We start from the raw sequence: 57,671 nt of genomic DNA, 5'->3' as shown, positions 1-57,671 counted from the left end.
ATTGCCTCAATTCTTGCGGGCTTATTTGGTTTTTGTTATTTAAAATACGTTCTAAAACAAAAGAAAAAACGATCTAAGACATGAATTCAAGAAACAACCTAAGTGCGCTGGTAATTTCCTTTCTTCTTATTACAGCCTGCAGTGACAAACCCAAAACAGCCATCATCCCTCAAAAGCAGCCTAAAAACACAGCAGCTCTTACGGCTGAAAAAAGTACTGAATCATTCGAAGGAATTTATACTTCAGAGGATTGTGATCTTTCTGTACAAATCACAAAAACAAAAGAGGGATATGCTTATTTTCTTCAGACCAGTACAAGAAAAGTAAACGGAAAAGCCACTATAGCCCAAAATGAATCTGGTGAAAAATATGTGACCCTAGAAGGAATCCAATGGGACGATTACGAGGGAGACATAAGTAATGAAGAGGAAAAAGATTCTGTTTCAAATCCAGAAAAGACCGCTAAGGACATGGAAATTCCTGTCGGGATCGACGCAAGTTATGTAAAAGACACCCTGACGATTCAGAATTATGGCAACTCGATGAATTCGTATACGAAGATTTCGGAGTGTGGTGCAAAGTATATTCGACTGGTTAAACAGGAAAATTCCAAAAAATAAAATTCCAAATTCCAATTCGATAATCAGAATTGGAATTTGGAATTTAAAATTTACCCCTTAATCTGCTTCAGGGACGTTTTGATACCTTTGATTAAAGAAGAACTAAAACCATTATGCTCCATTTCATTTAATCCGACAATGGTGCAGCCCTGAGGTGTTGTCACACGATCGATCAGTTGTTCCGGATGTACTTTTTCTTCCAATAACATCTTAGCAGCTCCTTTTACCGTTTGTGCGGCGATTGCCAGAGCAGTATTCGAATCGAATCCAATCTCGATTCCTGCCTGCATAGAGGCACGAATATAACGCAAAGCATATGCAGTACCGCAAGCACCCAAAACAGTGGCTGCATCCATCAATTTTTCATCGATTACCGGAGCCGTTCCCAAATTCTGAAACAAATCAACTATTGGCAATGCTTTTTCCCGGTCTTTTTCAGGGAAAGAGATACACGTTGCCGATTCTCCAAACTGGGCCGCAATATTGGGCATGATCCGGATGACAGGATATTCATTGTTTGTTTTCGACTGAAGTACCTCAAGCGACAAACCGCTTACTGCAGAAGCAATCGTTTTTCCTTTAATTACAGGTAAAATCTCTGCGAGCACGGTATCAACCTGATAGGGCTTTATGGTTAGAATCACCACGTCGGCTTCCTCAATAGTATGTTTGTTATCTGATGAAACCGTAATTCCGTGTTCTGATAAATATAGTATGCTGGCTGTGTTTCGCCTTGTAACGGTTACCTGATTGTTTTTAGAGAATTTTGCAATTCCCAGGGCTATAGAAACCCCAAGATTCCCTCCTCCTATGATGTGTACTTTCATTGCTTGTTTTTTGGCTGGTTAATACGCTATTTTTCAGCCACAAATTACACAGATTTTATAGATTTATAATCACTGTAATCTATTAATTTGTTGCAAAAACTTAAAAACCAAGAATCATTTTGGCTACTCCAAAATAAAGCATAATTCCAAAAACATCATTGGTAGTCGTGATAAAAGGTCCCGTTGCAATTGCAGGGTCAATTTTATTTTTATGAAGAAAAAGCGGCACTAAGGTTCCTAATGTTGCCGCAAACAAGATCACTACAATCATCGAAATTGAAATCGCAATTCCCACTAAATACTGCTGATACATCACTGAATGATAGCCTAATAAAAGCAATGAAATAATAGTTCCCGAAATCATCGATACCGAAATCTCCTTACTGAAATAGCCGCGGCTGAATTCTTTCAGCGTTCCGTTGGCCAGACCCTGAACTACGATCGCCGAAGCCTGAACACCAATATTTCCCGCTGTTGCCGAAAGCAATGGCACGAAAATAATCAATGTTGAATATTTTTGAAAAGTAGCTTCATTTCCTTTCAGCACAAAAGACGCCACAATCTCGATCACCATTCCGATTAAAAGCCATGGGAGACGTGCTTTGGTTAATTCCAAAACACTATCGTTGGATTCTACGTCCTGCGTAATACCCGCCGCCAACTGGTAATCTTTGTCTGCTTCGTCCTTGATTACGTCAACGATATCATCAATAGTAATTCTTCCTACCAGACGCCCCAGTTCATCTACAACCGGAATTGCCTCCAAATCGTATTTCTGCATAATACGGGCTACCTCAACATCTTCGGTATCTACGTTTACGAAATTTAACTTTCGAATATAAATGTCCCCGATTTGTGTTTTGGTTGAAGTGGTCAGTAAATCTTTCAGCGATAATCTTCCTTTCAGGCGGTTTTCGTCATCGACCACATAAATCGAATGTACTCTTGATACGTTTTCAGCCTGAATACGCATTTCTTTTACACAGGTCAGCACATTCCAGTTCTCGTTGACTTTTACGAGCTCTTTTCCCATCAGACCACCGGCGGAATTTTCGTCGTAACGCAATAAGTCTACAATGTCCTTTGCGTGTTCAACGTCAATTAACTCCGAGATTACCTCTGCTTTAATTTCCTGTGACAGCTCCGCGATAATATCTGCGGCATCATTCGTTTCCAGCTCATCAAGTTCTTCCGCAATCTCTTTAGGCGAAAGTCGGCTTAAGATGTTTTCACGTAAATCATCTTCTAATTCCAGAAGAATTTCGGCTGTTTTATCACTGTCTAAAACCTTAAAAATATAAGTTGCTTCGTCAAAATCCAGTTCGTCAAGGATTTCGGCGATATCTGCGTGGTGCAGGTCGTTCAATAAAACTTCAAGTTCTTTGTCGTTTTTATTAACAATATGCTCCTCTAACTGCTGGATTAAATCTTTACTAACTTTGAACTCCATCGGCTTCTATTTTTTGAGTCAAAACAATAAATTCGTCTACGCTAAGCTGCTCCGGACGTTTATCAAAGATACTATCCAATCGAAGATTATCTGATAAATTTAATGTTTTCAAACTGTTACGTAATGTTTTTCGTCTTTGCTGAAAAGCCGTTTTTACCACTGTAAAAAATAGCTTTTCGCTACAAGGAAGACTGTAATCTTCCTTTCGGGTCATTTTCATCACACCCGATTTCACCTTGGGCGGAGGAATAAAAACATTTTCGTCAACAGTAAACAAGTACTCTGTATCATAGAAAGCCTGGGCTAAAACGGATAAGATTCCGTAAGCCTTTGAGCCTTTTTTCTCGCAGATTCGTTCTGCCACTTCTTTTTGAAACATTCCTGAAAACTCAGGAATCTGATGTTTAAGCTCTAAAGTCCTGAAAACAATCTGAGTCGAAATATTATACGGAAAGTTTCCAATAATAGCGAACTGTTTGTCTTCATAAACTTCTTTTATATTGTATTTCAGGAAATCCTGAGAGATAATCTTATCTTTTAGTTTCGGATAATTTTCACCCAAATACACCACAGATTCGGTATCAATCTCGATGACGTGTGTATTAATTGGTTTGTCAAGCAAATATTTAGTCAACACACCCATCCCCGGTCCTATTTCTAAAACCTCATCGTATCCTTTTAAACTTAGCGTATCTGCAATTGCTTTGGCGATACTTTCGTCTTTCAGGAAATGTTGTCCTAAATGTTTTTTGGCTTTTACTTTTTCCATTGTCTTTTTTTAGATTCTTAGATTGTCAGATCCTAAGATTGTTAGATTTTCGAAATATCGGGTAATTCGGAAATCTCATTTATTTTTTATTAATCTCTCTCAACTGTTGAATGTCTAACAAATCCTTTGCTCTGTTTGCTTTAATCTTACTTGTAATCAAATCTTCTAAAGACAAAACATTCCATTTTAAAAAGGTCTTATCATTTACAATCACCTCTTCACTATCAATAAAAGCTTCATCAAAAGTTTTATTTACCGAAAATCTGGTAATTAATTCCAAGTTCAAATCAACCGGGGAGAACTTAATTGAGATGTTTTGCTGCTGTTTTTTTACATTTTCGGGGAAATCATCGATTTCATATCCCATTTCATTAAAAACAAGCACCAATTTTTTAAAATTGTCATCTGTTGTGTCAATCCAAAAATCCACATCTGCTGAATGTCTCTGATAGCCATGAAAATTTACAGCTCCACCGCCAACCATAAGCATCCTTACCTCATGTTTGCTTGCCAAAGTAATAAACTCATCAATGTTTTGATCCCATAATTTTGACATACTAACTCGATTTTATAACAATCAGAAAATTGTCTTTGTTTCTATCCTCTTTATTTTTTACGGGAAATCGGCTTACTCTTTCACTTAATCGTAAAAAACTATAAAATCTTTCCGTTTTAGACAACTTCAGAAAATCTTCCTGTTGTTGCTTATTACTTTCTTCTTTAGTTTGAAATCGAATTTCCATAATTTTCTTTTTTAATGATACTGAAAACCGGGACTGAAAACTTAATCTTAATGTTCCGAAATAACTTCCAGCTCCGTTTTGAAAGAAAGCATTTTATCTGCAAATAATCCCAAAGCTTCCCTGTGAAATTCCGGTTCATCTTCGATGTAAAACTGCTCTAAAGTGGCTTTACTGTCGGTAACATATTGAACCGAATACGTAATACCGCCCATTTCTTCTTCAATCAAAACTTTTACAATTCGAGCTGAAGAGAATTTTTGCGTGGCTAAAATTTCCGGTATGTGTTTTTCCTGCATCCACTTTAACCATTGGTCGTGAACGCTTTCGTGTATGTTTGTAGTAACGTTGTAAATAATCATTTTCTTTTTAGATTGTCAGACTTCTTAGATTGTTAGATTATTAGATTATTTAGAAAAGTCTAAAGATCTAAGTAGCCTAAAATCTAAGAATCTAATTTTATAAATTCTTGTCTCCTCTTAACTCGCGGTATTTTTTTCTCGCATCAACAAAGTAAATACTGTCCTGATGGTTAAAAATCACTTTTTCATATAAAGGTTTTGCCTTTTCTGTATCTTTCAGTTCGTCGTTGTAGATTTCTGCCGAAAAGAACAGCGCTTCATCTACATAAATCCCGTCACTGTGATTGTCAATTATTTGCTGATATTGGCTTAAGGCCGCATTATAATCTGCCTGACTTTCATATATTTGCCCTAAACGCAACATTGTAACAGCTTCTATTTCCTGCCCTTTAAAATCCTTCAGAATACGCTGAAACTGAGCAATAGCCTCAGGTTTCTTATTTTGATACATCAGGAAATCCCCTTTCGCAAACTGCTTCAGTGCCGTTTGTGTCGAATCGGCAGCGGTATTGTCATTGATCAGTAAAAAATATTCAAGAGCGTCATTGGCAATCAATTGTGTATTGGCTGATTTTAATTCCTTGAATTGTTTCAAAGCCCACTCAAAATCAGTTTTATAATAACTTGTTTTGGCAGCTCTCAAACTCGCCTCATGCGACATCACATCATTCTTTAAATCCAGCTGAATTTGCGAATAATAGATCAGTGCCTGATTGAACTTTTCTTCCAGCAGCAAAATATCCCCCAATTCCATTTTAGCATCAGCCTGCTGATATTCATTCAGGTTCAGTTCTAATGCTCTTTTTATAATTGCTTTGCCTTCCTCCGGTTTTTTCAAATTAAAAGCCAGAAAGTGCGCCTGAATTATTTGCAAAGATACGGTAAAAGGAGTTATTTCATAGGTGGTCAGCAATTGTTGTAACTCTGTCTCAATGGCCGGATAGTCTTTTTCCTGAGCTTTTTCAATTTTAATTTCCATCAGGCTGGCATTGCTCTGAATCAATAAATCTAAATCTTTGGTATTAAGCAGAATAAAATTCAAAATCTCTGTAGCGGTCTCGGTATCATTTTCATTCAGTGCAAACTGACTGAGATTCACAATACTCATAAGGGATTCGGGTTCTCTTTTATAAATGGCTTTTTCCTGGATAAAAGCCTTTCCAAATTCTTTCTGCTGCACGTAAAACCAGCTTAAATAATGGTTCCAGAATACATCCTGATCTTTTTGCGTTCTTAGGATTAATGCTTTTCGCATCGCGTCTTTGAAAGCTGTATTGTCGGTTTCCCCATTCATAAAACGGGAAAGCTGCGTCTGGATTAAATTGGCATTCTGTGGATTTTTAAAAGATTCCGTCAGTAAAAGGTCGATCATGAGATCGGTCTTTCCCAACTGGCCATACAGCATTCCGATCTGAAAATTGAAATTGTAATTCGGCTGCACTTCCATTGCCGTCTGATACGCTTTTAAGGCATATTCGAGCAAAACCTTTTTCTCAAACGAATTTCCGATACCGTAAACATCATTCGAATTGGTTCTGATCTTTTCAATAGCCTGATCGTAGTAGTTTTTGGCTTTGGATTCATTTTTCTGCAATTGGAAGTTATAACCCAATTCCACCAGAAAAACACCCTGTTTGTATCGGTTGTATCTTTCCTGAATTGCTTTTTGGGCAATATCAAACTGCTGCAATTGCTGGTAACAGTCGATTGTTCTTAAAAAATACTGGGTATTGGACGGGGCTAGGCTTAAAAGCTGTTCATAACTGACTTTTGCCTTTTCGAAATCGCCTTTGTCGTAGTAATACTGAGCCAGTTGCTCGTTTTGTGCAAACGCAAAACCAGACCACAACACAAGAATATAGATAAAAATGTTTTTCATATTTCTGGTTTTTGTTGAAAATCTTTTTGAGTCGCAGTTATTAGTTTTCAGTCGCAGCTGACAGTCGCAGTTTGCTAACTGAATACTGCGACTGTAAACTGTAAACTGAATTAATCAATTATATCAAATCCGCAGTACGGACGTAAAACTTCCGGAATTACGATTCCTTCCGGCGTTTGGTAATTTTCCAAAATTCCAGCCAGAACCCTTGGCAAAGCCAATGAACTTCCGTTAAGCGTATGCGCCAGTTGGTTTTTTCCGTCTTTGTCCTTGAAACGCAATTTCAGACGGTTGGCCTGAAAAGTTTCAAAATTAGAAACGGAACTGATTTCCAGCCAACGATCCTGCGCGGTAGAAAACACTTCAAAATCATATGTCAAAGCAGAAGTGAAACCCATATCGCCACCACACAAACGTAAGATTCGGTAAGGCAATTTCAATTCCTGTAAAATGTTTTTTACGTGCTCGACCATCCCGTCAAGTGCTTTATATGAATTGTCCGGGTGTTCAATGCGTACAATTTCTACTTTGTCAAACTGGTGCAGACGATTTAGTCCACGAACGTGCGCTCCGTAAGAACCTGCTTCACGACGGAAACATGGTGTATACGCCGTATGTAAAACCGGCAATTCGCTTTCGCTCAGCAGAACATCACGAAACAAGTTCGTCACCGGAACCTCAGCCGTTGGAATCAGATACAAATCATCAATGGTAGAATGGTACATTTGTCCTTCTTTGTCCGGCAATTGTCCTGTTCCGTATCCTGAAGCTTCGTTTACCAAATGCGGCACCTGAACTTCATTGTATCCTGCAGCTGTATTTTTATCTAAAAAGTAATTGATCAGCGCGCGTTGCAAACGGGCTCCTTTTCCTTTGTAAACCGGAAATCCCGCTCCTGCAATTTTCACACCCAATTCAAAATCGATGATGTCATATTTTTTTACCAGCTCCCAGTGCGGCTGTGCGCCTTCGTGCAAAACCGGAATTTCGCCTTCTTCAAAAACGTTTAAATTGTCGTCCGGAGTTTTTCCTTCAGGAACAATATCCGCCGGAAGGTTAGGTAGTGTATATAATTTATTGGTTAATTCGACAGCCAGAGCTTCCGCTTTTTCGCCTAATTCTTTACTTTTTTCTTTTAAGGAAACTGTTTTTTCTTTTAAGATTGCCGCTTTGGATTTCTCTCCGGCTTTCATCAGTTCACCAATATCTTTGGATAATTTATTAGATTCAGATAAAACATTGTCTAATTCTACCTGCGCAGCACGACGGTTTTCATCTAATTGAACCACTTCTTCAACAACACTTTTGGCATCGATATTTCGTTTTGCCAAAGCCTTGATTACTTTCTCCTGATTTTCTCTAATAAATGCGATTTGTAACATAGCTTGATTTTTGTAACTATTTTATTTTTATATAAAGGAAGCAAATTTAAGGAAATGTTTGTTAAGAATAAGGACAAAGTTGCCCGTAAAAGCGAATTTCACAGGGGAATCTGAAACTAATACAAAATTTCTTTGCGATTTAGATTCAATTCTGTGCTGCTTTGTGGTTTTTCCTTGAAAAGGGTGCGAAATAAAACTATTCCCTTTTAATCTCATGTCCGACAAATTCCTCTAAAACCGCGAACATTTCGTCTACCGAAAGCACTTCGGTATCGGGATGGGATTTCAGGAAGCCGGCATTCAGTGTCACCAGGTTTTCTTCCAGTTCGAAGAAAGTATCGTTGTTTAATAAATCTCTTGTTGGATTTACGCCTTCGAGTTTTCCTTTCAGGAATTTATCAATTTTTACACTACTTAACAATCTTACTCTTTTGGCTTGTGTCTGAAACAACTCGAGATGTTTTTCGGCGCCAATCAGAGCGAGGCCTTCCTCTATCAGTTCGTTCAGTTCTTTGTTCCAGCGTGAATTGTAGACAAATTGCGAGAAATTGCCTTCTGTATATTGTGAAGTATAATAATCTAAGTAATAACTCATCAAGGCATCTTCGTGAATCAGGTCGTCGTCTATTTTTTCTTCGCGCATCAGGTTGATCACCGAAATGTTAGAGTTGATCACGTCCTGAGGATTTTCGCTGTTGGCTGCGGTTTCTGAAATAATGATTCTGCCGAATTCCATTTGAGTTTGTTTTATGAGTTTGGTGCAAATTTCGGGTAAAATAATTGATGAAAGAAATCCTAAATCGCTTTTATGCGCAATTTTGTCATTTCTATAAAACGAAACTTAAAATTATTCTCCGTAATTGCATAAAACTATTCGCTAAGTTATTAAAAATCAAAACAAAAAAAGTAATTTTCAAAGAGATAAAAACCTAGACAAATGAATACACCAATAAAAAACCCAACCCTGTTTTTTGTGCTGGGAATACTTTCCATCCTTGCCGGTACTGTTTATGCTATCATGTTGATTGCCGGTAATTCTGCGCAGGACGGATTACTGGGGATTTATATCTTATTCAGTTTGGTATTGGTTTTATTCGCCGTCATAATAGACCGTTTACTGGTTCGGAAGTTCGGAAACCAAAAGGTCAATAAAGTTCAATTTTCTTTCCTGCTCCTGATCGTGCTTCTCTGGATCATCAGAGCAATATTAAATTGGCTTTAATTATTTCTGTTCTGTCAACAATTGTTTTAGTTCCTTCGTTTTCACAAAAGCGGCAAAACGGCCGGAGAGCAATAACATTTCTTTTTCTTCCGGGGTTGTTTTTAGTTTTGTCTGAACGTGTGCTGCATATTCGTACAATAGCAAGAGTTCACTGGCCCCAAAATCCTTAAACTTTTCCTGATCTAAACTGGACAGCATTACTTCGCCCGTTTTGTCTTTTTTGAAACTTTCGGCACCAAAGTTTTTAACTAGTTTTGTTCTAAAATCAACATATAGTTGCAACCAGCTGCTGTCTTCATCGTCCATGTTTTTCAATTGCAGAACCAGTTCTTCATAATCCTGGTCTTTTTTTAGCTTTAACAGATAATCGCGTAAGGTTGTAAAACCAATTACCTGAAAATTTGAAATTGGAATTTTATACTTTTCGAGCACATCTTCCACATCCTTTTCAAAAGTGATGTATCGGGTTTGTACCGTATACAAAGAAGCGGTCTCTAATAAAGAAATCAGTCTGATTTTGGTATCAGTGATATATGGCTCCTTCTTCCCCTGCCCTAAACAGTCTATAAAAAGGGCTTTTTTGTTTTTATTATCGACTTTAGTATCATTGTTAAGCAGTTCAATTAAAGTCTGATAGCCCATATTGTCGGAGGCACCGCCATCAATCACACATAATATTTTGTCCTGGCCTTTGATTCCGAATTTGGTTTTGGGCAGCACACCCGGAAAAGCAGAACTTGCCGTAATCGCATAGGTGAGTGGAAAATCATAACCATTACTGATCTCATTTTTATCCAGGGGAAGATCTGACTTATTGGGAGCCAGTGAGGCATTTATTTTTAAAGACCGGATAATATGCGGCATAAAAGGAAACCGCTCTCCATTGTTATAGGCCGTTCCGTTGGCAACCAGCATGGGCAATTCCGGATTCTTCCTGCTCTCTTTTGGAATAAAGAAATCCGATAACAGCATTTGGTTTTTGAACTTATCCGGATTTTCGGGATTGGAACTGTCGTATTGCAGCACCTCTAAATCCAAACGCTGCGTCATTGATATTTTTTCGCCTTTTTCATTTCTGCTGTTATTCAGAAGGGAGAAAAGTGATGCTGATTTATTGACATCGGCTTTGTAAGCGTCGGCTTTAGAGAAATAAAACTCATTGAAGGAACAGTTATCGTACTGCAATTTATTTTTCAGTATGGTTAAATAATAGCCCGCCGAATAACAGCCGCCCGAAACGGTGGAAAAATAATCTATTTCGTTTAAAAAATTGCGATGAGAATCTGTTTCTTGAATTTCTTCTAACCCCAAAAGTACGCCCATACTAAAAAACTGTGCCCGGGATCCGCCTCCCGAGATTCCCACACCTAAGGCAATATTGGGATTCTGAATTCTTTTATCCCGTTCCTGAACCGATTTATATTCGTTCAGATTCACCGCAGGAATAGAATTGTAGTTGATCTCCGAGAAAAGATTGATCTTGTTCTGAGCTACCGCTTCAGTTGCAAAACAAAGAAAAAGAAAAACGATCTGAAGTCTTTTCTGTACCATAACCGAACCATTAGATGTTTTATTCCACATTAAATAATCTCAAAATATACGAAAGTTCATAAACAATAAACAATACTACCAGAACCACATGAAAAACCTTGTTGTGAATCTTTATTCCCAGCAGACACAAAAGAATATGACTGATGATGCGAATGTAATATTCCCCCCGATTATATAAAAAATAGTTGCCGCCTTTTATTGCCGTATCAATCATATCTGCACCAAAACTGATGGCAAGAATGGCAAAGAACCAGTTTTTACGCGAATAAAAATAATCTTCATAACCTTCGTAATCGATTAGGTCATCAGGATACAGGATCGCACAGAGCAGGTAAAAGACAAGAATATAAGAGATTATGAAAAAATAATCCGCAAAATACCACTCTGTAATGAGTTTCAGATTAAATTCCCACCACCAGAAGTGAATAATCAGCAGGAAAACATAAAAGACCCAGAGCGAGTGTACAAAATAGATTTTTTTCCGCCCCGGATGCTGTATAAAAATGACAGATCCTTTAATGAGATGCGTCAGGCTTAAGCCAAGAATAATGCCGATAATCGATTTGATATGAATAAATTCTTCCATGAAAATCGTTTTACTGTTTAGAACCTTTAAAATTAAATAATTAATTCAACAACAATTGCTTCTGCTACTTTTTTTAGCTTTTAGGAACACAAAAAAAGCTGCACCCTTTAGTGCAGCTTCTTCAGTTTTTATTGTTTGATACCCATTTCTATTTTGGGTACTTGTGGTGGTGGCGGAATTCGTTTTTTCAAAAATAAAATCTGTCCCAAATGACTGGACTGATGTTCCATCACGTGAAACCAGCAATACTGATTACTAATATCGTATTTCATCTGAACTTCGGCAAACCAGGCATCGTCCCTTTTCTTCAGTTCCGAAATCGTTTTGGCTCTCACTTCATTATAAATATCCAGATAATACTGAATGTCATGCCCTTTAAATTCATCGCGTCCGCCCTGATCTAAGTTTAAAGCGGCCTCCCAGATTTTCTTTTCTTCTTCATTAAATTCCCTGTTTTCGAAAGTAAAAACCTGATAGTATTTTTCGGCCGCAGCCAAATGCATAACCAGAGCACCAATTCGGTTCGCCTTCTCATCATGCAGGTAATCTATTTCATACTGATTCATGTTTTTAACGGTACTTTCGACACGATCCTTAAGGTCTTCCAGCATCGAGATCATGTCGGCAATTTTAGGTGAAGCACCCTCAACATTTCCTATTTTTCCCGTTTCTTTTATTTTTATACCTGTTCCTTCCAACACTAATGCATTTTTTCCATCGGCGGCTGATTTATCAGAATAAATCTTATATTCCTTCACCTTAACCAATTTTGCTTTGGAGGTTCCTAAATTCCATTTCGGAATATCGCCATTGTTTACAGGCGTTTCAAAACCAGAATTTAAAATAGTTACCGGTTCAAAAACACCTTTTGCATTTTCAATAAACAACTGGAATTTATCAAAATAAAACTTTCCATTAAACGAGCTTAATCCTCCAAAAGTCAAAGATTTACTATTCTCATCAATGATTCCTTCAACAGTATACGATTGCCAGTCTTTTGATTTGATTGGTCTTTCGCCCATATTATCAAAAAAACCGACTTCATCATTTTTATTATTCACTCTTGCCCAGATTCCCGCCCATGCTTTAGGCTCTGCGGTTTCTACTTTTGCAGAAGCAATCAGTTTAAATTTTTTCTTAACCGGAGTCTGAATGTCTATGGTCTGACTGAAACCCATCCAGTCACTCGAAATAACCCTTGCTGTCTGACCCTGAACCAAAACAAAACAAAAAAACAATAACACGACAGTAAATCTTCTCATTCTTTATATTTTAAAAATTTCCGTAAATATAATATACTTTTTTAAGGAATTAACCTATCATTATTGAATAATTACGTAAAAAAACAGAATAAAAAAAAGCCGCATAAAAATGCAGCTTTCTATTATCTGAGAAACGATTCTTAGTTCGTTTTCATAGGCGGTAAATCGAATGCAACTGAATCGTGCTCGAAATTATTACGATGTCCACCGTCACAAAAAGGTTTGTTGGCCGATAATCCGCAACGGCAAAGTCCTAGTGCGCTTCTTCCTTGTAATCCGTAAACCGTTCCTTCTGAATCCATTATTTCGAAATCACCTTCAATTTTGATGGATCCGTTTTTATTGATGATTAATTTTGTCTTGCTCATAACTTTGTTTTTTTCACTGCAAAGGTTGCAAAATATATTTCGAAGTTTTTATCGCAAGGGCTAGTTTAAACTCGTTCTATCTTATGGGTTTTGTCACAGAGATTCACAGATAAAAAGCACAGAGATACACAAAGTTTGTCTAGCTGAGCAAAGTCGAAGCACCCGCAAAGATTTGACAAAGCTTTTGTTTCTCGCAGATTCTGCAGAAATACGCAAACAATGTCCGGCTGAGCGAAGTCGAAGCTCGCAAAGTGATTCAGCAAACGTGGGCTTCGACTTCGCTCAGCCGGACAATTACGAATGTTTCTGGTGTTTCTAATGACAAATGTGTATCACTAGCCCCGATAGAAGTGAAAATCCTTTTGTGCCGTCCCGATAGCTATCGGGAGGCACAAAAGATTGTAACGAATAGCGGGATTAGCTCCTGAAAAAAATTCTCATAAAGTACTGAGAAACAAACAATCCTGTCATTTCGAGGAACGAGAAATCTTTGCAAGAAACTCCATTCCAAAATTCTCCAATCTTTGTCGAGCTGCTTGCGAAGATTTCTCGTTCCTCGAAATGACAGACAAAATGATTAATCGTTGAGTGTAAAATAAAACTTTGTGCCTCTGCTCCCGATAGCTATCGGGATTGCGTGATTAATTCCCCCTACTTAAAAAAAACTTCACGAATCTCCGTGCTTTTTCTTTGTGAATCTCCGTGAAATAACAAATTCTCGATTCTATTCCTTATTTTTGCAGGCAATAAAATTGAGTTATGAAATGCGCGTACGACAAAATTGTCTTTAAACACAAGATTTCATAGGCGAATTACATATGACCAATAAAAAAAATTAATATCAACATATGATACAGAATCCAAAGAGATATACTATTACGGCAGCCTTGCCTTACACCAACGGACCTATACATATTGGCCATTTGGCGGGGGTTTACGTGCCTGCAGATATTTATTCGAGATATTTACGTTTACAGGGTAAAGACGTTGCGTTTATTTGCGGAAGCGATGAACATGGCGTTGCTATTTCGATGAAAGCCAAAAAAGAAGGAATTACACCACAAGAAGTTATTGATAAATATGACGGAATTATTAGAAAATCATTCGCTGATTTCGGGATTTCGTTTGATAATTATTCCAGAACTTCGGCTAAAATTCATCATGATACGGCTCAGGAATTTTTTAGAAAACTGTATGATAATGGTGATTTTATTGAAGAAATAACAGAACAATTATACGATGCTAAAGCCAATCAGTTTCTGGCAGATCGTTTTGTGGTGGGAACCTGCCCAAGATGTGGTAACGACGGAGCTTATGGAGATCAGTGCGAAAATTGCGGATCGACTCTGAATGCTACGGATTTAATAAACCCGAAATCGACAATAACAGGAGAAACTCCGATTTTGAAATCTACCAAACACTGGTTTTTACCTTTGGACCGATATACAGATTTCTTAACAGAATGGATTTTAGTCGGACATAAGAACGACTGGAAACCGAATGTGTACGGACAGGTAAAATCATGGGTTGACGGCGGACTGGAGCCTCGTGCCGTAACGCGTGACCTGGATTGGGGAATTGATGTTCCCGTTGAAGGAGCCGAAGGAAAAAAATTATACGTTTGGTTTGATGCGCCAATTGGATATATTTCGTCTACTAAAGAATGGGCAGCCCGCGAAGGAAAAGACTGGGAACCGTATTGGAAAAACGAAGACACCAAACTGGTTCACTTTATCGGGAAAGACAATATTGTTTTTCACTGTATTATTTTCCCGGCGATGCTTAAAGCCGAAGGAAGCTATATTTTGCCGGACAACGTTCCGGCCAATGAGTTTTTGAATCTGGAAGGAAACAAACTTTCGACTTCTAAAAACTGGGCGGTCTGGTTACACGAATATTTAGAAGAATTTCCGGAGAAACAAGATGTTTTGCGTTATGCCTTGACATCTAACGCGCCGGAAACTAAGGATAACGATTTTACCTGGAAAGATTTTCAGGCGAGAAACAACAACGAACTGGTAGCGATTTTTGGGAACTTCATCAATCGTGTGGTGGTGCTGACGAACAAATATTACGAAGGATACATTCCGACACCAAATGAATTTACAGAAGTTGACGAAGCTGCTTTGGCAGAATTGAAAGCGTATCCGGCCGTGATTTCAAGTTCGGTAGAGCGTTACAGATTCCGTGAGGCTTTGGGCGAATTAATGAATGTGGCGCGCTTAGGTAATAAATACCTGGCAGACGAAGAGCCGTGGAAGGTGATGAAAGACAATCCGGAGCGTGTAAAAACCCAAATGTACGTAGCACTTCAAATTGCTGCTGCGTTGAGTATTCTTGCTGAACCGTTCCTACCTTTTACTGCCGCGAAATTGTCCCGAATATTGAAAAACGAAGGTAAACTGAAATGGAATGACGTTGCTGAAAATTCAGAATTGATTCCGGAAGGCCACCAGATTGGTGAAGCCGAATTGCTTTTTGCCAAAATCGAAGACGAAGAAATACAAAAACAAATAGACAAACTGGAAGCTACCAAAACGGCCAATCTTGCCGAAAACAAACAAGTGGAACCTCAGAAAGAATTAATTCAGTTTGAAGATTTCGCTAAAATGGACATTCGTGTCGGAACTATTCTGGAAGCAGAAAAAATGCCAAAAGCAAACAAACTGCTGGTTCTGAAAGTAGATACCGGAATTGACGTTCGTACAATTGTTTCGGGAATTGCCGAAAGCTTTACACCGGAAGAAATCATCGGAAAACGTGTTTCTGTTCTCGCCAACTTAGCGCCAAGAGCCTTACGTGGTGTCGAGAGCCAGGGAATGATCCTGATGACTACAAATGCAGAAGGGAAACTGGTTTTCATCAATCCGGATGCTGATGCACCGAATGGTGAGACGGTGAATTAAAACTAAATCTTAAAAAAACATTATAGAAAAACATGGATAACTTAAAAAAATCAAGAGTTGAAACGTTAGATTGGTTACGAGGATTAATGGCTTTATCTATAATGTTTTATCATTTAATATATTGGATTTTTAACCCTTTAGACGCTAGTAATCCGCTAGGGAGATTAGGAATATATGGAGTTTCTATTTTCTTTATTCTTTCGGGCTTAAGTATGGCAATTGTATACAACACCTATATTGATTCTATTTTAAAATCAATTATCTTTTACATACGAAGAATCTTTAGAATTTGGCCCTTATTATGGGTAATATGTTTTGTTTTGGTTATTCCAATATTGCTGAAAACCGGTACTTTTGACTGGAAATTATTGTTTCTAAATTTAACAACTTTATTTGGGTTTCTTAAACCTACGGCATATATACCAACAGGAGCATGGTCAATAGGAAATGAAATGGTTTATTATGCTCTGACTCCGCTTATTTTGTTTTTATATAATACAAAAAAATGGTTTGGAAACGTGTTTTTTGTCTTTACCTTAATTATTGGACTTTTCTTTTCTTTTTATTTATTAAAGTCCAATCTTGATTTACCAGCGCAATGGCCAACTTATGTAAATCCATTCAATAATTTATTTCTATATGTAATGGGTATTGCTTTGTTTTATAATTTCAAAGAAACAAATATTAGTACTAAATTAAACTTATCATTATTAATTATTGCAGTCATTTTATTCTGTATACTTCCTTTCTCAGGTAATCAAATTTCAATAGTCACCGGAATAGGCCGGATCGTATTCTCAATATTATCTTTCATCATTGTATTTTGTTTTTATAAATTAAACATTAATGTCCCTAAAACATTTGGCAATATTCTCGAAACGTTTGGCATAGCAACTTATGGAATTTATTTAATCCATCCGGTTGTTTACCTATATACCGGTTCTTTGCTAGAGAAAATAAATTCGAAAAATAATTTTTTACTTCTCGGCACTACAGTAGTTCTAACAATCCTAATATCTATATTTTCTTATAATTTTTTCGAATTACCCATGATAAAAATTGGAAAAAAATTCACAAACTCTTTCGAATCTTTTTTCCAAAAACAAAAGGTAAAGCCTCAAAAAATTTAAGCTATGAAATATTATAAAAAAATTGAATTACATATTGCGTAAGTAGCTAACAACTTAATTTACTTTTGAGTAATTTTTAATTTCTGTTTAATATTTTATCTCAAACACATAAAATGAAACTCACCAAACCAAGATTAGCTTTAATCTGCGGCATACTTTGTATTTCGATTTTTCCGATATTGATCAAATTGCGTTTAGCTTCGGGATTGATTTCTGCTTTTTACAGAATGTTTTTTGCCGTGACTTTGCTTTTGCCTTATGTGCTTTTGAGTAAAAACTTTAAACTTCCAACCTTAAAATTGACACTTTTAGCGGCACTATGCGGAATCCTGTTTGCCTCCGATGTTGCGGTTTGGAATATCGCGATTCAGGATTCGAGTGCGACGCAGGCTTCCTTGTTAACTAATCTTTCTCCGCTGTGGGTTGGGCTGGGTTCTTTTTTCTTTTTGAAAGTAAGGCCGGCTGTCAATTTCTGGATCGGAACTATCGTTTCGTTATTCGGAATGGTGACTTTAGTTGGTTTTAGTTTTTTTCTGGAACTCAATTTTGATCAGGCGTTCCTATTTGCTGTTTTGTCCGGAATCCTGTATTCGATTTATCTTCTGGTGAGTAAAAATGTGCTTTCCCATGTTGATGTTTTATCGTTTATGACGATTAGTTTACTGGCTTCCAGCGCTTATTTAGGAATTCTTTGTTATGCATTGGATGAATCTTTTACGGGATTCTCCAATACGGGTTGGTTTGTATTTGTACTCCAGGCGATAATTTGCCAGTTGTGCGCCTGGCTTTCCATCAGTTATGCCACGCAACACATGCGTGCGACACGTGTTTCGTTAAGTTTATTGAGTCAGGCTGTAATTACTTCGATATTAGCTTGGTTGTTTTTAGAAGAACAAATAACTTTACAAATGGTTTTCGGCGGAATGATTTTGCTTTTCGGAATCCGGATTACGTTTTACGATAAGACAATTTCTCTGGGCAGGTTCTTTTCTAAGAACTAAGATTGGGAATTGGTTCGCGGATTTTACGGATTTAAATGGGTTTACACCGATTAGTTTTAAAAATTTTTCTCGCAGATTTGGCAGATGGAGCAGATTTTTTTAAATCCTGAAATCTCGATAATCTCTGGCAAAAAAATTCGTGATCAATCGTGAAATTGCTTCGCCTGTTCGCTGTCGCTTGGGTCGTGGCAAAAAAGTTCTCACGCAGATCGAGCAGATTTGGCAGATTATTTCAAATCTTTGGAATCTCTATAATCTGTGGCAAAAAAAATTCGTGAAAATTCGTGTAATACGTGTAATTCGTGGCAAAAAAATCTCAGCATTAAAACCTGAAACAAAGAAAACTTCAAACCTGAAACAAAAAAACATATGTTACATAAAAGCAAAATTCCAAATTTAAAAGTAATCGCATTCGATGCCGATGATACTTTATTTGTAAACGAACCCTATTTTCAGGAAACGGAACATAAATTTTGTGCCTTAATGGAAGATTATCTTTCGCATCAGGGCATTTCGCAGGAATTGTTTAAAATCGAAATTCAGAATTTACCTTTGTACGGTTACGGAATCAAAGGTTATATTTTATCAATGATTGAAGCGGCGATGAACATTTCGAACAACACCATTCCGGTTGAAGTGATTCAGAAAATCATTCAATACGGAAAAGAATTGCTCGAAAAACCCATCGAACTCCTTGATGGAATCGAAGAAACCTTGCAGGCTTTGCACGGCAAGTACAAATTGGTCGTGGCCACAAAAGGCGATTTAAAAGACCAGCACAGCAAACTGCACCGTTCCGGACTCGGGCATTATTTTCACCATATCGAAGTCATGTCAGACAAACAGGAAATTGATTACGAGAAATTGCTGGGCCGTTTAGACATTCAGCCCCACGAATTTCTGATGATCGGGAATTCGTTAAAATCGGACGTTTTACCGGTTTTGGAAATTGGCGGTTATGCCGTACATATTCCGTTTCACACGACCTGGGAACACGAGAAAATAAGTCATAAAGTAGAACACGAACATTTTAGTTCATTTGAAAAAATCACGGAAGTGGTTACTAATTTAGCCTAATGAAAACACTTTTAGATTTAGAAAACTGGAATAGAAAAGAGCATTTTGCCCATTTCAGACAGATGGAAGAACCTTTTTTTGGGGCCACTGTTGAGATTGACTGCACAAAAGCGTATCAAACCGCAAAAGGCCTTAATGCTTCCTTTTTTATCTATTATTTGCATAAAACACTGGTTGCCGTAAATGCGATCGAAAATTTCAGGTACCGAATTGCAGAAGACCAGATTTATATTAACGATCGTATTGATGCATCGGCCACCATTGGCCGCGAAGATGGCACTTTTGGTTTTTCGCTAATCGAATATGATGCTGATTTTAAGGTTTTCGAACAAACTGCCTTAAAAGAAATTGAGCGTATTCAAACCACCACCGGGCTTTTTACCCGTGAGTTTAAAGACGATAATGTGATCCATTTTTCGGCAATACCGTGGTTAAATTTTACTTCGCTTACGCATGCCCGCAGTTTCACGTATCCGGACAGCTGCCCAAAAGTTTCTTTCGGAAAAATGATGACGTCCGAAACCGGAAAAAGAACTATTTCGATGGCCGTATATGTGCATCATGGTTTAATGGACGGTCTGCATCTGGGTCAGTTTGTAGACTATTTTCAGGAGCTGATGAATTCCTAAACAGAATTCAGGCGAAGATTTTGAATTGATTTTATTCTTAAAAAATATGAGAAAAGTATTTCTGTTTTTAGCTGTATTGTACAATTCTATTCTGTTAAGCCAGACGGTTTTGACATCTTATCCTTTGGACTTAAAAAGAGTAAGGGAAAACGATCAGATTTTAAATTTCGAAAATAACTCCACCCACGAAGTATTTGTTTTTGTACTGTCGCAAGGGAATTTTACGATTTTAAAATACAATAGCGCCTTATTCCTGAACGATCAGTTTACGGGTCCGGCTACGTATTTTAATGACAGGTCGCTGATGGGTTATAGTTTTAGCGAAGACGGAAATCCAACTTTGTACTGGTTTTCAGAAGAAGCAAAAAACATTATAATCGTCAAATATTATTTCGAAAGTAAAACTTCGAAAGCGCTAAAATTTGAATATCCGAATGCCACACATCCTATTGTAACGCAATATCAAAAGGATAATACTTTTAATTTCCTGACACAGCATAAGACAGAACCAAAACTAATTCTGTATGTTTTCAAAAACGGAATAGTGGAAGAAAAAATACTTGATTTCTCTCCTTTTACGTTTATGAATAAAAAAACACAGCCTCAAACATTCAACCAGATTCTGGCAGAAAATCCCATTGAAAAAATGGAACCGGGCGAATACAATCCGTTATCGATGACGATTAGTAAAACTAAAATGTATTTATTAAGCGATCGTATCCTCTTAACGCTGGATCAAAATCTTCAAAGAACACAGTTATTCGATATTAATTTAAATAATCTGGAGATCAAAGAAAAAAACTTCGTGCAGCCTGTTGCTAAAAAAGCCCCCAGAACCGCCAATTCTTATTATCACGAAAACAAATTGTACCAGATCAATGCCAATGAAGAAGAACTTTCGTTTGATATAAAGGATCTGGATTCCCAACAAGTCCTAAAAAGCATTGCTGTTGCAAAAAATGACACGATCCTTTTTAAAAATTCGCCATTGCTAATCCAGAGAGACAATTACAGTCCGAAAGAATTAAAAAACACGGCCAAATTCCTGCAGCATTTATCCGGTTTAGATATGGGTATCTCCGTATTTAAGAACAAAAAGAATCTGTTTATTACCATTGGTGGAATCAGTAAAACAACCAATCAGAGTTTCGAGGGTTTTTACTATCCTGATATTGAAACCAAAACAGTATTTTTTGAAAGTATCTGGGATAAAAAACTCGGATTTACCACTGAAAGACAACAGCCTCTTGCCATAGATAAAATTTACTTATTTATGGATAAACACAAAGAAATGGCGTTGGAAAGCATCATGAAATTTAAAGATTATTCCATTTTAGGCTATTTTGATACTACAACCAAACAATACATGATGCTGAAGTTTACAGACGGATATAATTAAGACAAAGCCAGGATTTTTAGACTCTTGCTAATTATATAAAAGTCCGAATACATTCAAATAAGTTGATTTTATTTGTATTTCGCTGAATTTGATTGCTTTGAGTACCATTGAATCAGGTCCTAAATTGCTTAAAATTATTTAACTTTACACAAAACTCAGGATTATGTTATCAAAAAATATAGAAACAGCACTAAACAAGCAAATCAGAATTGAAGCAGAGTCTTCACAAACTTACCTTTCAATGGCTTGTTGGGCAGAGGTACACGGATTAGAAGGAATTGCTCAGTTTATGTATACTCAGTCAGATGAAGAGCGCGCGCACATGCTTAAATTAGTGAAGTACATCAACGAACGTGGCGGGCATGCTACTATTACGGATCTAAAAGCGCCAAAAACATCATACACTACGTTTAAAGAAATGTTTGAAACACTTTACAATCATGAAATTTTCGTATCAGAATCGATCAATGAATTAGTACATATCACTTTTTCTGAAAAAGATTATGCTACGCATAATTTCCTGCAATGGTACGTAGCAGAACAAATCGAAGAAGAGGCTACGGCCAAATCAATTCTTGATAAAATCAATTTAATTGGGGATGATAAGGGCGGACTTTATTTGTTTGATCGTGATATTCAGCAATTAACAGTGACTAGCTCGATTGCCATCAATCCAAAATAAAAAAGTTAAAGTTTATTTAGAACGCATAAAAATAACATTTATTCTTTTATATTTGTCTCGTTTTATAATTGAAATGAACCGTGAGCAAGAAAGATAAAGTTAAAGACAAGGACAAAAAGAAGGATAAGAAGAAAAAAAAAGCTGCTATCCTTGATAAGATTAAGAAGATCGAAAACTGCAAATCAAGCTGTTGTGAGAAATTCAAAAAGAGCGAAAAGAAACGTTGCTCCCGTTGTCCTATGTTTGACTTAATAAAAAAGACTGCTTAAAAAAATATAGAAAAACCCATCAGAAATCTGGTGGGTTTTTAGTTTAAATGATATTCGTGTTTTACTTTTAGAAACGCTAATAGTATACTTATGAAACAACCGGTTACGATACCCAAATCCAGTCTTGATTTTTTGCAGCAGCTCAAAACAAACAACAATAAACCCTGGTTTGAGGCCAACAAAACAAAGTACCTCAACGAATTAAATCATATTGAAGCCTTTGCCGGTGCGTTGCTGCAGGAACTCTCTAAAACCGATGTATTAGAAACCGCTTCAGGCAAAAAAAGTGTCTATAGAATTTATCGTGATATTCGTTTTTCCAAAGATAAAACTCCTTTTAAAACTTTTTGGGGCGGCAGCTTTACGCGCGCAACAAAGGAAAGACGCGGTGGTTATTATTTTCATCTGGAAGAAGGAAACAGTTTTTTCGCCGGTGGATTTTGGGGACCCAGCGCTGCAGATTTAAAGCGGATCAGAAGCGAATTTGCACATGATGCGACACCCATGCAAAAAATAGTGCAGTCAAAATCTTTTGTTGAAACTTTCGGAACTTTGCAGGGCGAACAGCTTAAAACTTCCCCGAAAGGATTTGATATCAATCATGAGGCCATCGACTTACTGCGCTACAAACAGTTTCTAATTATTAAACGTTTTACGGATGCTGAAGTATTAAGTCCGTTTTTTCTGGAACAGGCGCTCGAAACCTGCCTGAACATGAGACCTTTTTTCGATTATATGAGCGAAATACTGACCACTGATAGCAATGGTGCCTCTGTTTTGTAGGGACGTATTAAAACTAAACCCGACAGGTTTAAAAAACCTGTCGGGTTTGAATTATTTATTTAAGAGTAAGATTTCATTGACCACTACTTCTGTAATAAATTTTTTCTCTCCGTTTTTGTCGTCATAGCTTCTGTGGGTTAACTTCCCTTCCACAGCTACTTCTTTTCCTTTTACGACAAATTTTTCGATAATTTCAGCCGTTTTGCCCCAAGCCGTCACACGGTGCCATTCTGTTTGTTCTACTTTCTCGCCCTTGTCATTCTTGTAGTACTCATTGGTAGCGATATTCATATGCGCTAATTTTTTTCCGTTTTCCAATGTTTTAATTTCCGGATCGTTACCTACGTTCCCGATTAGCTGTACTCTGTTTTTCATTGCATTCATGGCGTATAAAATTTTAAGGTTAAAAATGAATTCGTTAGTCAAATTCACATGGACAAAAATACAAATAAAGTAGGAATTATCCGATTAACTAATAATTATTTACGATTGTAATTATTTGTAAGCGTTTGTAAATGGGAATAATTTCGTACATTCGGGAAAAACCCTATGATATGCAGACACAAATCAACAAAGTTGAATTGCGAAATTTACAATTAGTCGATTACAAACAATTAAAAAACTCAATGATAGAGTCCTACCCGGAAATGGCCAATTCGTATTGGGAATCTAAGGACATTAAAAAATTACTCGCCATATTTCCTGAAGGCCAACTTGTTATTTTAGTCGATGGTGTAGTGGTAGGATCAGCACTGTCTTTAATACTGGATGAAAAACTGGTCGATAAAAGACATAACTACAGACAAATTATTGGTGATTATACGTTCTCTACCCATAACAAAAACGGAGAAATACTATACGGAATTGATGTTTTTATTCACCCCAATTATCGTGGCTTACGTTTAGGACGCCGTTTGTACGATGCCCGTAAAGAACTTTGCGAACAGTTGAACCTCAAAGCGATTGTTTTTGCCGGGAGAATTCCGAACTATGGCCAGTATGCGAGTAAAATGACTCCAAAGAATTATATTGAAAAAGTAAAACACAAAGAATTACATGATCCTGTACTTTCGTTTCAGCTGAGTAATGATTTTCACGTTTTAAGAATTATCAAAAATTACCTGGAAGGCGATGAGGAATCTAAAGAATTTGCCGTGCTGTTAGAATGGAACAATGTCTATTATGATGAAAGTCCGAGACTGATTAACCTGGAGAAAAGTGTGATTCGCTTGGGATTGATCCAATGGCAGATGCGACAGCTGAATAATGTGGAGGCTCTTTTTGAACAGGCGGAATTTTTTATTGATGTCGTTTCGGGCTACGGAAGTGATTTCGCTTTATTTCCTGAACTTTTTATTGCGCCCTTAATGGCCGATTTCAATCATTTATCTGAAGCCGAAGCCATCAGGGAACTGGCCCGACATTCTGAGCCGATTAGAAAAAGGTTTCAGGAATTTGCCATTTCGTACAATATCAACATCATCACCGGAAGTATGCCTCATCTGGAAAACGGTAATTTATACAATGTTGGTTTTTTATGCAAAAGAGACGGAACCTCCGAAATGTATACCAAAATTCACATTACTCCCAACGAAGTACAGCATTGGGGAATGAAAGGCGGATCTCACTTTAAAACTTTTGATACCGATTGCGGAAAAATCGGAATCCTGATCTGTTATGATGTCGAGTTCCCGGAACTTTCCAGAATCATGGCCAATGAAGGAATGAATATTTTGTTTGTACCCTTCTTAACCGATACCCAGAATGCCTATACCCGTGTCAAACATTGTTCACAGGCCAGGGCTATCGAAAACGAATGTTATGTGGCTATTGCAGGCTGCGTCGGCAATTTACCGAAAGTAAATAATATGGACATCCAATATGCACAGGCATCGGTATTTACTCCATCTGATTTTGCCTTTCCGAGTAATGGTATAAAAGCGGAAGCTACTCCGAATACAGAAATGACTCTGATTGTGGACGTAGATCTGAATTTGCTAAAACAGCTTCATGAGCATGGGAGTGTCCGTATTCTAAAGGACAGAAGAAATGACCTTTATGAAATCAGAAAAATAGAACAGCCATGAAAACCTGTCTCGAATGTTCAGAAAAACTTGTAGGCCGGGAAGATAAAAAATTCTGTTCCGACAGTTGTCGGAATGCCTACAATAATAAAATAAATAAGGATACGAATAATTTTATGCGAAATGTAAACAATAAATTACGCAAAAATTACCGTATCTTGTCTGAACTCAACGCAGAAGGAAAATCAAAAGCAACAAGAGATAAAATGTTGAATAAAGGCTTTGATTTTGATTTTTTTACTAATATTTTGCAGACGCAAACAGGCAATACCTATTATTTCCTGTATGACCAGGGATACTGCTCTCTGGACAATGATTATTTTATGCTCGTAAAAAAAGAAATTTAGTATATTTCAACATGAAAAAAAATCCTACTTCAATACTAGCTTTTCTATGCGTCATAGCCATTTTAGCTATTATCTACGCCACAATGATGCCCCAGTGGGTTTCCAAAAATGAAGAAGCCCTGGCAGAATTCTCAACAGAGCGGGCACTAAATCAGGTTAAAATCATAGCGCATAAACCCCATTATGTAGGCTCGACAAATCATGAATTAGTAGCCAATTACCTTAAACTTGAACTGAACAGAATCGGTTTAGAGACCACTACACAGGAAGGTTTTACCCTGAACAAAAAAGGGCTCTTAGTAAAATCTAAGAATATTCTTGCCCGCATTAAGGGAACAGACAATTCAAAAGCACTTTTATTACTTTCCCATTACGACAGTGCCCCACACTCGTTTTCCAAAGGTGCAAGTGATGATGCTTCGGGAGTTGCCACTATTCTGGAAGGTATTCGTGCCTTTTTATATGCGAAACAGCCCCACAAAAACGATATTATCATTCTCTTTTCCGATGCCGAAGAATTAGGACTAAACGGTGCGGCACTTTTTGTAGATCAGCATCCGTGGGCAAAAGACGTTGGACTGGTTTTAAATTTTGAAGCCAGAGGCTCTTCGGGGCCAAGTTATATGCTTATGGAAACCAACAAAGGAAATGAAGCGCTTGTAAAAGAGTTTTCGAATGCAAAAACAAAATTTCCGGTTTCAAATTCACTGATGTACAGCATTTATAAAATGCTTCCGAATGATACCGATCTGACGGTTTTCAGAGAGCAGGGAAACATTCAGGGATTTAACTTTGCTTTTATCGATGGTCATTTCAATTACCACACCCAGCAAGATGACCTTCAGCATCTCAATACAACTACACTGACGCATCAGGGCACTTATCTGATGCCTTTATTGAAATATTTTTCGAATTTCGATCTGAACAAAACCACTGCAACCGGGGATAATGTTTATTTTAATGTTCCTTTCGGTTTTTTTATAAGTTATCCTTTTGCCTGGGTAGCGCCAATGACCATCATTGCGTTAGGCCTTTTAATCCTTTTCATTTTTATAGGAAAAGTAAAACGTGTCATTAGCTTCAGAGAAATTTTCAGGGGTTTTGTGCCTTTGTTAGGTTCTGTAATTATATCCGGACTGGTTACTTTTTTGGGATGGAAGATTCTTCTGGAGGCGTATCCGCAGTACAATGACCTCCTAAACGGATTTACCTATAATGGTCATGCTTACATTGGTGCTTTTGTGACACTTAGCATTGCCATCTGTTTTGCTTTTTATCATCATTTTTCTGAAGGGAAAGTAACAATGAACCATTTTGTAGCGCCTCTCTTACTTTGGATCATCATTAATGCTTTTCTGGCCAACAGCCTGACAGGAGCCGGTTTCCTGATTATTCCGGTATATTTCGGAGTTCTTTTATTCGGAATTTTTGTCATTACGCAACATTACAGTTTAGGACTGAATTTGTTATTTGCTATTCCTGCTTTAGCCATTGTGGCGCCTTTCATAATAATGTTTCCGGTTGGTTTAGGATTAAAAATACTTTACGGAAGTGCTGTCCTGACGGTTTTATTATTTGGATTATTGCTTCCGATATTTGGTGCTTTTTCGAAAAAAGGAATCTGGACGATGCTCTTTTTTGGCCTGTCCATTGCCTTTTTCGTTTACGCAGGCATTCACTCGGATTATGAAAAAGGGAAAGCAAAATCAAACAGTTTATTGTATGTCTACAACGCCAATACCAATTCGGCTCTATGGACGACTTATGATGTCAACTTAGACGACTGGACCAAAAGCTATCTCGGTCAGACCAATCAAAAAGCAGTCGGTTTAAATTCCCTACCGATTACCAGCAAATACAATTCAGCATTTACCTACAGTGCAATTGCGCCAAATGTAGCAGTTCCAAAACCAACGGTGACTTTCATCAAAGACAGTGTGGTGGGAAACAACAGGTATTTAAAAATAAAAATAACACCTAACAGAAAAGTAAACCGTTACGACATTTATGCCAATACCAAAATGACGTTTTACAACTTTAAAGCCAATGGCGTTTCGACTTCAGGGCAAATAGGAAATCGTCTGGAACGTGATGACAGCAAAATTTTATGCTATTATGTGGTAGGCAACGAACCTCTTGTTCTGGAATTCTACATCAATAAATCTTCTGTTTTCGATATGGATCTTATTGAAAGTTCTTTTGATCTAATGACGAATCCGTTGTTCAATATCAAACCAAGGAGTGACTGGATGATGCCGACACCTTTTGTACTGAATGATGCCATTTTGATTCAGCAGAAAATAAAACGATATACCGCTGCTTTGAAACCGATTGAGACTGCTCCTGTAAAAGACAGTATTGTTGTTGCGAAAGACACTTTAAAACCAGTTGTTACCCCTGAATAAGAAAGCTTTTCAATTATAATTATAAAAAACACAAAAGGACAAACTTTAAAATTTAAAGTTTGTCCTTTTTTTTAACAGGCACATTCAATTTTCAATCCGGCTTTTTTACCGTTCGTACCTTCTGTGGCATAACCGTCAAACTTCCACCATTCGATTCCACCGAGCAGTTCTTTTACCTTAAAACCCAGTTTCGTCATATTCAGCGCTCCTTTTGTCGAGGCATTACACCCAATTCCGTCGCAATAGGTCACATACAAAATTTCTTTGTCCAGATGCTTTGTACTTTCTTCGTTCATTTCACGATGTGGAATATTAATCGCAGTCGGAATATGTTCTGCTTCGAAACCAAATGCTTTTCGGGCATCAATTACCATGACTTTTTCTCCATTATTTAAGGCGTCAAACAAATCGGAAGGATCCATTTCGAAGGCCAGTTTATTTTCATAATGTTTTAGTTGTGCTTCCATTTTATAGATTTAATGATTTTATTTTTCAAAAGTAGCAGAAGTCACAGCACCATAAAAACGAAAAGAATTCATCCATTCGATTACTTTTTTTCATGGAAAACCCATCGCAAAATTTTGTTCCTTTGTGTACAAATTCTCTAAAAATGGAAATACGTCATTTACGGCTGATCAAAGCAATTGTCGAAGAAGGAAGCATTACCAAAGCAATCGATAAACTTCATCTGACACAATCGGCCCTGAGCCATCAGCTCAAAGAAGCTGAATATCAGCTGGGCACTCCCATATTTTTGAGGATGAATAAAAAACTGGTTCTCACCAAAGCCGGTGAAAAGATTTATGAGATTGCCAATGAAATTCTCGACAAACTGGCACAGACCGAAACCCAGATCAAACAAATGGTTTTTGGCGAACAGGGTGAAATCAGGATTAGTACCGAATGTTTTTCAAGTTATCACTGGCTGCCGTCGGTTTTAAAGCAGTTTCATCTTTTATACCCGAATGTTGAATTGAAAATCGTGACCGAAGCCACACATATTCCGCTCCAGAATTTACTGGCCAATACCATTGACATTGCCATCATTAGCGATCCCATCAAAGACAATAACATTAAATACCTGGAGCTTTTTCAGGATGAAGTGGTGATGGCGGTTTCTGAAAACCATCCTTGGGCGCATAAAAAATATGTAGTTCCCGAAGATTTTGTCACCGAACATCTTTTGATTCACTCCCTTCCGATGGAAACGGTTACGATACATCAGTTTTTCCTAGCTCCCGCCAAAGTAACGCCGAAAAAAATTACGCCTTTACCTTTGACCGAGGCTTCGCTCGAAATGGTCAAGGCCGATATGGGTGTGATGTCGATGGCAAAATGGGCTTTATTGCCACATCTTAAGACCAGTCCGATAAAAGCCATTAAAATTGGCAAAAACGGTTTAAAAAGAAAACATTTTATTGCGATTCGCGAAAACGAAAAGTATCCCGGTTATTTTCATCATTTTATTACCTTTTTACAAACCGAAATCAACCTGCAATGGAATATTCAATAAGGAATTGCGAACCCAAAGATTTGCCACAATTAGTCGTTTTATGCCAGAAGCATGCGGAATTTGAAAAAGCCGACTTTACCGCGGAAGGAAAAGCAGAAGCTTTAGAAAAAGCAATCTTCGCAAAAAATCCTAAACTGTACTGCCTGGTTGTTGCCACTAAAGAAACAATCGTCGGTTATGTTTCGTATACTTTTGATTATTCCACTTGGGATGCTGCTGATTTTATGTATATGGATTGTCTGTTTCTGGAAGAACAAGCCCGAAGTTTCGGGATCGGAGAAGTTTTAATTGAAAAGCTGCAACAAATCGGAAAAGAGAAAAACTGTATCAATATCCAATGGCAAACACCACAATTTAACGAAAGAGCCATTAAATTTTATCACAGAATGGGTGGAAAAGGAAAAGACAAAGTTCGTTTTACCTTAAATTTGTAAAAATTTAATTTCGCAAAGAAAAGAGACAAGAAGAAAAGACTGCATTCAGTTTAGCTTTCCCTCTGCCCCTCTGAACCTTTGCCTCTTTGTACCTCAAAAAAAAATGACACAAATCAGTATATTAGGCTGTGGCTGGCTGGGTTTCCCCCTGGCAAAAAAATTAATCGAGAAAGGATATTCGGTTAACGGATCTACCACTTCAGAAAACAAACTTTCGATCCTGGCAGAAGCTGGCATACATCCTTTTTTGGTTACACTCGAAAGCGAAGGCATTTCTGAAAGCATAACTGATTTTTTAGCTAAAAGCGAAATCCTGATTATAGACATTCCGCCGAAATTGCGCGGAAACAACGCAGATACTGAAAAGAAAGTTTTTGTGGAGAAAATCAAAAACCTGATTCCGTTTATCGAACAATCGATTGTAAAAAAAGTGCTTTTTGTGAGTTCCACTTCGGTTTATGGCAATGAAAATACAATTATCACAGAACAAACGACTCCAAATCCCGATACCGAAAGTGGCAAACAATTACTTTCGGCGGAAGCCGTACTGCAAAACAATTCGCTATTCGAAACTACTATTATCCGTTTTGGCGGTTTAATCGGTGAGGATCGTCATCCGGTGAAAACTTTATCAGGAAGAGAAAATCTTGAAAATCCGGATGCTCCTGTCAATTTAATTCATCAAACGGACTGTATTGGATTGATTTACGAAATCATCCATCAGTCAAAATGGGGAGACGTTTTTAATGCTGTGGCTCCGTTCCATCCTACCCGGGAAGTTTATTATACCGGAAAAGCAATAGCTTTAAACCTGCCTTTACCGACATTCAGCCTTGTAGAATCAGGAATTAAGAAGACCATATCAGGCGAAAAAATTGAAACAAGTTTACAATATCAATTTGATCTGAAAAATTATTAGCCTCACTTATAGGGTTCAAGACAAAAACTTTGCGAACTTTGTGAAAGCCCTTATGCTTTTACTCTAAAATGGAACAGACAGCTTACATCGAATCTCCGCTCGGAATCACCACAATTATTGGTGATGAAGAGGGCGTATCGGTAATTTCGGTAACGCAGGAAGGTGAACTTTCTGCTGAAATTCCGGAAGTGCTGCAGGAAGCTGTTCGGCAGTTACAGGAATACTTTGAAGGAAAAAGAACTGATTTTACTTTCAAACTAAATCCAAAAGGAACGGAATTCCAGCAAAAAGTATGGAAATCACTACTCGAAATTCCGTATGGCAAAACGGTCAGTTATATGGACCAGACCAAAAAGCTCGGCGATATCAAAGCGATCCGCGCAGTCGCATCGGCAAATGGTAAAAATCCGCTTTGGATTGTAGTGCCGTGCCACCGGGTGATTGGCACCAATGGGTCGCTCACCGGTTATGCCGGAGGAATATGGCGTAAAAAATGGCTTTTGGAACATGAAAACCCAACGCAGCAACAAAGTCTGTTTTAAAAAAATATTTCATAAATTAGCCGAAAGTATTTAAATTGTAGTACATTTCTTTCTTTAAATCGATTTATGTATCTTCATAAAATAAAGCAGTGCAATTAGTGGTTAAAAATTATGATTGAAAAAATAAACCTCAACAATATTTTATTTCTGGATATCGAAACGGTTCCGGAAGAAGAACATTTCAATTCGCTTGATGCTGAAATGCAATCTCTTTGGGATCATAAAACCCAATATCAGCGAAAAGAGGAATTCACCCCTGAAGAATTTTACGACCGTGCCGGCATCTGGGCGGAGTTTGGAAAGATTGTCTGCATTTCCGTGGGCTATTTCACTATCAAAGGCGATATTCGTAATTTCAGGGTTACGTCCTTTTTCGGGGAAGAAAAAAAAATTCTTCATGATTTCAACAACCTGCTGAACAATCATTTTAACCAGCCTCAGCATTTGCTGTGCGGCCATAATGCCAAGGAGTTTGATCTTCCGTTTATCGCAAGGCGTATGATTATCAATCAGATTGCGATTCCGAACAAACTTAATTTATTTGGAAAAAAGCCATGGGAAGTCCCGCATCTCGATACCCTGGAATTATGGAAGTTTGGGGATTATAAGCATTTTACCTCGTTAAAACTATTAACCAAAATACTTGGGATTCCTTCGCCAAAAGGCGATATCGACGGCAGTCAGGTCGCTCATGTTTTTTATGTAGAAAAAGACATTGACCGTATTGTGACCTATTGCGAAAAAGATACTATTGCAGTTGCCCAAATCTTCCTGCGCTTACGCCGTGAAGATTTATTGATTGACGATGAAATTATTCATGTTTAGTTTTTTTTTGAAGGTGCTGAGGTGCTCAGGGACTAAGGCTCTAAGGTGCAAAGGAACAGAGGTGCAAAGGGACATAGCTTAGATGAACTTCAATAACTTACATGGTTTAAAAGGAAAAAGCTTAAATGAACTTCAATAACTTATATGGTTTAAAAAATGACACATCAGGAAATATCACAGTACAGGCTTGCTTCGCAAAAGCTTTTAGAAACCAGCTCAAATACTCCGCAACAAATTGTCCATCATCTCGGTGCTATGCAGGCGCAGGATTATGCGATGGCGAAATGGGCTATAGGTTCGCGATGTGATGCTACTGAAAAAGAAATCGAAGAAGCCATTAATTCCGGTAAAATCATCCGGACTCATATCCTGAGACCTACCTGGCATTTTGTTTCTGCCGATGATATCTACTGGATGCTCGATGTTTCGGGACCACAGGTCAAACGAATTATTCTTGCGGAAACCAGAAAGCATGGCTATGATGAAAAGGAGTTCGACAAGATTAATTCGGCTATCGAAAAACTGCTGGCCGGAAACAATCACTTAACGCGGGATGAAATCATGCAGGGACTTGATCTTAAAAAGGTTTCCGGCGACTATTTTTTAAGCCCCGTACTTATTATGATGTATGCAGAATTAGAAGGTTTGGTCTGCAACGGAAAAATGAAAGAAAAGCAAATGACTTATGCTTTACTGGGTGAAAAAGTCCCAAAACCCACAACAAAATTGACGAAAGAAGAGGGTCTGGCGAAATTGGCCAAACGTTATTTTGAAAGCCACGGTCCGGCAACGCTGCCAGATTTTTCATGGTGGTCGGGTTTTCCACAGACCACCTGTAAACTGGCACTTAATTCCATTGCATCAGAACTAAATTCGGTAGAAATTGATCACCAGACGTACTGGTTTGGAACTTCTCTTTCTCTTAAAAGCAACTTCAGCGAAAGTGTACATTTCCTGCCCGCTTTTGATGAAATCCTGATTTCCTATAAAACCCGTGAAGCTTCCATTCTACCGGAACATCAGTCAAAAGCTTTTACCAATAACGGAATTTTCAAACCGGTTATCCTGGAAAACAGCAAAGCTATCGGAACCTGGAAAAGAACCATCAAAAAAGACCATGCAAAAATAGAAACACAGTTTTTTAACGCAACCGAAAATCATAAAAAAGCCGTTATATGCGAAGGCCTTAAATCTTTCGAAAAATATCTGGAAACCAAAATTGTGATTGAATAAACCGGATTTTCATTGAAAGATTGGTGTTTTTGAGAAATACTTCCTGTTTCAGCATTAAAATCTTTGTGCATATTATGGCTAAATAATTACATTTACAAAAAAATATAATTATGGTATTAAGTAGATTTTGGTTAGCTATATTTATTTCGTCGATCGCGTTTATTGTAATCAGTTTGTTTACCGCCAATACATATACCATTGATTATGTTCTGAATGGTAAAAAAGACGATCCGATTCTGGTTTCAGAAAAATACGCTGAACAGCTTCCGGCTTTTATCAAAGACAGCATCAAAAAAGCGCCGGAACAGACAATCATTATCAACCGTGATACACTAAATGCCGACACGACTTACGTTTATAAAAACAAAACCGTAAAAATTTACAGCGGTCTTCAAAAATCAGATGGTTTATTGCCTACCTGTAAAAGTACTTTGGTCGACTTAATTCTGCCGCTTATTGCCTATCTGGCTTTTTTCTGCGGGTTAATGGAACTTTTAATCATTTCGGGCGCTTCCGGAAAACTGGCCAAAGCTTTGAGCCCGGTTTTCGTAAAAGTATTCCCGAGCATTCCTAAAAACCATCCGTCTATCTCGTATATGACCCTCAACTTTGCCGCAAATTTCTTAGGACTTGATTCTGCTGCCACTCCATTTGGTTTGAAAGCTATGGAAAGCTTACAGGAAATCAACCCCGACAAAGACAGGGCCAGTGATGCGCAGATTATGTTTATGTGTTTACACGCTTCCGGACTTACGTTAATCGCCACGTCAATTATCGGTTATCGTGCTGCCGCCAACGCAAGCAATCCGGCAGATGTCATGCTGCCGTGTATTATTACTTCGTTTATTGGTACCATTGCCGCCTTCTTAATTGTGGGGATCAGGCAGAAAATCAATTTCAAAAGCGCTTCCCTCGTTATTGCCTTAATGCTATTAATCGCTGCTATTGTTGGCTTGCTGATGTACGTGAATCATCTGGATTTAATTGGAAAAAACTATTTTACTTCTAATCTTTCCGGTTTGATCTTATTCGCGATCATTGCTTTTACCTTGGTTTTTTCGTGGCGTCACGAAAAGAAATTTACTGAGGCCAATACTACTGTTTTTGATGCTTTTGTGGTAGGTGCCAACAACGGAGTGAAAACCGGAGTTACTATTTTCCCTTATGTTTTGGGAATGCTGGTGGCTATTTCACTATTCAGAAACAGCGGTCTATTTGAAATTATCAGTGATGGAATTGCTTTTGTATTCTCGAATATGGGTGTCAACAAACAAATTACGGATGCCTTGCCGGTAGCTATGCTTCGTCCTTTTAGTTCTGCAGGATCCAGAGGTTTTCTGATTGATTCTATGAATACTTTTGGAGCCGATTCCCTAACAGGAAGATTGAGCAGTATTTTTCAATGTAGCGCCGAAAGTACTTTTTATGTGATCGCCGTTTACTTTGGTTCCGTAAATATCAAAAATACCCGTTATGCTTTGGGCACCATGCTTTTGGTAGATGTAATTTGCGTGATTACTGCTATTTTTGTGGCCAGCTGGTTTTTCTAAAACATCATATCCTGTCTAATACAATCCTTTAAAAACAATAAAATCCAAAATGAAATATTCCTTATTTGCTCTAATCCTTACCCTTTTTTTCTCTTGTGTCAGTCACGAAATTGAAAATGATAACCTTGTTCCGGTTGATTACACCGAAAAAAATGAAGCCGAAATTTTAAAGTATCTGGCCGACAATAAGCTGACTGCCCAAAAAACAGCTACCGGTTTGTATTATATCATTACAGAGCCCGGAACAGGCAAACAGCCAAAATATACTTCAAGCGTAACAGTAGCATACAAAGGGTATTACACAAGCAAGAAAGGTTTTGACGAGAGCCCTGAGGCCGGCACTACCTTTGGGCTGCAACAGGTAATATCAGGCTGGACAGAAGGAATTCCGTTATTTAAAGAAGGCGGAAGCGGTGTTCTTATTGTACCGGCCCGTTTAGGATACGGCAGTTTTGCCTACAGAGGTATTCCCGGTGGTTCTGTACTTGTTTTTGACATTAAGCTGATTTCTGTTAATTAGTCATGAAAGTTAAATATCTATTTGTTTTAGCTTTACTGGGAGGTTGCCAAAAAGAAAAAGCTATAACTGAAGCTGCAAGTATTGCTCCGGAAAAGAAAACTGAAGTTACGCTGGCTAAAGAAGAAAAATTCTTAAAAACCGATACCGTAGCAATTTCTGAAGGAGACGAAACTTCAAAAAACAATTACATCCTTGCACATCTTTTAGATCAAAAAGCAGATAAAGACAGCATTGTAACCCAGCATTATCAGCTGGATTTTTATCAGGACAGAACTAAAACAGTTTCTTCCAGAGTTACCATTGAGGGATACCAAAAAGGATCTGAATGGGGAGCGTCGTACGGACTGTCTTCAACTGCAGTCAAAAATTCTTCTTTTATTCAGGTTAGTTTCGGCTATCCGGCCTGCGGTTATATGCAAAATAATTACTTGTATTATCTAAAAAACAAAGGCCTTCAACTTGTATATGAATGGGATACGATGTCGGATAGTGGCTGGGGCAGCTGGGTGGAATTTACTGCTCCAAAGGGCAAAACGGACACAGAATCTTTCTATTGCAAAAGAGTTGCATTTGAGCCGGACGACGACAATGAGGACATGGGAACCGCTAAACACTCGGATTCTGTTGTTTTTCAATTTAAAAACCAGCGCTGGACAAAGCAATTGTTATCTCCGGCAGATCAGACTTACTTCGAGAAAAAAATGTCTTTTAATGCATTCCACGAAATAAAACAATAAACAGAGAGGTGTTATTCAAATCCTTTCTAAGATAAATAATTTTTAAATTTGCAGAAAAACAAAGCAATGATTGATTTTATATACCAGGATCCTTATCCAATTTTAAAGGATGATACCCAATACCGCAAAATCACTTCCGATTTTGTAAAAATAGAACAATTCGGAGAACGCGAAATCCTGACAGTGGACCCAAAAGGTCTGGAGTTATTAGCCGAAGAAGCTTTAACCGACGTTTCGTTTATGCTAAGAACAACGCATCTGCAAAAACTCCGCAATATTTTAGACGATCCCGAAGCGACCGATAATGATCGTTTTGTGGCTTACAACCTGTTGCAAAATGCTTCTGTTGCCGCCGAAGGTCAGTTGCCAAGCTGCCAGGATACCGGAACTGCCATTGTGATGGCTAAAAAAGGAGAAAGCATCTTTACCGGTGTCGACGATGCGGAATGGCTGAGCAAAGGAATTTTCAATACGTACCAAAAACGTAATTTACGCTATTCCCAAATTGTTCCGATTTCAATGTTCGAAGAAAAGAATTCCGGTTCGAATCTTCCGGCGCAAATCGATATTTATGCTAAAAAAGGAACTTCCTATGAGTTCCTGTTTATGGCAAAAGGCGGCGGATCTGCCAACAAAACCTTTTTGTACCAAAAGACAAAATCGCTTTTAAACGATAAGGCAATGGATGAGTTCATCCGTGAAAAAATAAAAGACCTAGGTACTTCGGCCTGTCCTCCGTACCATTTGGCTTTGGTAATCGGCGGAACTTCGGCAGAAGCCAATTTAGGAGCCGTTAAAAAGGCCTCTGCAGGGTACTACGATCATTTACCAACTTCAGGAAACATGGCCGGCCAGGCTTTCCGTGATTTAGAATGGGAAGAGCGTGTACAGAAAATCTGCCAGGAAAGTGCTATCGGGGCCCAGTTTGGAGGAAAATACTTTACGCATGACGTTCGTGTTATCCGTCTTCCGCGTCACGCTGCTTCCTGTCCGGTTGGATTAGGAGTTTCCTGTTCTGCCGACAGAAATATAAAAGGAAAAATCACAAAAGATGGTATCTTTGTGGAGCAGTTAGAGGTAAATCCAAAACAGTTCTTACCGGAAACAGCACCACATTTAGAAGCTCCTGTTGAAATTGATTTGAATATGCCAATGGCTGATATTTTAGCCAAACTAACACAATATCCAATCAAAACCCGTTTAAAACTAAACGGAACCGTAATTGTAGCCCGTGATATCGCACATGCCAAAATTATGGAATTGCTGGAATCCGGTCAGCCAATGCCCGAGTATTTCAAAAATCACCCGGTTTACTACGCGGGTCCTGCCAAAACTCCGGAAGGAATGGCGTCAGGAAGTTTTGGACCCACTACCGCGGGCCGTATGGATGTTTATGTGGATGAATTTCAAAAACATGGCGGAAGTATGATTATGCTGGCGAAAGGAAACCGATCCAAACAGGTTACAACAGCCTGCAATACCTACGGTGGATTCTACCTGGGTTCTATTGGAGGTCCGGCGGCTATTTTGGCACAGGATAACATCCTGAAAGTAGAAGTCGTTGATTTTGAGGAACTGGGAATGGAAGCCGTTCGTAAAATCACCGTAAAAGATTTTCCTGCTTTTATCATTACAGATGACAAAGGGAATGATTTCTTTGAGAATTTATAGGAGTTTTTAACCGCAAGGTTCGCAAGGCTTTACGCAAGGTTCGCAAAGTTTTTATACAATAAAACCGCCCAAAAAGGCGGTTTTATTGTTTTATTCTTTGAAAAGTATTGTTTTTCCATTCAAGTTTGACTCATAACTCATAACTTAAAACTCATAACTCATAACTTTTCTCCCCTCACGCGCTTAAATCTTCTTTTTCGAAAGCGATGAAATGGGATAGTTTTCCTTTTAAGTTGAAGACCGGGGAACCGTAAATCCTGCAGATATAGGGTTTTCCATTCTTTTTATAATTTTTGACTATTTTCTCAAATGGAATTTGCAGTTCAATTGCTTCTCTTATTTCTTTTAAATCCGTTTTAGAAGTCTCTTTACCCTGAAACATCTTTGGTGTTTTTCCCAGAACTTCACTTTCGGTATATCCGGTCATTGTTGTTATTCCGCTTGAAGCGAAAACAATCTTCAGGTCAACATCGGTAACCACAACCACTTCTTCCCTGATACGTTCACTTATATTCAGGTGTTCTTCATCCCATGCGAAATGTGCTGAAATTTCTTTTACTTTTTTTAAATCTGCAAAATCGACTTTCAATTCATTCAGGTATTCATAGTGAAAATCCCACGCTAAAATGGGAACTGAATTATGATTAGCGATCTCTTCTAACTTGGCCTTTTTCATCTTCATTTATTTAATAGCACACTGCACTTGTTCTTAAAGGTAGAAAGAAAATTCATCATAAAACAAAAAAATTAGATATTTAACGCTCCAAATTTGTCAAAATTCAAATTTCAACTGCACTACTACAGCCTTCTTCTCTTCAGTATTCAGGTTGCTCATTGAAATTCCGAGCAAACGTACGGAATCTTTCATTCTTTCCTGATATAAAAGTTCTTCAACTATTTCCATGATCAGACTTTTGTCTGCAATAAAATAAGGCAGGGTTTTGCTGCGGGTTTGTTGTGTAAAATCGCTGTATTTGATTTTAAGGGTGACCGTTTTTCCGGAAATCTTATGTTTTTTCAGGCGTTTCTCCAGGGAGACAGCGATCCGTTCGAGCTGCTCTAACATAAAAATCTCCGACGATAAATTGACATCAAAAGTATGTTCGGCTGCCACCGACTTGGTGACACGGTACGGTTTTACTTCGCTGTTGTGAATGCCGCGAACCACTTTGTAATAAAAGGTTCCCGATTTTCCGAAATGTTTTTCTAAAAATTCCTGCGATTTACTTTTGAGATCACTTCCGGTAAAAATACCCAATTGATACATTTTTTCGGTCGTTACTTTTCCGACCCCATAAAACTTCCGAATCGGTAATTCTTCCAGAAAGGCCGAAATCTCATCCGGGTTTACCGTTTTTTGTCCGTTTGGCTTGTTGATATCGCTGGCAATTTTCGCCACAAATTTATTGACAGAAATCCCCGCAGAGGCTGTAAGTCCCACTTCATTGAGAATTCTGAGTCTGATTTCCTCGGCCAGCAGGCTCGCACTGGGATTTCCTTTTTTGTTTTGGGTGACATCGAGATACGCTTCGTCCAGCGAAAGCGGCTCGACCAGATCGGTATATTCATGAAAGATCTGATGAATTTTACCCGAAATCTCTTTGTATCGGTCAAAACGTGGCCGCACAAAGATAATTTCGGGACAATATCTTTTGGCAAGGACACCACTTATGGCACTGCGAACACCAAACTTTCGGGCCTCATAACTTGCTGCCGCAACTACTCCTCTATTCTCTGATCCGCCAACTGCAATAGGCTTCCCGCGTAAAGCAGGATTATCCATTTGCTCTACCGAAGCATAAAAAGCATCCATATCAATATGAATAATTTTTCTATATACAGGCGTTTCAGACATGGTACAAATTTAAGCAGTTTTATAAACTTTAGGCACAAAAAAAGCCCCGCAATTGCGAGGCTTTTAGTATTTTAAAAACAGAACTTATTTTTTTATAAACTTCTTAGTCACTCTTTTTTGAGCACCATTGAATTCAATAAAATAGATTCCGGTATTTAATTTGCTTACGTCAATTGGGTTTTCAGATAAATGACCTGAACTCACGCGCTGCCCTAAAGCATTTATAATTGTAAAGTCAGATCCTGTTTTATCGGATACTGAAATATTCAATTCATTATCAACAGGATTTGGATACAAGGTAATATCCGAATTTAGTTTATCGGTTACTGCGATGTCATTCACTTCTACAATTCCTGAAGCAGTGATGTTTACAGAATAATCTTCTACCTGTCCATAAGAAAAACTTTCACAGGCCGTTGGAATACCGTTGTATTTCATAGAAACTCTCATCCTTGTTGTTCCAAGTGTTGCCGAGGCAGGAATTGTAATCGATCCTGAAACCGGAGTTGTTGTGGAAGCACTTTTTGTCCATACTGTTTCACCGCTGTCAGAGAAATCCCCATCCTGATTGTAATCGATAAATACGGCATACGCTTCGCTGTACACAGAAGAAGTCCATGATGGTGTGATGGTAATTGTATAAGCCGTTCCTCTACCGGCATTTGTAGAAATTGCGGTCAGATTCTCGTAACCAGTTGTTCCTGTAGAAGTATTGTTAATCGTACCAAAAACTACTTTACCAATTCGCTCATCAGAAGCACTGTTCCCTTTTGATGTACAATAGGTTACCGAACCAGCCAATGTTGTAACATTTACAGTATTACTCGCAGCAGAAACATTTCCTGCGGCATCTTTCGCTTTTACAGAGAAAGTATACGCTGTTGAAGCTGTAAGTCCTGTCACCGTGTAACTTGTTGTTGTAACAGTTCCTTTTAAAGTCGTTCCCTGATAAACGTCATATCCTGTAACGGCAACATTATCTGTAGCGGCAGTCCATGTTAGATTGGTCGTTGTTCCGGTAGTTCCCGAAGCTGCTAAAGAAGAAGGTGCTGACGGTGCAGTGGTATCTCCTGAACCTCCTGAATAAGCAGCACCAACACCAACTGCGTAAAATGCATTTGTTGTCGCGATAACCTCGGCTGAACCTGCTCCGTATAAATCGATAGCAGACTGAATTCCGTAAGTTCTCGCAGTCGCATAAGTGGAGTTAGCAGATAAATAGTTGCTTTCTAAACGATACGCAATTTTGGCTGCTTTATCAATTGTGATTCCTGTAACGTTATATGCATTTCCAATATCATTTGTTCCTGATTTACCTACTGAAAGAATATAAAACCAGTGATTTAATACTCCTGAATTGGTATGCACACCACATTGGTCATTATTGTTTGTTGGCGTACAATTTACGTTTACCCAATAAGTCCCTCCGTACGTGTCCGGCTGACCTTCAGAATTTGGATCACTCATGGAGCGCAATGCCAAGTGTCCTGATCTTCTTTCGATATCTTCACCCACCAGCCAGGTTGATTTTGTAGGTGCTGCGCGGTATTCAATACAAGCTCCCCAAATATCAGAGAAACCTTCGTTCATTGCACCTGATTCTTTTTGATAGGCCAGATTTGCGGTATACGTACAAACCGCATGACCAATTTCGTGACCTGCAACGTCCATTGCCGTTAAGATATCAAATCCTCCCGTTCCTGTTCCGTCACCGTAGGTCATAACGCTTCCGTTCCAGAAGGCATTATTGTTATTCGGGTAACCTGCAGCCACTAAGTTGTAATGCACATAACTTTTAATTTTAGCACCATTTCCATCATAACTGTTTCTTCCATGAACCGCGGACCAGTAATCGTAGGTCATTTCGGCACCCCAATGAGCATCAAGTGCACCATTGTCTTTATTGGTGTTATTGTATTCGATCCAGTTATTGTCGGCATCGGTAAAATTGGTGGTCGGATACGTTGCTGTTCTGGCAGAGTTATAAGTCTGGATTCCATTTCCACGCGTTCCGTCGAGTAATATATAAGACGATCCGCTTAATGTAGTCTGAATCGTTTGTGTTCCGCTGTAACGTGTTGCCGCATTGGCAGCCACAACCGCCATTTTTGAGTTTACACTATTTTCTTTTGAAGCAGCTTTTGATTTTCCATGACTGTTTTCACCAAGATGTTTGATCGTTGCATTATAAAACAAGGCTTGTCCTGTTACTGCATCGATATACAAATCACCACGGCTTAAGGGATTAGTAGCATAAATGTCAAATTTATATGCTAAACGGACTTTATCAGTAGTTCGTTCTTTCCCCTGGTTTTCCATATCCGGTAAAAAAACCAGTTCTCCTTTCGGTTTTACATAATCCATTGAGGCGGCATCCTGTGGCGAATCCCACAGGTAGGTTTTAGCACCAGTATGCGCTACTGCCCTGCTGAAAGCTTCCTGAGCAGAAAGTGCCGGTTTTACTTTTGCATTTACAATTTTGTAAAACTCGCCATTCATCGACTGTAGTTTTCCATTTTTTGAATGTAAAGTATAATTGGCAAATTCTACTTTAATTCCCTGTTCGTAAAGCTGGAATTTTTCGTGGGTAAAACCCTCGCGATCTGATTCGCTTTTAATTTTTGAGAAAGACTGGTTGTCTTTCAGGGCCAGTTGTTCTTTAAATACTTTATTGAAATCAGACCCTTTGTAGGTTGATTTGTCATTGAAAGTAATTAAACTCGGCTCTCCGTTTTCAGATAAACTTTTCTGACTTATTCTTTTATCTGTTTCCTGAGCGAATGCAGATAATGAAAATGCAAATGCAGCAACCGTTGTTGTTACAATTCCGGGTAATGTACTTTTCATAAGCAATTTTGAATTTTGGTTAGTTAAAAAGGGGTTAAAAATCACCAAATAAATTATGTAAGTAAATACTTTATTTGAGTGATAAAAATATATAAATTTTGTTAATTAAACGGATAAATTTACCTTTTATCGATAAAATACAACATTTAAACGGGTAAAGACATTTAAAAATAACAAGAAATCTCAGGTTTGACAATGCCTTACAGAACAAATAACTACAGCATTGGAAACTAATATTTTATAGCCAAAAATTGCTTTTTTTCCTCTTTTTAACTGTAGGAAAAGCAAAATGACGTGATTTGAGAACTAAATTCTGAATAAAAAAAGCGGGAATTATCCTTAGTGAATCATTTTTTGTAAAACAAAACCTAGCCTTAAATTCAGAAAAGGATTTTTTCTGACATTTATAAAGATTCTCAACATAATGAGTACAAACAAATCATTTTCTTTATTTTTGCCTACACGAAATAATACAAAATGCGAACATTTGTTATAGGTGACATACACGGAGGATTACTCGCACTTGAACAAGTGCTGGAGAAAGCGAATGTTACCGAAAAAGATACTCTTATATTTTTAGGCGATTATGTAGACGGCTGGAGTCATTCGACACAGGTAATCGATTTTTTAATTGACCTTAAAAGCAGGCAAAACTGCATTTGCATCAGAGGCAATCACGATCAGCTGGCCCTGGACTGGCTGGAAAACAGGCATGAGGACTTTGATGAGGAAATGTGGTACAAACATGGCGGGAAAGCTACTGTGGAAGGATACTCGATACTTTCTGAAGAAAAAAAGAAAGAGCATATTGCTTTTTTGGAATCGCTGCAGGATTTTTACCTGGACGATCAGAACCGTCTGTTTGTTCATGCCGGATTTACAAATCTAAGTGGTGTAACCTACGAATTCTTTTCGAAATTATTCTACTGGGACAGAACGCTTTGGGAGTCCGCACTGGCTCTGGATCCGAATTTAAAACCGGACGACCTGTTCTATCCGAAACGTTTTACCGTTTACAAAGAAGTTTATATCGGCCATACACCGGTAACCCGAATCGGGAAAACGGTTCCGGTACAAAAAGCCTGCGTCTGGAATGTTGATACGGGGGCTGCGTTCAAAGGACCTTTGACCATTATGAACGTTGATACCAAGGAATTCTGGCAAAGTGAACCTTTAAACGAACTGTATTCTAACGAAAGAGGTAGGAATTGATTTCTAAAAAGTTATTTTTGTACTTTAGAAATAATTAAATATTTAAAAAATTTATGAAAAAGGTAATTACACTTTTGTTTTTAGTAACATTTGGAATCACACAAGCACAAAAAGCTTTTACAGGAAAAGGTGATGTCAAAGTTAATGTTGGTGCTAATCTGCAAGATGGTGGTTCGGGAATTCAGGGTTCTGTGGATTTTGGATTAGGAGAAAATTTCTCCTTTGGTCTTGTTGCTAATTATTTATTGGGCGTAGACAACTTTTCCGGTTTTTACCGTGGCAATACAGCTGTATACAATGATTCTAAAGCAGACTTTAAAGATCGTTTTGATGCGAAAGCAAGAATTAATGCCAATTTATCAAGCGTAATCGGTGTGGAGCAATTAGATGTATATCCGGGATTAAGTTTAGGGTTACATAACTTCGGAGGTCATGTTGGAGGTCGTTACTTCTTTACGGACGGATTTGGAGTTTTTACAGAAATTGGATTTCCTATTGCAAAATACGGAAACAACGACGATCCTTTCTACCACTTAAACAATCAGGCTACTTTTAGTTTAGGAGCTTCGTTTAATTTGTAAAATTAACCCTCAGGGTTCTATAAGATTTGTTTCCTTCAAAAATGCAAAGTCACAAAGCTTTATAAATAACAAAAACCGCCTCAAATGGGCGGTTTTTTATTTTATTAAAATATTGATTTAAATGGCCATTTCCGGAATTGCCCCTTCGATTATTAAATCTGCCTCAGTGGAAGCAATAATATGTTCCACAGAAACGCCTGGCGCTCTTTCTAAGAGCTTAAAACCTTTTTCGGTCACTTCGAGAACCGCAAGCTCGGTTACCACCTTTTTAACGCATCCTACACCTGTTAATGGCAAAGTACATTTTTTCAGGATCTTAGATTCTCCGGCTTTGTTTACGTGCATCATGGCTACAATGATATTTTCAGCTGAAGCGACCAGATCCATAGCGCCACCCATTCCTTTTACCATTTTACCCGGAATTTTCCAGTTGGCTATATCTCCATTCTCCGAAACTTCCATGGCTCCCAAAATAGTAAGATCAACTTTCTGACTGCGAATCATTCCGAAACTAAAAGCAGAATCAAAGAAACTGGCACCCGGAAGCGTTGTTATGGTTTGTTTTCCCGCATTGATGACATCGGCATCTTCTTCTCCTTCAAAAGGAAAAGGCCCCATGCCGAGAACACCATTTTCACTTTGGAATTCCACTGCAATATCTTCTCTGACATAATTGGCCACCAAAGTCGGAATCCCGATACCAAGGTTAACGAAATATCTGTCCTTTACTTCTTTAGCAATTCGTTTTGCTATATCTTCTTTACTAAGTCCCATATTTTATAATGTGTCAATTTGATAATTAGACAATTAGATAAATTTTAAAGACATTATCCAATTATCAAATTATCTCAATTATCTAATTTCTTGCCCTAACCGTTCTTTGTTCAATTCTCTTTTCAAATTTTTCTCCCTGAAAGATACGCTGTACCATAATTCCCGGAATATGAATCTGATTCGGGTCTAATGTTCCCACCGGAACTAATTCTTCAACCTCAGCAATCGTAATTTTCCCGGCTCCGGCCATACAGGCATTAAAGTTTCTGGCGGTTCCTTTAAAAATCAGGTTTCCGGCTTCGTCCCCTTTCCATGCTTTTACAATGGCAAAATCTGCTTTGAAAGCTTCTTCCATAATGTGCATTTTACCGTTGAATTCGCGTGCTTCTTTTCCTTCGGCCACTTCAGTCCCGTAACCGGCAGGTGTAAAGAAAGCGGGAATTCCGGCCTGAGCTGCACGGCAGCGCTCTGCCAAAGTTCCTTGTGGTGTAAGTTCTACATCCAGTTCCCCTGAAAGCATCTGGCGTTCGAACTCGGCATTCTCTCCCACATAGGAAGAAATCATTTTTTTGATTTGTTTCTTTTGCAAAAGCAGTCCAAGCCCAAAATCATCCACTCCGGCGTTATTGGAGATACAGGTTAAATCTGAAATTGTTGTATTTACTAAGGCTGCTATTGTATTTTCGGGAATCCCGCAAAGTCCAAAACCACCAAACATTATAGTCATTCCGCTTTCGATTCCGGTTATAGCTTCCTGAACGTTATTTACTTTTTTTGTAATCATAACAAATGGTCTTTATTATCGTATATTTTTGATAAAAATAAGATTTTTAGATTAAAATATAACGATTTCGTAAAAAATAAAATAGGCTAAGATGTCTATTTGAAAGTACCTTTTGAAGGGGCTAATTTAAGCACAGGGAAAAAACTCTCGCAGATTTGGCAGATCTGGCAGATTTTTTTGTTTAATGCAAAGGCACAAAGTTGATTGCTTGGCGACTTTACTTGACTTATCTTTTAGATTTATATTTAACATCACTTCATTAAACCAATTATAGATTTTTTGGTTCACGCAAAGGCGCAAAGGCGCAAAGTTTGATTGCTTGGGGACTTTGTGTGACTATACATTTCGTGCAGATTTAACCTGAACCCATATCACAAAAAAAATCCTTTTGCTCTTCCGGATTCAGAAGTTACAAAAGGATTTTTATTGGAGAAACGAAATTAAACTAGAGTTCGAATTCGTCTGTATTTTGTTCTGTTTGTGTCGTGTCTTTTACAACTGCCGGTCTTGAATAGCAATCCACTTTGATGGAAAGATTAGCCGGACGCTCAAATTCAGCTTTTGAAACCTGAAGTCCCGGGTCGGCATAACACAGTTTCATAAAATAAGCCCAAACCGGTAATGCTGCTGTTGCTCCCTGTCCGTAAGTCAAACTTTTGAAACGTGCAGAACGGTCTTCACAACCTACCCAAACACCTGTTACAAGATTTGGAACCATTCCCATAAACCAACCATCTGACTGGTTTTGTGTTGTTCCCGTTTTACCCGCAATCGGGTTTTTGAACATATATGGATATCCTGTCCAGCGATTATCGCCGCTTCCACCACCCTGGGTACGTAAACGTGCACCTGAACCAGTTTCTGTTACACCCTGAAGTAATTTGATTACGGCAAAAGCAATGTCTTTATTCAGAACGTCGTGTGATTCCGGAATTGGTTCATAAATAACCTCTCCGCTTTTGTTTTCGATACGGCTTAAAAATTGCGGTTTTACATATACTCCCTGGTTTGCAAATGTACTGTAAGCAGCAACCATATCTTCAACCGTAATATCAACAGCTCCTAATGCAATTGAAGGCTGTACCGGGATTTCTGTTTTTACCCCTAATTTCTTAGTTAGTTCCACTACTGCCTCAGGACCGGTTCTGTCAATTAATTTTGCAGAAACCGTATTGATAGAATTCGCCAGACCTTGTTTTAAAGTAACCATTCCACGGTATCTGTTGTCTGAGTTTCTTGGTTCCCAGTCTTCCGTTACGTGGTGACGTCCTTTATGAATCATAAACGGCCCGTCAAGTATAGAATCACAAGGGGACATATTCAGTTGTTCGATTGCAGTGGCATACACAAACGGTTTAAAAGTAGAACCTACCTGTCTTGCTCCCTGCCCAACGTGATCGTACTGGAAATATTTATAATTGATTCCGCCCACCCACGCTTTTATATTTCCGGTTTGAGGCTCCATTGCCATTAAACCCGATTGTAAAAAGTGTTTGTAATAACGAATAGAATCCAGTGGTGTCATGGTAGTATCGCGTTCGCCTTTCCAGGTAAAAATGCGCATTTTCGTTTTTACCTTGAATGAGTTTATAATATCATCCTCGCTTTTATCCATATCTTTCATGATGGCCCAACGCGTAGAATTCTTCATGGCCTGCATCATAATGCGATCTGTTTCTGCTTTGGTAATATTGACGAAAGGAGCATTTTTATTGTTTTTCATATCAATAAAAAACTGCTGTTGCAGGTTTTTCATGTGTGCTGAAACGGCTTCCTCTGCATATTGCTGCATTCTTGAATCGATAGTCGTGTAGATTTTCAGACCATCTTTGTAGATATCGTAATCAGAACCATCGGGCTTTTTATTTTCAGCAACCCATTTTTTCATGTAATCACGAAGGTACTCCCTAAAATAGGTAGCTGTTCCTTCACGATGGCTCTCCAGTTTAAATTTTAAGGCAATTGGTAAAGCCTGCAATCTTAATTTTTCAGAAGAAGAAATCATTTTTGCTTTTTCCATTTGAGAAAGTACCACATTACGACGATTCTTTACACCTTCCGGATTTCTAACAGGATTGTATAAACCCGAATTTTTGAACATTCCGACCAAAATAGCCGATTCATCCATGGTCAGATCTTTAGGATCTTTCGAAAAGTAGGTTTGTGCGGCAGAACTTACTCCAACTGAATAATTTCCAAAATCATAGACGTTGCAGTACATCGCCAGAATTTCATTCTTTGTATATTGTCTTTCCAGACGAATGGCAATAATCCATTCTTTTATTTTTTGTACAATCCTGAAAGGAAGGAATTTAGACCCTTCGCCATGAAACAATTGTTTAGCTAATTGCTGAGTTAAGGTACTTGCTCCTCCATTTGTTCCTAAGGTAAAAACAGCTCTTAGCGTTCCGCGTCCGTCAATTCCTGAATGCTCGTAAAAACGGGCATCTTCGGTAGCAACCAAGGCTTCAACCAAACTTTTTGGCAGATCCGAATATTTAAGCTGGGATCTGTTGGTCTTGAAATATTTACCGATCACCACTCCGTCAGAAGAAATAATCTCGGTAGCTAAATTAGAATCCGGATTCTCTAAGTCTTCAAAAGAAGGCATGGAACCGAATAATCCCCATGAAGCAAATAAAAAGAAAGCTAAAATACCTAATAACGTATAAGCAAAAATTCTCCAGAATTTCTTTTTATAGTAGTTAATGTCTTTTGTACTAGTGGTTTGATTGTTTTTTTTAGTAGCCATAAATATATTCGTCTAATCTTTTTGTTCTATTCTAAAACCTACGTCTGTAATACCTTCCAAAGCCTGTACACCCGGAATTTTACCTGATTCCCTAACGGCTTGTTTGATGTGTACTTTATATTTTCCCCTAAACTTTACATCTTCTTTGTAATACAGTTTGCTTTCTTTGATGTCTGTAAAACCGTTTCCTAACAACGTCCCGTCCGGATTTGCCATCTGGTATTCTAAGGTGTCTACTTTCGTAAATCCGCTTGGTGTCTCAATAGCTACAATCAAAAACAAATTATTGAATGGATAATTGTTATTGTCTCTCAAATTTACAAACAAATTGTACTTTTTCGTAGAATCCAGAACTGGCAGGTCGAAAGTAACAACACTGTCTTTGTGCCAGGCACTGCCAACAGATTTGTATTCGTCAAATACTCTTTTTTTATCACACGAAAAAAGAAGTATCGCTGCCAAAATAAGAATCCCGCTATTTTTTATTCTCATTTTTAGTAATAATTATAGGTTTTCTAGGTTCTGCCGGCTTATTGTCATTCGAATTATTAGCTTTATTCGATTGATTTGGCTTATTATTATTCGGCTTGTTTCCTTTGTTTGGATTATTTCCTTTATTTGAATTTCCTCCGGCAGGCTTGTTTTGATTTGGAGCTATCTGAGCCTTGCCCGGAGTTGCCACAATCGCAGCTTCAGCATTTGGTTTGCGTTTGCGGTTTGGTTTTTTCTTTCTTTTTGGCTGATCAAATCGGGTTAGACTTTCCTGACCCATTGCGTTATTAAAGTCTTTTTCAGGTTCTGAAGTTACTTCAATAGCAAAATCTTCCAGGGAAGAAACTTTGTTTTTCTGCTTGTTTTCAGCCATAATTTCTTTGACCTGATCAATTTTCAAAACATGCCAGTTTGCAAAATTATTCGTGTAGGCAAACCACATCAAACCTTTGAAAATATCCTGTTTCTGACAGATGGCGTCCCCTTTTTCGGTTACTAATTTCGTATCGTAATCCGGAAAATCTTTCAGGGCATCCATGTACGTATCAAGCTCATAATTCAGGCAACACTTTAATTTTCCGCATTGTCCCGCTAATTTCTGAGGGTTCAGTGAAAGCTGCTGGTAACGTGCCGCTGAGGTATTAACACTTCTGAAATCAGTTAACCAGGTTGAACAGCAAAGTTCTCTTCCGCAAGAACCAATTCCGCCAAGACGTGCCGCTTCCTGACGGAAACCAACTTGTTTCATCTCGACTCTTGTACTGAATTCTTTTGCAAAATCCTTAATCAAAAGCCTGAAATCGACCCTGTCGTTTGCGGTGTAGTAAAAAGTTGCTTTTGATCCGTCTCCCTGAAATTCGATATCGGAAATTTTCATTTCCAGTTTGTGCTGAATGGCCAGTTCACGGGCACGGACCTTCATCGGTTCTTCACGTTCACGGGCCACAGACCAGATATCAATATCTTTTTGGGAAGCTTTTCTATAGATTTTCGGCACTTCATTACTTTCGTGATTCACGCCTTTTTTCTTCATTTGAATTTTGACCAATTCGCCTGTCAGAGTAACGATTCCAATATCATGTCCCGGTGATGCAACAGTTGCTACAATATCACCAATACTTAAGGTTAATTTCTCTGAATTTCTGAAAAATTCTTTTCTTCCGTTCTTGAAACGTACCTCAACACAATCAAAAATTGCCTCTCCATTAGACGGACTCATGTTCGCGAGCCAGTCAAAAACCGTCAGTTTATTGCAGCTATCGGTGCCGCAAGTCCCATTATTTTTACAACCTTTTGGTGCACCACCATCTGAGGTTGAACAACTTGTACATGCCATAATTCTATATGTAGTGTCGCAAAAAAGCGACTTAAGTTCATAAACGTTTGATCGGTAAAGATAGTATTTTTTTTAGTTTGCTTTTTATCGATTAAAACTAAAGGGGTGTTAAAAAGAAAAACCTATTCTGTTTCATGCAAAACAGGTTTTTTGAAAATGTTTTTAAAGCTGTTATTTTACTTTTTTCATTGAATTTTGCTTCAATACCTTCACCCCTTCTACAACAACAATTCCTCATGTCTGAAAGACAAGATCAGTTTACGACAACCGCATATAACAGCAATATTCTGTTTATTAATTGATTTCTACCAATTATTACAAACACAATAGAATAATCCTTTTATTTCTTAAAATTTGCCTCGAAAATCTTAAAAGATCTTCAATACTACTGCAATCGCGCAACGATTTTTTACAATCAACAGCTTTGATAGCGCCAACCTCGTATGACAAGAAGCACAAAGAACATAAAAATTATTATACAATTAAAATTCAGGAATCCGTGACAGCAAAAGATTTAATTAATAAAGCAGTAAGTATCCAAAAGATTGACTATAAAGATCCTAGTGTGATACCGATCTACGAAAAAGCCATTGAACTCTGCACAACAAAAGACGATGAATATGACAAACTTTATTCCTATTATTCGATTATGTTTGTCTGCAGCCATTTACTAAACGAATATCTTCCAAAAGGCATTGAGGCGGCAAATGCCTGTTTAGAGCTGTTAAAACCCTATATTGCTGCAGGCAACATTTGGCATTATACAGAATGGGGGAAATTTCAGAAAGAAGTAATACGTTATGCCAACAACTTCATAGCATGGCAAAGGTATGAAAACACTGATGATGAAAAACTACTCCATGAAGCATTAAAAATGACAGAAACAGCATGTCACTATATTGAAGATGGCAACAAAGATCAATTATATCTTTATGATACACGTGCGCGCCTGTTGCTAAAATTAAACCGTAAAGAAGAAGCGTATGAAATAATACGAACCACCTTAATAAAAGATAAAAATAACCCCTATTTTAAAGAGCTTCTAAATGATCCTGATTACAAAATATGGTTACAAAACAGAAATGAAGAAATATTACAAACGTTATCTGATGACGATTATAATTTTTTAGAAAGAGCAAACGCTATAACAAAAAAAATAAAGGCAAGAATTACCGAAGACGAAAAAAAACCTGCAGTACTTATCGAAAACAACCTTAAAATAGAGATTATTGACGGCTATGAAGCAGAGGAAAAATATGGTTTCATTGACATTCTTCCTGACGTTGACGAAATAGTAATGCTTACCGGCGATGTCTTTCTGAACCATCGATTAGATTCTAAGTGGCTGCTGGAACAAACAAAATCATTAGATTTTAATGAAATGTCCTTCCTGATCGTTGGCAATGTCACCATAGAAGGTGGTGATTTGTGGGATGATGATATAATGAGTTTACTTATAACGGGCGATGTAAAATGCGATATTCTTTATGCTGAAAACTCCTGGATTTTTATATCCGGAGATGTCGATGCTAAATATGGAATAATAGGCAAAGGCGACTATTATGATGGAGTCCTCCGAATTGACGGAATAACAAAAGCCCCTTATATTTTCGGTCGTAATGAACACGATATGCATCTAGAGCTGGACGGTCTGAACGGGGAATCTATGGAAATTATCGGGGGTGATTCAGACCATTTTCTTGTAGATGGTTATGGTGATCGCCATCGCCGTGAGCACCTAGTACGTCCTGAACTTTGGGATGAAGATGATGAATTTGATATTGATAACTTTTTTGAAATCGTAAAAAAAGGAGAAAGCCCATTCATAACCACTAAAAAAGAATAGCAACACCAGACGAATCGTTATGTTTTTAATTTCAAAAGTACTACGGGCAAGTTCTTCACCTGCCTAAGTTTATTTTAGATCTTTTGTTGCTTTATCAAAATCAGAAATTATTTTTGGGTTTTATTGAATACTTCATAAACTGCAACTGCTTTTTTATCAGCTTGCAGTTTTCCTGTTATGGCAAAATGCAGATCTTCGCACCTCCCAAACAATTCTGCTATTACTCTTGAGTTAACACAGCGATTCATTTAAAATCGAACAAACACCCTAAGACACTGCCAATCAAACTTATATTTTTTTTAGTATATGTATTTCGGTAAAATATTTAAATTTCAACCTATAAAAAACATCTAATGATTCAACTGCTAACGAATATAGAGGTAAAAAAGAATGCAGGTCTTATCTATAAATTCCTTCTTACTCTTGACAGGGAAAAATATTGCCAATGGCACCCGGCACATAAGGATTTTGAAGTAATTAAAAGAACGGAACAAGAACTTGGAAGTATTCTTTATTTCAAAGAAATTGTTGACGGAACAGCAGTAAAGTATAAATGGCGCATTATTGAGCTAACCGAAAATAAACTGGTTAAAATGAGAGCCCTATATTTCTATCCTGTTTATCTTACCATCGCTTTAGAAAGCCTTTCTGAAAATAAAACTATCGTTCACCATCATTTAGATATTGGTTATCGTGTTAAATTTTTAAGCTTAATTCCTGATTGGGTGGTTGGCCATACTTTATTTTCACCTAAAAAAAGAAAATCTCAACAACAACATGCTATTGAAGAATATACAAATCTGGAACACTTACTGGATTGATATCTTTCTATTTTAACCGGGAAACGCATTCAATACTAATGTAAAAAACCTGTTCTGTTGCTTTTACCACTTAAACTGTCATTTTTAATTTTTATCCTGAAATATATTTACGAATTTTATGTTTTGTCTTACAGCATCGTTTGTGAAGTCAATAATTACAAAGCAAACTAATATCATAATTTATCATCATTTTTAAATATCAAATTCAAATGCAAACACAAAACCAGATTGAAAATTTCCTTTTCCAGGGAAAATTTGACGAGGCCAGAGAATCCCTAAATAACGGCGAAAACTTTAACGGACAATATCTTCAAAATAATTTTTCTCAAATCACAGCGAAAATTATTGAAGCCACAGAAATGGATTTCATTGACAGACTGATAAAAGCTGGTTTTATCGAGACTGATATTTACGAACTGGACAGTTTTGACAAATCAATATTCAGCTCTCTTGCACGAAATATAAAAGATGATGCAGAATCTATTTCCTTTTTCAAAGAAATAATGTCGAAAGTTGACAATAGTAACGACGAAATCAGCGATCAGACTTTACTGGGATATTGTATCGAAAAAGAAGCCGTTCCGGAAGTAATCAAAAGCTTAATAGAAGATTTTGGCTGTAATGCCCAATATAAAAACAACGCACAGGAGAATTTCATTCATAAAATCGTAAACAACTATTCCCTAAATGCCGGGAAAGGACAGGAATATATTAAAATACTGCTGGAAAACGGTGTTGACATTAATGAAAAAAATGTAGTAGGCACTACACCATTGATGTATGCCGTTAAAAGAAACAAAAAGGAATATATTCCATTGCTGTTAGAAAATGGAGCTGACCCTAACGAAACAGATAATCAGCAAAATAGTTCCTTTTATTATGCGGTAGGCGAACAGTTTTCTATTCCGATGTATGAACTTTTGGCAGCATCTTCATCAGCCAATTTCAATACTATCAATAAAGACGGAAGAACCTTGCTGACCGAATTTATACGAATGATGTCTGATTCAGAGAATGATCTGAATTCACTTCAGAGATTATTGTCAGATGGTGCCGACTTAAATCACTGTGCGCAATATTACGGAAATCCAAAATCTGGCCTGGATTATATTGCGGAGAAAAAATCAGGTATTCTAAAATCGGTATTAGACAGCGGATCTATTGACGTTAACGAACAGGACAATCAGGGAAATACCATTTTGCATAAAGTCTGCGCTTACAATGTAAATTACGATGCCGAAGCCGCAAAAGAAATCTACAGAAAGGTAAAATTACTTCTGGAAAATGGGGCAGATAAAGATATTACCAATGATAAAGACGAAAATGCTCTTACACTCGCTTCTACAGATAATTTGAAAATTAAGACTGTCGAACTTTTAATGAAAGCCTAAACTTATATAAAATCAAGATTCTATGTCAATGTCATTTATAATTGCCTGCGAAAACGGCAACCGAAAAATAGCCGAACTACTTCTCCAAAATAAAGAAGTCGATGTAAAATATACGGATGAAAAAGGGAGAACTGCATTGCATTATGCCGCCCACAGAGGATATCTGGACATTGTAAAGATATTAACTGAAGATGGTGCCGATATTAACTACGAAGACCATGAGGGAGAAACCCCTTTGTACTTTGCCTGTCTGCAAAAACAGAAACAAACCGCATTGCACTTATTGGAAAATGGTGCAGAAATTACCAAAAATGATAAATACGGAAACAGTCTTTTACATTTAGTTGTTCAAACTGCCCAAATTGAAATTGCAACAAAGTTGCTTGAAGCAGGTGTCGATGTTAATCTTTTGAATAACAATGGAGAAACTCCGCTATTATTGGCTTCAGCGAAATTAAACCGGGAAATTATTCAATTGCTTTTAGATAAAGGAGCGGATATTAATGTAACCGATAAACAAGGAAACACACCTTTGCTTTACGCCTGCTACACAAAATCGATCCCAATGGTGACCCTGCTTTTGGATAATGGTGCCGACATCAATCATGCAAATCACTCTGGCGAAAATGCTCTTTTGATTGCCTGCTACGAAACCAATAGAATGCTGGCCAAACTTTTGGTTGAGAGAGGTGCAGCTGTGTTTACATCCAACAACAATGGCTATTCTCCAATTTGGTACGCCTGCACGAATAATCAAAAGGAAATTGTGGCTTTGTTTTTAGAAAACGGCGTGGATGTAAATTACAGTAAGCCAGTTGCCGGTGATACCTCATCTATGAATGATTATCTGGACTGGGTGGTAAGTGCCTCCAACATTTCTAACGAATCCAGTTTTACGCTGAATAGCAATTATACTTATGGTGGTGAAAGCCTTTTGCATGTGGCTACTAAAAAAGGCAATTTAAGCATGGTAAAACTGCTGATCGAATCTGGCGCCAATATCAACATACAGGACGAATCCGGGAATACGCCTTTGCATTACAGCGCTGCAAACGGAAAAAAAGATGTTGTAAAATATTTACTAGACAATAACGCTGATGCTTCCATTGTAAACGTAAAAGAGCAAAAAGCAATTGATTATTCGAATGTAAAAGGCTTTAATGAGATTACAGAGCTGATTCTGAAATTTGCGCCTTCAGGAACAGTTGTGAATCCAATACATACAAGCTCACAAACAGACGCACCAAAAGCCGATACTTCAAATTCAATGGAGGCAAAGAAAAAAGCCTTGCTGGATCTTAAAGATTTATTAGACGCCGGAATTTTAACCGCAGAAGAATTTGATGCTGAGAAAAGTAAAATCTTAAAAGGATAAATAACAAACAAACTTAAAAATGAAAAAAATCTTAAATACCATTACTCTGTTTTTAGTAGTAATCGCCACAAGTATAGTTTCTATTTCCTGTACAACCCATTCGCCAGAAAAGACTTTTGATATAGCGGCTTTAAATTCTAATTTATTATCGCGCTTTGGCAGTAAGGACATCAATTTTAAGCTGGATTCTGAACCTCAGATATATGATGAGAGCAAAAAAAATATGGTTGCTTCTTCTTATTATGATTACTTTAAATTTGATATCACTAATTTAGAAACTCAATTGAACAAAATTAAAGAAATAGAGGAAAATGATGACAATAAAGAGCTTCTTCAGGCATCGAAGGACCTATTCACTTATGCGATTGCTAAAGAAAAAGAAGGATATCTGCCCATTGCCAAAATGAAAGACGAAAAGGCCTCACCTGAACAATTACAAAAAGCAATAGCAGCTTTTGATGCATCCACTCAAAACGATATCGAAGCTAAGTTTACAAAATTGATGAATATTGCAAGAGCTTATGCCGAAAAGCATAACATTGATGCCAAATTTGGTATTTAATAATCAAACGAGTTTTAGGAAAAAAGAAAAACCCTGTTTTGTAATGATACAAAACAGGGTTTCTTTTTTTATTCGTAAGTCTCCTTCACCGTAATAATCTTCACCGGACATGCCTTTGCGGCCAATTCAAAACTATCTGGAAACGTGTCAATTGACATTTTTACTAATCCCGTTACCAAACCTATAATCCTAATGGAGATACTTGTCGTCATGCGGTTGAAACCGCAAGCAATGTTTTCTCTGACAATGTTTGAAATATACCCCGTGGTTTCAACCACGGGAAACGTATCGATTGGCATTTTGAATAATTCAATTACCAAATCTATAATACTAAGGAAAATACTTGTCGTCATGCGGTTGAAACCGCAAGCAATATTTTCTCTGGCAATGTTTGGAATATACCCCGTGGTTTCAACCACGGGAAACGTGTCAATTGACATTTTTAATAATTCACTTACCAAATCTATAATACTAAGGAAAATAATTGTCGTCATGCGGTTGAAACCGCAAGCAATATTTTTCTCTGGCAATGTTTGGAATATACCCCGTTGTTTCAACCACAGGAAACGTATCAATTGGCATTTTTAATAATCCACTGACCAAATCTATAATGCTAAGGGAGATACTTGTCGTCCTGCGGTTGAAACCGCAGGCAATGTTTTCTCTGGCAATGTTTGGAATATACCCCGTGGTTTCAACCACGGGAAACGTAACAATTGACATTTTTAATAATCCATTTACCAAACCCATAATCCTAATGGGAGATACTTGTCGTCATGCGGTTGAAACCGCAAGCAATGTTTTCTCTGGCAATGTTTGAAATATACCCCGTGGTTTCAACCACGGGAAACGTGTCAATTGACATTTTTAATAATTCACTTACCAAACCCATAATCCTAATGGAGATACTTGTCGTCATGCGGTTGAAACCACAGGCAATGTTTTTCTCTAGAAATGTTTGAAATATACCCCGTGGTTTCAACCACGGGAAACGTATCGATTGGCATTTTGAATAATTCAATTACCAAACCTATAATCCTAATGGAGATACTTCTCGTCATGCGGTTGAAACTGGCAATATTTTTCTCAAGCAATGTTTGAATATACCCCGTGGTTTCAACAACGGGAAACGTATCGACGAGCAATCATTTATCACCCAAACCATGCAATTTTACAAAATCATCAAATTCATCCTGACCGTTTTTCTTTAGATGATGTTGTTTTTGATTTTTAATATAATAGTGCAAATTCCGGTTATATTGATCACCCCATTCCGTTTTAAAGTGAGCACCTGATTCCAGTTCAAAATGACCACCTAATTCCGGTGCAAAGTGAGCACCTCCGTTTTGATTAAAAACTATATTTTTTC

56 protein-coding genes and 1 pseudogene (1 of these 57 running past the window's edge) are annotated in these 57,671 nt (G+C 37.8%); 31 read left to right on the top strand and 26 right to left on the bottom strand.

Translation table 11 applies throughout. The features are described 5' to 3' along the window. Positions 1–84, top strand: the final stretch of a protein-coding gene (nhaA, locus tag D0817_RS13620; protein WP_127338931.1) for a Na+/H+ antiporter NhaA. 1,071 nt of this gene lie to the left of the window's left edge; only the last 84 of its 1,155 coding nucleotides appear in the window; the start codon falls outside the window, past its left edge; the stop codon is at positions 82–84. Beyond that, entirely contained in the window at positions 81–620 is a 540-nt protein-coding gene (locus D0817_RS13615) for a hypothetical protein (protein WP_127338930.1), read from the top strand. The genes nhaA and D0817_RS13615 overlap by 4 nt, the downstream gene beginning before the upstream one ends. Before the next feature lie 50 nt (positions 621–670). On the opposite strand, the gene proC is transcribed toward D0817_RS13615, so the two are convergent. The 9 genes from proC to D0817_RS13570 form a co-directional block, all read right to left on the bottom strand. Next, positions 671–1,447, bottom strand: coding sequence for a pyrroline-5-carboxylate reductase (gene proC, locus D0817_RS13610; RefSeq protein ID WP_127338929.1), 777 nt, complete (start codon positions 1,445–1,447; stop codon positions 671–673). Between the two features lie 100 nt (positions 1,448–1,547). Further along, on the bottom strand, positions 1,548–2,897 hold the full coding sequence (mgtE, locus tag D0817_RS13605) for a magnesium transporter (RefSeq protein WP_127338928.1): 1,350 nt from the start codon (positions 2,895–2,897) through the stop codon (positions 1,548–1,550). Further along, positions 2,881–3,666 (bottom strand): 16S rRNA (adenine(1518)-N(6)/adenine(1519)-N(6))-dimethyltransferase RsmA, encoded by a 786-nt coding sequence (gene rsmA / locus D0817_RS13600; protein ID WP_127338927.1) that lies wholly within the window; start codon positions 3,664–3,666, stop codon positions 2,881–2,883. The genes mgtE and rsmA overlap by 17 nt, the downstream gene beginning before the upstream one ends. 79 nt (positions 3,667–3,745) lie before the next feature. After that, positions 3,746–4,222 carry a nucleotidyl transferase AbiEii/AbiGii toxin family protein gene (locus D0817_RS13595; protein WP_127338926.1) on the bottom strand — a complete coding sequence of 159 codons (477 nt, stop codon included), beginning with the start codon at positions 4,220–4,222 and terminating at the stop codon, positions 3,746–3,748. A 1-nt stretch (position 4,223) separates the two neighbouring features. Next, a complete protein-coding gene (locus tag D0817_RS13590; protein WP_127338925.1) occupies positions 4,224–4,409 on the bottom strand; it encodes a hypothetical protein in 186 nt (61 codons plus the stop codon). A gap of 47 nt (positions 4,410–4,456) precedes the next feature. After that, positions 4,457–4,768 carry a DUF4286 family protein gene (locus tag D0817_RS13585; protein ID WP_127338924.1) on the bottom strand — a complete coding sequence of 104 codons (312 nt, stop codon included), beginning with the start codon at positions 4,766–4,768 and terminating at the stop codon, positions 4,457–4,459. A 97-nt stretch (positions 4,769–4,865) separates the two neighbouring features. After that, positions 4,866–6,647, bottom strand: coding sequence for a tetratricopeptide repeat protein (locus D0817_RS13580; RefSeq protein WP_127338923.1), 1,782 nt, complete (start codon positions 6,645–6,647; stop codon positions 4,866–4,868). Positions 6,648–6,757: 110 nt separating this feature from the next. Further along, complete coding sequence (gene serS, locus D0817_RS13575) at positions 6,758–8,029, bottom strand: serine--tRNA ligase (protein ID WP_127338922.1); 1,272 nt, start codon at positions 8,027–8,029, stop codon at positions 6,758–6,760. 196 nt (positions 8,030–8,225) lie between these two features. After that, positions 8,226–8,765: a DMP19 family protein gene (locus tag D0817_RS13570; RefSeq protein ID WP_127338921.1), complete on the bottom strand. Its 540-nt coding sequence runs from the start codon at positions 8,763–8,765 to the stop codon at positions 8,226–8,228. Between the two features lie 201 nt (positions 8,766–8,966). Here D0817_RS13570 and D0817_RS13565 point away from each other — a divergent pair, with 201 nt between their 5' ends. Then, a complete protein-coding gene (locus D0817_RS13565) occupies positions 8,967–9,251 on the top strand; it encodes a hypothetical protein (protein WP_127338920.1) in 285 nt (94 codons plus the stop codon). On the opposite strand, the gene D0817_RS13560 is transcribed toward D0817_RS13565, so the two are convergent. The 4 genes from D0817_RS13560 to D0817_RS13545 form a co-directional block, all read right to left on the bottom strand. Beyond that, the gene (locus D0817_RS13560; protein WP_161568436.1) at positions 9,252–10,802 is read right to left on the bottom strand and encodes a patatin-like phospholipase family protein; all 1,551 of its coding nucleotides are present in this window, start codon (positions 10,800–10,802) and stop codon (positions 9,252–9,254) included. A gap of 19 nt (positions 10,803–10,821) precedes the next feature. Continuing rightward, positions 10,822–11,388 carry a hypothetical protein gene (locus D0817_RS13555; RefSeq protein ID WP_127338918.1) on the bottom strand — a complete coding sequence of 189 codons (567 nt, stop codon included), beginning with the start codon at positions 11,386–11,388 and terminating at the stop codon, positions 10,822–10,824. A gap of 128 nt (positions 11,389–11,516) precedes the next feature. After that, positions 11,517–12,650 (bottom strand): DinB family protein, encoded by a 1,134-nt coding sequence (locus D0817_RS13550; protein WP_127338917.1) that lies wholly within the window; start codon positions 12,648–12,650, stop codon positions 11,517–11,519. 140 nt (positions 12,651–12,790) lie between these two features. Continuing rightward, positions 12,791–13,018, bottom strand: coding sequence for a CDGSH iron-sulfur domain-containing protein (locus D0817_RS13545; RefSeq protein ID WP_026984188.1), 228 nt, complete (start codon positions 13,016–13,018; stop codon positions 12,791–12,793). Between the two features lie 848 nt (positions 13,019–13,866). On the opposite strand from D0817_RS13545, the gene metG reads away from it, so the two are divergent. From metG to D0817_RS13500, 8 genes are all read left to right on the top strand, one after another. Continuing rightward, the gene (gene metG, locus D0817_RS13540) at positions 13,867–15,924 is read left to right on the top strand and encodes a methionine--tRNA ligase (protein ID WP_127338916.1); all 2,058 of its coding nucleotides are present in this window, start codon (positions 13,867–13,869) and stop codon (positions 15,922–15,924) included. A gap of 32 nt (positions 15,925–15,956) precedes the next feature. Next, positions 15,957–17,054: an acyltransferase family protein gene (locus D0817_RS13535; protein WP_127338915.1), complete on the top strand. Its 1,098-nt coding sequence runs from the start codon at positions 15,957–15,959 to the stop codon at positions 17,052–17,054. Between the two features lie 113 nt (positions 17,055–17,167). Beyond that, complete coding sequence (locus D0817_RS13530) at positions 17,168–18,055, top strand: DMT family transporter (protein ID WP_127338914.1); 888 nt, start codon at positions 17,168–17,170, stop codon at positions 18,053–18,055. Positions 18,056–18,424: 369 nt separating this feature from the next. Next, positions 18,425–19,132, top strand: a complete 708-nt coding sequence (locus D0817_RS13525; RefSeq protein WP_127338913.1) for an HAD family hydrolase — start codon at positions 18,425–18,427, stop codon at positions 19,130–19,132. Beyond that, positions 19,132–19,761: a chloramphenicol acetyltransferase gene (locus tag D0817_RS13520; RefSeq protein ID WP_127338912.1), complete on the top strand. Its 630-nt coding sequence runs from the start codon at positions 19,132–19,134 to the stop codon at positions 19,759–19,761. Before D0817_RS13525 ends, D0817_RS13520 begins: the two co-directional genes overlap by 1 nt. 46 nt (positions 19,762–19,807) lie before the next feature. Further along, positions 19,808–21,160, top strand: coding sequence for a hypothetical protein (locus tag D0817_RS13515; RefSeq protein WP_127338911.1), 1,353 nt, complete (start codon positions 19,808–19,810; stop codon positions 21,158–21,160). Between the two features lie 163 nt (positions 21,161–21,323). Then, positions 21,324–21,842, top strand: coding sequence for a ferritin (locus D0817_RS13510; RefSeq protein WP_127338910.1), 519 nt, complete (start codon positions 21,324–21,326; stop codon positions 21,840–21,842). Between the two features lie 359 nt (positions 21,843–22,201). Beyond that, positions 22,202–22,894, top strand: coding sequence for a DUF2461 domain-containing protein (locus D0817_RS13500; RefSeq protein WP_127338908.1), 693 nt, complete (start codon positions 22,202–22,204; stop codon positions 22,892–22,894). Between the two features lie 51 nt (positions 22,895–22,945). Here D0817_RS13500 and D0817_RS13495 read toward each other — a convergent pair whose 3' ends face one another. Further along, positions 22,946–23,278 (bottom strand): single-stranded DNA-binding protein, encoded by a 333-nt coding sequence (locus D0817_RS13495; RefSeq protein WP_127338907.1) that lies wholly within the window; start codon positions 23,276–23,278, stop codon positions 22,946–22,948. A gap of 170 nt (positions 23,279–23,448) precedes the next feature. On the opposite strand from D0817_RS13495, the gene D0817_RS13490 reads away from it, so the two are divergent. From D0817_RS13490 to D0817_RS13480, 3 genes are read left to right on the top strand one after another with little or no spacing between them, the layout of a single operon-like run. Next, on the top strand, positions 23,449–24,981 hold the full coding sequence (locus D0817_RS13490) for a carbon-nitrogen hydrolase family protein (RefSeq protein ID WP_127339136.1): 1,533 nt from the start codon (positions 23,449–23,451) through the stop codon (positions 24,979–24,981). Beyond that, entirely contained in the window at positions 24,978–25,325 is a 348-nt protein-coding gene (locus tag D0817_RS13485; protein ID WP_127338906.1) for a hypothetical protein, read from the top strand. Before D0817_RS13490 ends, D0817_RS13485 begins: the two co-directional genes overlap by 4 nt. An 11-nt stretch (positions 25,326–25,336) precedes the next feature. Next, the gene (locus D0817_RS13480; protein ID WP_127338905.1) at positions 25,337–27,730 is read left to right on the top strand and encodes a M28 family peptidase; all 2,394 of its coding nucleotides are present in this window, start codon (positions 25,337–25,339) and stop codon (positions 27,728–27,730) included. A 71-nt stretch (positions 27,731–27,801) separates the two neighbouring features. On the opposite strand, the gene D0817_RS13475 is transcribed toward D0817_RS13480, so the two are convergent. Next, a complete protein-coding gene (locus D0817_RS13475) occupies positions 27,802–28,197 on the bottom strand; it encodes a rhodanese-like domain-containing protein (RefSeq protein ID WP_127338904.1) in 396 nt (131 codons plus the stop codon). A gap of 143 nt (positions 28,198–28,340) precedes the next feature. Between D0817_RS13475 and D0817_RS13470 the strand changes: the two genes are divergently transcribed. The 10 genes from D0817_RS13470 (at position 28,341) to D0817_RS13425 (ending at position 37,674) form a co-directional block, all read left to right on the top strand. Next, positions 28,341–29,243, top strand: a complete 903-nt coding sequence (locus D0817_RS13470) for a LysR family transcriptional regulator (RefSeq protein WP_127338903.1) — start codon at positions 28,341–28,343, stop codon at positions 29,241–29,243. Next, the gene (locus tag D0817_RS13465; RefSeq protein ID WP_127338902.1) at positions 29,228–29,677 is read left to right on the top strand and encodes a GNAT family N-acetyltransferase; all 450 of its coding nucleotides are present in this window, start codon (positions 29,228–29,230) and stop codon (positions 29,675–29,677) included. Before D0817_RS13470 ends, D0817_RS13465 begins: the two co-directional genes overlap by 16 nt. A gap of 103 nt (positions 29,678–29,780) precedes the next feature. Further along, entirely contained in the window at positions 29,781–30,596 is an 816-nt protein-coding gene (locus tag D0817_RS13460; RefSeq protein ID WP_127338901.1) for an SDR family oxidoreductase, read from the top strand. A 68-nt stretch (positions 30,597–30,664) separates the two neighbouring features. After that, positions 30,665–31,138: a methylated-DNA--[protein]-cysteine S-methyltransferase gene (locus D0817_RS13455; RefSeq protein WP_127338900.1), complete on the top strand. Its 474-nt coding sequence runs from the start codon at positions 30,665–30,667 to the stop codon at positions 31,136–31,138. A 111-nt stretch (positions 31,139–31,249) separates the two neighbouring features. Continuing rightward, entirely contained in the window at positions 31,250–31,963 is a 714-nt protein-coding gene (locus tag D0817_RS13450; protein ID WP_127338899.1) for a 3'-5' exonuclease, read from the top strand. Between the two features lie 156 nt (positions 31,964–32,119). Further along, positions 32,120–33,196 (top strand): winged helix DNA-binding domain-containing protein, encoded by a 1,077-nt coding sequence (locus D0817_RS13445; protein ID WP_127338898.1) that lies wholly within the window; start codon positions 32,120–32,122, stop codon positions 33,194–33,196. Between the two features lie 110 nt (positions 33,197–33,306). Next, positions 33,307–34,746 (top strand): nucleoside recognition domain-containing protein, encoded by a 1,440-nt coding sequence (locus tag D0817_RS13440; RefSeq protein ID WP_127338897.1) that lies wholly within the window; start codon positions 33,307–33,309, stop codon positions 34,744–34,746. A gap of 49 nt (positions 34,747–34,795) precedes the next feature. After that, the gene (locus D0817_RS13435; RefSeq protein ID WP_127338896.1) at positions 34,796–35,266 is read left to right on the top strand and encodes an FKBP-type peptidyl-prolyl cis-trans isomerase; all 471 of its coding nucleotides are present in this window, start codon (positions 34,796–34,798) and stop codon (positions 35,264–35,266) included. 2 nt (positions 35,267–35,268) lie between these two features. Further along, positions 35,269–36,003 carry a hypothetical protein gene (locus tag D0817_RS13430; RefSeq protein ID WP_127338895.1) on the top strand — a complete coding sequence of 245 codons (735 nt, stop codon included), beginning with the start codon at positions 35,269–35,271 and terminating at the stop codon, positions 36,001–36,003. Between the two features lie 66 nt (positions 36,004–36,069). Continuing rightward, complete coding sequence (locus D0817_RS13425) at positions 36,070–37,674, top strand: fumarate hydratase (RefSeq protein WP_127338894.1); 1,605 nt, start codon at positions 36,070–36,072, stop codon at positions 37,672–37,674. Between the two features lie 175 nt (positions 37,675–37,849). On the opposite strand, the gene D0817_RS13420 is transcribed toward D0817_RS13425, so the two are convergent. The 3 genes from D0817_RS13420 to D0817_RS13410 form a co-directional block, all read right to left on the bottom strand. Beyond that, the gene (locus D0817_RS13420) at positions 37,850–38,350 is read right to left on the bottom strand and encodes a PAS domain-containing protein (RefSeq protein WP_127338893.1); all 501 of its coding nucleotides are present in this window, start codon (positions 38,348–38,350) and stop codon (positions 37,850–37,852) included. Positions 38,351–38,446: 96 nt separating this feature from the next. Then, entirely contained in the window at positions 38,447–39,529 is a 1,083-nt protein-coding gene (gene dinB / locus D0817_RS13415; protein WP_127338892.1) for a DNA polymerase IV, read from the bottom strand. Positions 39,530–39,613: 84 nt separating this feature from the next. Then, positions 39,614–42,376 carry a M4 family metallopeptidase gene (locus D0817_RS13410; RefSeq protein ID WP_127338891.1) on the bottom strand — a complete coding sequence of 921 codons (2,763 nt, stop codon included), beginning with the start codon at positions 42,374–42,376 and terminating at the stop codon, positions 39,614–39,616. 477 nt (positions 42,377–42,853) lie between these two features. Between D0817_RS13410 and D0817_RS13405 the strand changes: the two genes are divergently transcribed. Then, the gene (locus D0817_RS13405; protein WP_127338890.1) at positions 42,854–43,588 is read left to right on the top strand and encodes a metallophosphoesterase family protein; all 735 of its coding nucleotides are present in this window, start codon (positions 42,854–42,856) and stop codon (positions 43,586–43,588) included. Between the two features lie 53 nt (positions 43,589–43,641). Beyond that, complete coding sequence (locus D0817_RS13400; protein ID WP_127338889.1) at positions 43,642–44,169, top strand: DUF6646 family protein; 528 nt, start codon at positions 43,642–43,644, stop codon at positions 44,167–44,169. A 117-nt stretch (positions 44,170–44,286) separates the two neighbouring features. On the opposite strand, the gene D0817_RS13395 is transcribed toward D0817_RS13400, so the two are convergent. From D0817_RS13395 to D0817_RS13375, 5 genes are all read right to left on the bottom strand, one after another. After that, on the bottom strand, positions 44,287–44,943 hold the full coding sequence (locus D0817_RS13395; protein ID WP_127338888.1) for a 3-oxoacid CoA-transferase subunit B: 657 nt from the start codon (positions 44,941–44,943) through the stop codon (positions 44,287–44,289). 82 nt (positions 44,944–45,025) lie between these two features. Beyond that, complete coding sequence (locus tag D0817_RS13390; protein WP_127338887.1) at positions 45,026–45,727, bottom strand: CoA transferase subunit A; 702 nt, start codon at positions 45,725–45,727, stop codon at positions 45,026–45,028. A 445-nt stretch (positions 45,728–46,172) separates the two neighbouring features. Then, a complete protein-coding gene (locus D0817_RS13385) occupies positions 46,173–48,479 on the bottom strand; it encodes a penicillin-binding protein 1A (protein ID WP_127338886.1) in 2,307 nt (768 codons plus the stop codon). 12 nt (positions 48,480–48,491) lie between these two features. Next, positions 48,492–48,971 carry a gliding motility lipoprotein GldH gene (locus D0817_RS13380; protein ID WP_127338885.1) on the bottom strand — a complete coding sequence of 160 codons (480 nt, stop codon included), beginning with the start codon at positions 48,969–48,971 and terminating at the stop codon, positions 48,492–48,494. Beyond that, positions 48,955–50,307, bottom strand: a complete 1,353-nt coding sequence (locus D0817_RS13375; RefSeq protein WP_127338884.1) for a PSP1 domain-containing protein — start codon at positions 50,305–50,307, stop codon at positions 48,955–48,957. The genes D0817_RS13380 and D0817_RS13375 overlap by 17 nt, the downstream gene beginning before the upstream one ends. 424 nt (positions 50,308–50,731) lie before the next feature. Between D0817_RS13375 and D0817_RS13370 the strand changes: the two genes are divergently transcribed. From D0817_RS13370 to D0817_RS13350, 5 genes are all read left to right on the top strand, one after another. Continuing rightward, positions 50,732–52,153 (top strand): hypothetical protein, encoded by a 1,422-nt coding sequence (locus D0817_RS13370; protein WP_127338883.1) that lies wholly within the window; start codon positions 50,732–50,734, stop codon positions 52,151–52,153. Between the two features lie 353 nt (positions 52,154–52,506). Next, entirely contained in the window at positions 52,507–52,974 is a 468-nt protein-coding gene (locus D0817_RS13365; RefSeq protein ID WP_127338882.1) for a hypothetical protein, read from the top strand. 209 nt (positions 52,975–53,183) lie between these two features. Next, entirely contained in the window at positions 53,184–54,365 is a 1,182-nt protein-coding gene (locus D0817_RS13360) for an ankyrin repeat domain-containing protein (protein ID WP_127338881.1), read from the top strand. A gap of 28 nt (positions 54,366–54,393) precedes the next feature. Then, positions 54,394–55,740, top strand: coding sequence for an ankyrin repeat domain-containing protein (locus tag D0817_RS13355; protein ID WP_238160876.1), 1,347 nt, complete (start codon positions 54,394–54,396; stop codon positions 55,738–55,740). A 19-nt stretch (positions 55,741–55,759) separates the two neighbouring features. Then, positions 55,760–56,302 carry a hypothetical protein gene (locus D0817_RS13350; RefSeq protein ID WP_127338879.1) on the top strand — a complete coding sequence of 181 codons (543 nt, stop codon included), beginning with the start codon at positions 55,760–55,762 and terminating at the stop codon, positions 56,300–56,302. 68 nt (positions 56,303–56,370) lie between these two features. Here D0817_RS13350 and D0817_RS13345 read toward each other — a convergent pair whose 3' ends face one another. From D0817_RS13345 to D0817_RS26240, 3 genes and pseudogenes are all read right to left on the bottom strand, one after another. Then, complete coding sequence (locus D0817_RS13345; RefSeq protein ID WP_127338878.1) at positions 56,371–56,796, bottom strand: hypothetical protein; 426 nt, start codon at positions 56,794–56,796, stop codon at positions 56,371–56,373. Continuing rightward, a complete protein-coding gene (locus tag D0817_RS13340) occupies positions 56,774–57,025 on the bottom strand; it encodes a hypothetical protein (protein WP_127338877.1) in 252 nt (83 codons plus the stop codon). The genes D0817_RS13345 and D0817_RS13340 overlap by 23 nt, the downstream gene beginning before the upstream one ends. A gap of 422 nt (positions 57,026–57,447) precedes the next feature. Beyond that, a pseudogene (locus D0817_RS26240) lies at positions 57,448–57,671 on the bottom strand (hypothetical protein); the annotation flags it as partial.

Source organism: Flavobacterium cupreum (assembly GCF_003996965.1).
In the GTDB taxonomy this organism is placed as follows: Bacteria; Bacteroidota; Bacteroidia; order Flavobacteriales; family Flavobacteriaceae; genus Flavobacterium; species Flavobacterium cupreum.
This window is presented reverse-complemented; position numbering and strand designations above follow the sequence as displayed.

Excerpts from the sequence above, each read along its gene's own strand:
- D0817_RS13390 (WP_127338887.1), bottom strand. The coding sequence starts at position 45,727 with ATGATTACAAAAAAAGTAAATAACGTTCAGGAAGCTATAACCGGAATC.
- D0817_RS13520 (WP_127338912.1), top strand. The coding sequence starts at position 19,132 with ATGAAAACACTTTTAGATTTAGAAAACTGGAATAGAAAAGAGCATTTT.
- D0817_RS13395 (WP_127338888.1), bottom strand. The coding sequence starts at position 44,943 with ATGGGACTTAGTAAAGAAGATATAGCAAAACGAATTGCTAAAGAAGTA.
- mgtE (WP_127338928.1), bottom strand. The coding sequence starts at position 2,897 with ATGGAGTTCAAAGTTAGTAAAGATTTAATCCAGCAGTTAGAGGAGCAT.
- D0817_RS13460 (WP_127338901.1), top strand. The coding sequence starts at position 29,781 with ATGACACAAATCAGTATATTAGGCTGTGGCTGGCTGGGTTTCCCCCTG.
- rsmA (WP_127338927.1), bottom strand. The coding sequence starts at position 3,666 with ATGGAAAAAGTAAAAGCCAAAAAACATTTAGGACAACATTTCCTGAAA.
- D0817_RS13475 (WP_127338904.1), bottom strand. The coding sequence starts at position 28,197 with ATGGAAGCACAACTAAAACATTATGAAAATAAACTGGCCTTCGAAATG.
- D0817_RS13510 (WP_127338910.1), top strand. The coding sequence starts at position 21,324 with ATGTTATCAAAAAATATAGAAACAGCACTAAACAAGCAAATCAGAATT.
- D0817_RS13595 (WP_127338926.1), bottom strand. The coding sequence starts at position 4,222 with ATGTCAAAATTATGGGATCAAAACATTGATGAGTTTATTACTTTGGCA.
- D0817_RS13490 (WP_127339136.1), top strand. The coding sequence starts at position 23,449 with ATGCAGACACAAATCAACAAAGTTGAATTGCGAAATTTACAATTAGTC.
- D0817_RS13450 (WP_127338899.1), top strand. The coding sequence starts at position 31,250 with ATGATTGAAAAAATAAACCTCAACAATATTTTATTTCTGGATATCGAA.
- D0817_RS13430 (WP_127338895.1), top strand. The coding sequence starts at position 35,269 with ATGAAAGTTAAATATCTATTTGTTTTAGCTTTACTGGGAGGTTGCCAA.
- D0817_RS13470 (WP_127338903.1), top strand. The coding sequence starts at position 28,341 with ATGGAAATACGTCATTTACGGCTGATCAAAGCAATTGTCGAAGAAGGA.
- D0817_RS13555 (WP_127338918.1), bottom strand. The coding sequence starts at position 11,388 with ATGGAAGAATTTATTCATATCAAATCGATTATCGGCATTATTCTTGGC.
- D0817_RS13345 (WP_127338878.1), bottom strand. The coding sequence starts at position 56,796 with ATGACGACAATTATTTTCCTTAGTATTATAGATTTGGTAAGTGAATTA.
- D0817_RS13480 (WP_127338905.1), top strand. The coding sequence starts at position 25,337 with ATGAAAAAAAATCCTACTTCAATACTAGCTTTTCTATGCGTCATAGCC.
- D0817_RS13405 (WP_127338890.1), top strand. The coding sequence starts at position 42,854 with ATGCGAACATTTGTTATAGGTGACATACACGGAGGATTACTCGCACTT.
- D0817_RS13545 (WP_026984188.1), bottom strand. The coding sequence starts at position 13,018 with ATGAGCAAGACAAAATTAATCATCAATAAAAACGGATCCATCAAAATT.
- D0817_RS13515 (WP_127338911.1), top strand. The coding sequence starts at position 19,808 with ATGAGAAAAGTATTTCTGTTTTTAGCTGTATTGTACAATTCTATTCTG.
- D0817_RS13375 (WP_127338884.1), bottom strand. The coding sequence starts at position 50,307 with ATGGCATGTACAAGTTGTTCAACCTCAGATGGTGGTGCACCAAAAGGT.
- D0817_RS13570 (WP_127338921.1), bottom strand. The coding sequence starts at position 8,765 with ATGGAATTCGGCAGAATCATTATTTCAGAAACCGCAGCCAACAGCGAA.
- proC (WP_127338929.1), bottom strand. The coding sequence starts at position 1,447 with ATGAAAGTACACATCATAGGAGGAGGGAATCTTGGGGTTTCTATAGCC.
- D0817_RS13565 (WP_127338920.1), top strand. The coding sequence starts at position 8,967 with ATGAATACACCAATAAAAAACCCAACCCTGTTTTTTGTGCTGGGAATA.
- D0817_RS13485 (WP_127338906.1), top strand. The coding sequence starts at position 24,978 with ATGAAAACCTGTCTCGAATGTTCAGAAAAACTTGTAGGCCGGGAAGAT.
- D0817_RS13465 (WP_127338902.1), top strand. The coding sequence starts at position 29,228 with ATGGAATATTCAATAAGGAATTGCGAACCCAAAGATTTGCCACAATTA.
- D0817_RS13495 (WP_127338907.1), bottom strand. The coding sequence starts at position 23,278 with ATGAATGCAATGAAAAACAGAGTACAGCTAATCGGGAACGTAGGTAAC.
- D0817_RS13355 (WP_238160876.1), top strand. The coding sequence starts at position 54,394 with ATGTCATTTATAATTGCCTGCGAAAACGGCAACCGAAAAATAGCCGAA.
- D0817_RS13435 (WP_127338896.1), top strand. The coding sequence starts at position 34,796 with ATGAAATATTCCTTATTTGCTCTAATCCTTACCCTTTTTTTCTCTTGT.
- D0817_RS13380 (WP_127338885.1), bottom strand. The coding sequence starts at position 48,971 with ATGAGAATAAAAAATAGCGGGATTCTTATTTTGGCAGCGATACTTCTT.
- D0817_RS13445 (WP_127338898.1), top strand. The coding sequence starts at position 32,120 with ATGACACATCAGGAAATATCACAGTACAGGCTTGCTTCGCAAAAGCTT.
- D0817_RS13530 (WP_127338914.1), top strand. The coding sequence starts at position 17,168 with ATGAAACTCACCAAACCAAGATTAGCTTTAATCTGCGGCATACTTTGT.
- D0817_RS13535 (WP_127338915.1), top strand. The coding sequence starts at position 15,957 with ATGGATAACTTAAAAAAATCAAGAGTTGAAACGTTAGATTGGTTACGA.
- D0817_RS13525 (WP_127338913.1), top strand. The coding sequence starts at position 18,425 with ATGTTACATAAAAGCAAAATTCCAAATTTAAAAGTAATCGCATTCGAT.
- D0817_RS13580 (WP_127338923.1), bottom strand. The coding sequence starts at position 6,647 with ATGAAAAACATTTTTATCTATATTCTTGTGTTGTGGTCTGGTTTTGCG.
- D0817_RS13500 (WP_127338908.1), top strand. The coding sequence starts at position 22,202 with ATGAAACAACCGGTTACGATACCCAAATCCAGTCTTGATTTTTTGCAG.
- D0817_RS13440 (WP_127338897.1), top strand. The coding sequence starts at position 33,307 with ATGGTATTAAGTAGATTTTGGTTAGCTATATTTATTTCGTCGATCGCG.
- D0817_RS13360 (WP_127338881.1), top strand. The coding sequence starts at position 53,184 with ATGCAAACACAAAACCAGATTGAAAATTTCCTTTTCCAGGGAAAATTT.
- D0817_RS13550 (WP_127338917.1), bottom strand. The coding sequence starts at position 12,650 with ATGAGAAGATTTACTGTCGTGTTATTGTTTTTTTGTTTTGTTTTGGTT.
- D0817_RS13560 (WP_161568436.1), bottom strand. The coding sequence starts at position 10,802 with ATGGTACAGAAAAGACTTCAGATCGTTTTTCTTTTTCTTTGTTTTGCA.
- D0817_RS13455 (WP_127338900.1), top strand. The coding sequence starts at position 30,665 with ATGGAACAGACAGCTTACATCGAATCTCCGCTCGGAATCACCACAATT.
- metG (WP_127338916.1), top strand. The coding sequence starts at position 13,867 with ATGATACAGAATCCAAAGAGATATACTATTACGGCAGCCTTGCCTTAC.
- D0817_RS13385 (WP_127338886.1), bottom strand. The coding sequence starts at position 48,479 with ATGGCTACTAAAAAAAACAATCAAACCACTAGTACAAAAGACATTAAC.
- serS (WP_127338922.1), bottom strand. The coding sequence starts at position 8,029 with ATGTTACAAATCGCATTTATTAGAGAAAATCAGGAGAAAGTAATCAAG.
- D0817_RS13590 (WP_127338925.1), bottom strand. The coding sequence starts at position 4,409 with ATGGAAATTCGATTTCAAACTAAAGAAGAAAGTAATAAGCAACAACAG.
- D0817_RS13420 (WP_127338893.1), bottom strand. The coding sequence starts at position 38,350 with ATGAAAAAGGCCAAGTTAGAAGAGATCGCTAATCATAATTCAGTTCCC.
- D0817_RS13425 (WP_127338894.1), top strand. The coding sequence starts at position 36,070 with ATGATTGATTTTATATACCAGGATCCTTATCCAATTTTAAAGGATGAT.
- dinB (WP_127338892.1), bottom strand. The coding sequence starts at position 39,529 with ATGTCTGAAACGCCTGTATATAGAAAAATTATTCATATTGATATGGAT.
- D0817_RS13365 (WP_127338882.1), top strand. The coding sequence starts at position 52,507 with ATGATTCAACTGCTAACGAATATAGAGGTAAAAAAGAATGCAGGTCTT.
- D0817_RS13400 (WP_127338889.1), top strand. The coding sequence starts at position 43,642 with ATGAAAAAGGTAATTACACTTTTGTTTTTAGTAACATTTGGAATCACA.
- D0817_RS13340 (WP_127338877.1), bottom strand. The coding sequence starts at position 57,025 with ATGTCAATTGTTACGTTTCCCGTGGTTGAAACCACGGGGTATATTCCA.
- D0817_RS13585 (WP_127338924.1), bottom strand. The coding sequence starts at position 4,768 with ATGATTATTTACAACGTTACTACAAACATACACGAAAGCGTTCACGAC.
- D0817_RS13615 (WP_127338930.1), top strand. The coding sequence starts at position 81 with ATGAATTCAAGAAACAACCTAAGTGCGCTGGTAATTTCCTTTCTTCTT.
- D0817_RS13410 (WP_127338891.1), bottom strand. The coding sequence starts at position 42,376 with ATGAAAAGTACATTACCCGGAATTGTAACAACAACGGTTGCTGCATTT.
- D0817_RS13350 (WP_127338879.1), top strand. The coding sequence starts at position 55,760 with ATGAAAAAAATCTTAAATACCATTACTCTGTTTTTAGTAGTAATCGCC.